The sequence below is a fragment of the Planococcus sp. APC 3900 genome (genome assembly GCF_030407735.1).
Taxonomy (GTDB): Bacteria; Bacillota; Bacilli; order Bacillales_A; family Planococcaceae; genus Planococcus; species Planococcus notacanthi.
Map to the genome: position 1 here is coordinate 403,700 of NZ_JASDCT010000002.1, position 57,671 is coordinate 461,370.

At 45.5% G+C, this 57,671-nt stretch carries 58 protein-coding genes and 1 other annotated feature (1 of these 59 cut by a window edge); of the genes, 51 read left to right on the forward strand and 7 right to left on the reverse strand.

Annotated elements, in window-relative coordinates:
• Positions 1 to 88 precede the first annotated feature (88 nt).
• The 3 genes from QMA04_RS05970 to pyc all read left to right on the forward strand — a co-directional run bounded on the left by QMA04_RS05970 (position 89) and on the right by pyc (position 5,135).
• Complete coding sequence (locus QMA04_RS05970) at positions 89 to 370, forward strand: Fpa/YlaN family protein (RefSeq protein ID WP_058384833.1); 282 nt, start codon at positions 89 to 91, stop codon at positions 368 to 370.
• Between the two features lie 142 nt (positions 371 to 512).
• On the forward strand, positions 513 to 1,679 hold the full coding sequence (locus QMA04_RS05975) for an FtsW/RodA/SpoVE family cell cycle protein (RefSeq protein WP_191713960.1): 1,167 nt from the start codon (positions 513 to 515) through the stop codon (positions 1,677 to 1,679).
• A gap of 15 nt (positions 1,680 to 1,694) precedes the next feature.
• A complete protein-coding gene (pyc, locus tag QMA04_RS05980) occupies positions 1,695 to 5,135 on the forward strand; it encodes a pyruvate carboxylase (RefSeq protein WP_191713961.1) in 3,441 nt (1,146 codons plus the stop codon).
• Between the two features lie 37 nt (positions 5,136 to 5,172).
• Here the strand turns inward: pyc and QMA04_RS05985 are convergent, their stop codons facing one another.
• Positions 5,173 to 6,084 carry a COX15/CtaA family protein gene (locus QMA04_RS05985; protein WP_191713962.1) on the reverse strand — a complete coding sequence of 304 codons (912 nt, stop codon included), beginning with the start codon at positions 6,082 to 6,084 and terminating at the stop codon, positions 5,173 to 5,175.
• A gap of 348 nt (positions 6,085 to 6,432) precedes the next feature.
• Between QMA04_RS05985 and cyoE the strand changes: the two genes are divergently transcribed.
• The 7 genes from cyoE (at position 6,433) to QMA04_RS06020 (ending at position 13,062) form a co-directional block, all read left to right on the forward strand.
• Positions 6,433 to 7,350 (forward strand): heme o synthase, encoded by a 918-nt coding sequence (gene cyoE / locus QMA04_RS05990; protein WP_290184535.1) that lies wholly within the window; start codon positions 6,433 to 6,435, stop codon positions 7,348 to 7,350.
• A gap of 51 nt (positions 7,351 to 7,401) precedes the next feature.
• A complete protein-coding gene (gene coxB / locus QMA04_RS05995; RefSeq protein WP_290184537.1) occupies positions 7,402 to 8,493 on the forward strand; it encodes a cytochrome c oxidase subunit II in 1,092 nt (363 codons plus the stop codon).
• Positions 8,494 to 8,524: 31 nt separating this feature from the next.
• Complete coding sequence (locus QMA04_RS06000; RefSeq protein ID WP_290184540.1) at positions 8,525 to 10,408, forward strand: cytochrome c oxidase subunit I; 1,884 nt, start codon at positions 8,525 to 8,527, stop codon at positions 10,406 to 10,408.
• Positions 10,398 to 11,024, forward strand: a complete 627-nt coding sequence (locus tag QMA04_RS06005; protein ID WP_191713966.1) for a cytochrome (ubi)quinol oxidase subunit III — start codon at positions 10,398 to 10,400, stop codon at positions 11,022 to 11,024. The genes QMA04_RS06000 and QMA04_RS06005 overlap by 11 nt, the downstream gene beginning before the upstream one ends.
• Positions 11,024 to 11,356, forward strand: a complete 333-nt coding sequence (gene ctaF, locus QMA04_RS06010; RefSeq protein WP_191713967.1) for a cytochrome c oxidase subunit IVB — start codon at positions 11,024 to 11,026, stop codon at positions 11,354 to 11,356. The genes QMA04_RS06005 and ctaF overlap by 1 nt, the downstream gene beginning before the upstream one ends.
• A 305-nt stretch (positions 11,357 to 11,661) precedes the next feature.
• On the forward strand, positions 11,662 to 12,585 hold the full coding sequence (gene ctaG / locus QMA04_RS06015) for a cytochrome c oxidase assembly factor CtaG (protein ID WP_191713968.1): 924 nt from the start codon (positions 11,662 to 11,664) through the stop codon (positions 12,583 to 12,585).
• A gap of 15 nt (positions 12,586 to 12,600) precedes the next feature.
• Entirely contained in the window at positions 12,601 to 13,062 is a 462-nt protein-coding gene (locus QMA04_RS06020; RefSeq protein ID WP_191713969.1) for a DUF420 domain-containing protein, read from the forward strand.
• A 27-nt stretch (positions 13,063 to 13,089) separates the two neighbouring features.
• Here the strand turns inward: QMA04_RS06020 and ytvI are convergent, their stop codons facing one another.
• Complete coding sequence (ytvI, locus tag QMA04_RS06025) at positions 13,090 to 14,145, reverse strand: sporulation integral membrane protein YtvI (RefSeq protein ID WP_191713970.1); 1,056 nt, start codon at positions 14,143 to 14,145, stop codon at positions 13,090 to 13,092.
• Between the two features lie 80 nt (positions 14,146 to 14,225).
• Positions 14,226 to 14,591: a YugN family protein gene (locus tag QMA04_RS06030; RefSeq protein ID WP_191713971.1), complete on the reverse strand. Its 366-nt coding sequence runs from the start codon at positions 14,589 to 14,591 to the stop codon at positions 14,226 to 14,228.
• Between the two features lie 144 nt (positions 14,592 to 14,735).
• Between QMA04_RS06030 and QMA04_RS06035 the strand changes: the two genes are divergently transcribed.
• Entirely contained in the window at positions 14,736 to 15,800 is a 1,065-nt protein-coding gene (locus tag QMA04_RS06035; protein WP_191713972.1) for a CAP domain-containing protein, read from the forward strand.
• Here the strand turns inward: QMA04_RS06035 and QMA04_RS06040 are convergent.
• A complete protein-coding gene (locus QMA04_RS06040) occupies positions 15,781 to 16,290 on the reverse strand; it encodes a PaaI family thioesterase (RefSeq protein WP_191713973.1) in 510 nt (169 codons plus the stop codon). The two genes, QMA04_RS06035 and QMA04_RS06040, sit on opposite strands and share 20 nt — an antisense overlap.
• A gap of 75 nt (positions 16,291 to 16,365) precedes the next feature.
• Between QMA04_RS06040 and QMA04_RS06045 the strand changes: the two genes are divergently transcribed.
• The gene (locus QMA04_RS06045; RefSeq protein WP_290184546.1) at positions 16,366 to 16,812 is read left to right on the forward strand and encodes a YlbF/YmcA family competence regulator; all 447 of its coding nucleotides are present in this window, start codon (positions 16,366 to 16,368) and stop codon (positions 16,810 to 16,812) included.
• Between the two features lie 68 nt (positions 16,813 to 16,880).
• On the opposite strand, the gene QMA04_RS06050 is transcribed toward QMA04_RS06045, so the two are convergent.
• On the reverse strand, positions 16,881 to 17,786 hold the full coding sequence (locus QMA04_RS06050; protein ID WP_191713975.1) for a glycerophosphodiester phosphodiesterase family protein: 906 nt from the start codon (positions 17,784 to 17,786) through the stop codon (positions 16,881 to 16,883).
• A 224-nt stretch (positions 17,787 to 18,010) separates the two neighbouring features.
• Here QMA04_RS06050 and QMA04_RS06055 point away from each other — a divergent pair, with 224 nt between their 5' ends.
• Positions 18,011 to 18,283, forward strand: a complete 273-nt coding sequence (locus QMA04_RS06055) for a YlbG family protein (RefSeq protein ID WP_191713976.1) — start codon at positions 18,011 to 18,013, stop codon at positions 18,281 to 18,283.
• On the opposite strand, the gene QMA04_RS06060 is transcribed toward QMA04_RS06055, so the two are convergent.
• The gene (locus tag QMA04_RS06060; RefSeq protein WP_203339701.1) at positions 18,284 to 18,664 is read right to left on the reverse strand and encodes a DUF7147 family protein; all 381 of its coding nucleotides are present in this window, start codon (positions 18,662 to 18,664) and stop codon (positions 18,284 to 18,286) included. It abuts the gene before it with no gap.
• A gap of 83 nt (positions 18,665 to 18,747) precedes the next feature.
• Here QMA04_RS06060 and rsmD point away from each other — a divergent pair, with 83 nt between their 5' ends.
• From rsmD to QMA04_RS06075, 3 genes are all read left to right on the forward strand, one after another.
• Positions 18,748 to 19,323 (forward strand): 16S rRNA (guanine(966)-N(2))-methyltransferase RsmD, encoded by a 576-nt coding sequence (gene rsmD / locus QMA04_RS06065; protein ID WP_191713977.1) that lies wholly within the window; start codon positions 18,748 to 18,750, stop codon positions 19,321 to 19,323.
• Positions 19,316 to 19,795, forward strand: a complete 480-nt coding sequence (gene coaD, locus QMA04_RS06070) for a pantetheine-phosphate adenylyltransferase (protein ID WP_191713978.1) — start codon at positions 19,316 to 19,318, stop codon at positions 19,793 to 19,795. The genes rsmD and coaD overlap by 8 nt, the downstream gene beginning before the upstream one ends.
• 75 nt (positions 19,796 to 19,870) lie before the next feature.
• Positions 19,871 to 20,896 carry a SepM family pheromone-processing serine protease gene (locus QMA04_RS06075; RefSeq protein ID WP_290184550.1) on the forward strand — a complete coding sequence of 342 codons (1,026 nt, stop codon included), beginning with the start codon at positions 19,871 to 19,873 and terminating at the stop codon, positions 20,894 to 20,896.
• On the opposite strand, the gene QMA04_RS06080 is transcribed toward QMA04_RS06075, so the two are convergent.
• Positions 20,884 to 22,083 carry a nucleotidyltransferase gene (locus tag QMA04_RS06080; protein WP_191713980.1) on the reverse strand — a complete coding sequence of 400 codons (1,200 nt, stop codon included), beginning with the start codon at positions 22,081 to 22,083 and terminating at the stop codon, positions 20,884 to 20,886. The genes QMA04_RS06075 and QMA04_RS06080 overlap by 13 nt on opposite strands.
• Positions 22,084 to 22,209: 126 nt before the next feature.
• Between QMA04_RS06080 and QMA04_RS06085 the strand changes: the two genes are divergently transcribed.
• The 35 genes from QMA04_RS06085 to carB all read left to right on the forward strand — a co-directional run.
• A complete protein-coding gene (locus QMA04_RS06085) occupies positions 22,210 to 22,743 on the forward strand; it encodes a YceD family protein (RefSeq protein WP_191713981.1) in 534 nt (177 codons plus the stop codon).
• 24 nt (positions 22,744 to 22,767) lie between these two features.
• Positions 22,768 to 22,944, forward strand: a complete 177-nt coding sequence (gene rpmF, locus QMA04_RS06090) for a 50S ribosomal protein L32 (RefSeq protein WP_006828847.1) — start codon at positions 22,768 to 22,770, stop codon at positions 22,942 to 22,944.
• Positions 22,945 to 23,066: 122 nt separating this feature from the next.
• The gene (locus tag QMA04_RS06095; protein WP_191713982.1) at positions 23,067 to 23,819 is read left to right on the forward strand and encodes an enoyl-CoA hydratase/isomerase family protein; all 753 of its coding nucleotides are present in this window, start codon (positions 23,067 to 23,069) and stop codon (positions 23,817 to 23,819) included.
• 229 nt (positions 23,820 to 24,048) lie between these two features.
• Positions 24,049 to 25,398: an acetyl-CoA carboxylase biotin carboxylase subunit gene (locus tag QMA04_RS06100; protein WP_290184559.1), complete on the forward strand. Its 1,350-nt coding sequence runs from the start codon at positions 24,049 to 24,051 to the stop codon at positions 25,396 to 25,398.
• Positions 25,395 to 25,610, forward strand: a complete 216-nt coding sequence (locus QMA04_RS06105; protein WP_191713984.1) for a biotin/lipoyl-containing protein — start codon at positions 25,395 to 25,397, stop codon at positions 25,608 to 25,610. Before QMA04_RS06100 ends, QMA04_RS06105 begins: the two co-directional genes overlap by 4 nt.
• Before the next feature lie 218 nt (positions 25,611 to 25,828).
• On the forward strand, positions 25,829 to 27,379 hold the full coding sequence (locus QMA04_RS06110) for an acyl-CoA carboxylase subunit beta (protein WP_191713985.1): 1,551 nt from the start codon (positions 25,829 to 25,831) through the stop codon (positions 27,377 to 27,379).
• A 79-nt stretch (positions 27,380 to 27,458) separates the two neighbouring features.
• Positions 27,459 to 28,322, forward strand: a complete 864-nt coding sequence (locus QMA04_RS06115) for a ketopantoate reductase family protein (protein ID WP_191713986.1) — start codon at positions 27,459 to 27,461, stop codon at positions 28,320 to 28,322.
• The gene (locus QMA04_RS06120; RefSeq protein ID WP_191713987.1) at positions 28,319 to 28,696 is read left to right on the forward strand and encodes a DUF3397 family protein; all 378 of its coding nucleotides are present in this window, start codon (positions 28,319 to 28,321) and stop codon (positions 28,694 to 28,696) included. Before QMA04_RS06115 ends, QMA04_RS06120 begins: the two co-directional genes overlap by 4 nt.
• 78 nt (positions 28,697 to 28,774) lie before the next feature.
• Positions 28,775 to 30,394, forward strand: coding sequence for a bacillithiol biosynthesis cysteine-adding enzyme BshC (bshC, locus tag QMA04_RS06125; RefSeq protein ID WP_290184563.1), 1,620 nt, complete (start codon positions 28,775 to 28,777; stop codon positions 30,392 to 30,394).
• 148 nt (positions 30,395 to 30,542) lie between these two features.
• Positions 30,543 to 30,974 (forward strand): division/cell wall cluster transcriptional repressor MraZ, encoded by a 432-nt coding sequence (gene mraZ / locus QMA04_RS06130; RefSeq protein ID WP_191714492.1) that lies wholly within the window; start codon positions 30,543 to 30,545, stop codon positions 30,972 to 30,974.
• A 20-nt stretch (positions 30,975 to 30,994) separates the two neighbouring features.
• Positions 30,995 to 31,933, forward strand: coding sequence for a 16S rRNA (cytosine(1402)-N(4))-methyltransferase RsmH (rsmH, locus tag QMA04_RS06135; protein WP_191713989.1), 939 nt, complete (start codon positions 30,995 to 30,997; stop codon positions 31,931 to 31,933).
• Between the two features lie 12 nt (positions 31,934 to 31,945).
• The gene (ftsL, locus tag QMA04_RS06140; protein ID WP_191713990.1) at positions 31,946 to 32,305 is read left to right on the forward strand and encodes a cell division protein FtsL; all 360 of its coding nucleotides are present in this window, start codon (positions 31,946 to 31,948) and stop codon (positions 32,303 to 32,305) included.
• Positions 32,302 to 34,710 (forward strand): penicillin-binding protein, encoded by a 2,409-nt coding sequence (locus QMA04_RS06145; protein ID WP_290184564.1) that lies wholly within the window; start codon positions 32,302 to 32,304, stop codon positions 34,708 to 34,710. The genes ftsL and QMA04_RS06145 overlap by 4 nt, the downstream gene beginning before the upstream one ends.
• A gap of 25 nt (positions 34,711 to 34,735) precedes the next feature.
• Positions 34,736 to 35,704, forward strand: coding sequence for a phospho-N-acetylmuramoyl-pentapeptide-transferase (mraY, locus tag QMA04_RS06150; RefSeq protein ID WP_191713992.1), 969 nt, complete (start codon positions 34,736 to 34,738; stop codon positions 35,702 to 35,704).
• Positions 35,705 to 37,069, forward strand: a complete 1,365-nt coding sequence (gene murD / locus QMA04_RS06155) for a UDP-N-acetylmuramoyl-L-alanine--D-glutamate ligase (RefSeq protein WP_191713993.1) — start codon at positions 35,705 to 35,707, stop codon at positions 37,067 to 37,069. It abuts the gene before it with no gap.
• A gap of 19 nt (positions 37,070 to 37,088) precedes the next feature.
• Positions 37,089 to 37,874 (forward strand): cell division protein FtsQ/DivIB, encoded by a 786-nt coding sequence (locus QMA04_RS06160; RefSeq protein WP_290184567.1) that lies wholly within the window; start codon positions 37,089 to 37,091, stop codon positions 37,872 to 37,874.
• The gene (locus QMA04_RS06165) at positions 37,852 to 38,577 is read left to right on the forward strand and encodes a DUF881 domain-containing protein (RefSeq protein ID WP_203339398.1); all 726 of its coding nucleotides are present in this window, start codon (positions 37,852 to 37,854) and stop codon (positions 38,575 to 38,577) included. Before QMA04_RS06160 ends, QMA04_RS06165 begins: the two co-directional genes overlap by 23 nt.
• Before the next feature lie 16 nt (positions 38,578 to 38,593).
• Complete coding sequence (locus QMA04_RS06170; protein ID WP_191713996.1) at positions 38,594 to 39,310, forward strand: DUF881 domain-containing protein; 717 nt, start codon at positions 38,594 to 38,596, stop codon at positions 39,308 to 39,310.
• Between the two features lie 2 nt (positions 39,311 to 39,312).
• Positions 39,313 to 39,675 (forward strand): small basic family protein, encoded by a 363-nt coding sequence (locus QMA04_RS06175; RefSeq protein WP_191713997.1) that lies wholly within the window; start codon positions 39,313 to 39,315, stop codon positions 39,673 to 39,675.
• A 101-nt stretch (positions 39,676 to 39,776) separates the two neighbouring features.
• Positions 39,777 to 41,060 (forward strand): cell division protein FtsA, encoded by a 1,284-nt coding sequence (ftsA, locus tag QMA04_RS06180; protein ID WP_191713998.1) that lies wholly within the window; start codon positions 39,777 to 39,779, stop codon positions 41,058 to 41,060.
• A gap of 59 nt (positions 41,061 to 41,119) precedes the next feature.
• Complete coding sequence (gene ftsZ / locus QMA04_RS06185) at positions 41,120 to 42,313, forward strand: cell division protein FtsZ (protein ID WP_191713999.1); 1,194 nt, start codon at positions 41,120 to 41,122, stop codon at positions 42,311 to 42,313.
• A 110-nt stretch (positions 42,314 to 42,423) separates the two neighbouring features.
• Complete coding sequence (locus QMA04_RS06190; RefSeq protein ID WP_191714000.1) at positions 42,424 to 43,095, forward strand: YggS family pyridoxal phosphate-dependent enzyme; 672 nt, start codon at positions 42,424 to 42,426, stop codon at positions 43,093 to 43,095.
• Positions 43,092 to 43,586: a cell division protein SepF gene (locus QMA04_RS06195; RefSeq protein ID WP_191714001.1), complete on the forward strand. Its 495-nt coding sequence runs from the start codon at positions 43,092 to 43,094 to the stop codon at positions 43,584 to 43,586. Before QMA04_RS06190 ends, QMA04_RS06195 begins: the two co-directional genes overlap by 4 nt.
• Before the next feature lie 20 nt (positions 43,587 to 43,606).
• Positions 43,607 to 43,870 carry a YggT family protein gene (locus tag QMA04_RS06200; RefSeq protein ID WP_191714002.1) on the forward strand — a complete coding sequence of 88 codons (264 nt, stop codon included), beginning with the start codon at positions 43,607 to 43,609 and terminating at the stop codon, positions 43,868 to 43,870.
• A 66-nt stretch (positions 43,871 to 43,936) separates the two neighbouring features.
• The gene (locus QMA04_RS06205) at positions 43,937 to 44,722 is read left to right on the forward strand and encodes a YlmH family RNA-binding protein (RefSeq protein ID WP_191714003.1); all 786 of its coding nucleotides are present in this window, start codon (positions 43,937 to 43,939) and stop codon (positions 44,720 to 44,722) included.
• A gap of 94 nt (positions 44,723 to 44,816) precedes the next feature.
• Positions 44,817 to 45,338 (forward strand): DivIVA domain-containing protein, encoded by a 522-nt coding sequence (locus QMA04_RS06210; protein WP_191714004.1) that lies wholly within the window; start codon positions 44,817 to 44,819, stop codon positions 45,336 to 45,338.
• A 37-nt stretch (positions 45,339 to 45,375) separates the two neighbouring features.
• Positions 45,376 to 45,590, forward strand: a binding site (T-box leader).
• A 42-nt stretch (positions 45,591 to 45,632) separates the two neighbouring features.
• Positions 45,633 to 48,395, forward strand: coding sequence for an isoleucine--tRNA ligase (gene ileS / locus QMA04_RS06215; protein ID WP_290184571.1), 2,763 nt, complete (start codon positions 45,633 to 45,635; stop codon positions 48,393 to 48,395).
• Positions 48,396 to 48,520: 125 nt separating this feature from the next.
• Entirely contained in the window at positions 48,521 to 48,997 is a 477-nt protein-coding gene (gene lspA / locus QMA04_RS06220; protein WP_191714006.1) for a signal peptidase II, read from the forward strand.
• On the forward strand, positions 48,997 to 49,908 hold the full coding sequence (locus QMA04_RS06225; RefSeq protein ID WP_191714007.1) for an RluA family pseudouridine synthase: 912 nt from the start codon (positions 48,997 to 48,999) through the stop codon (positions 49,906 to 49,908). The genes lspA and QMA04_RS06225 overlap by 1 nt, the downstream gene beginning before the upstream one ends.
• A 191-nt stretch (positions 49,909 to 50,099) precedes the next feature.
• Positions 50,100 to 50,639: a bifunctional pyr operon transcriptional regulator/uracil phosphoribosyltransferase PyrR gene (pyrR, locus tag QMA04_RS06230; RefSeq protein ID WP_191714008.1), complete on the forward strand. Its 540-nt coding sequence runs from the start codon at positions 50,100 to 50,102 to the stop codon at positions 50,637 to 50,639.
• Between the two features lie 27 nt (positions 50,640 to 50,666).
• On the forward strand, positions 50,667 to 51,953 hold the full coding sequence (locus QMA04_RS06235) for a solute carrier family 23 protein (RefSeq protein WP_290184574.1): 1,287 nt from the start codon (positions 50,667 to 50,669) through the stop codon (positions 51,951 to 51,953).
• 134 nt (positions 51,954 to 52,087) lie between these two features.
• Positions 52,088 to 52,957: an aspartate carbamoyltransferase catalytic subunit gene (locus QMA04_RS06240; RefSeq protein WP_290184577.1), complete on the forward strand. Its 870-nt coding sequence runs from the start codon at positions 52,088 to 52,090 to the stop codon at positions 52,955 to 52,957.
• A 1-nt stretch (position 52,958) separates the two neighbouring features.
• Complete coding sequence (locus QMA04_RS06245; RefSeq protein ID WP_290184578.1) at positions 52,959 to 54,236, forward strand: dihydroorotase; 1,278 nt, start codon at positions 52,959 to 52,961, stop codon at positions 54,234 to 54,236.
• Positions 54,233 to 55,330 (forward strand): carbamoyl phosphate synthase small subunit, encoded by a 1,098-nt coding sequence (locus QMA04_RS06250; RefSeq protein WP_290184580.1) that lies wholly within the window; start codon positions 54,233 to 54,235, stop codon positions 55,328 to 55,330. The genes QMA04_RS06245 and QMA04_RS06250 overlap by 4 nt, the downstream gene beginning before the upstream one ends.
• Positions 55,323 to 57,671: the 5' portion of a carbamoyl-phosphate synthase large subunit gene (carB, locus tag QMA04_RS06255; protein ID WP_290184582.1), read on the forward strand. The gene runs 840 nt beyond the window's last position; 2,349 of the gene's 3,189 nt are visible here — the first part of the coding sequence; its start codon is at positions 55,323 to 55,325; its stop codon lies off the right edge, out of view. Before QMA04_RS06250 ends, carB begins: the two co-directional genes overlap by 8 nt.

Genomic DNA, 57,671 nt, shown 5'->3' on the forward strand with positions numbered 1-57,671 from the left:
CTTTATAGAGGCTTGCATTTTCCCTCCTTAAAAGATACACTTTAAACAGGAAAATAGAGAAGAAAACTCATAAAATGGGGGAGTCCTCATGGAACATACAGAAGAACAAACATACCATCTGAAGGCTTTAGAACTCCTCAAAGCTGATGCAGAAAAAATCGAGCAGCTGATTAAGGTGCAAATGGACCATTTGACATTGCCATCTTGTCCTTTATACGAAGAGGTGCTTGACACCCAAATGTTCGGTCTTTCACGCGAAATTGATTTTGCGGTAAAGCTGGGGCTCATTGAACGTGAGGCTGGAAAAAATTTAATGGATACGCTGGAGAAGAAACTTTCCATTCTGCATGAAGCGTATACAAATAAATGATCTAAAACTCAAACGAACGCTGTTTGAGTTTTTTACAATTTAAGAAGTATAATCATTCAGCACTGCGAAAGCCGCAAGCGAAGCGAGTGTAGGCCGCTTGCGCTTTTGCCATTAAAACTATCAAATTAAAAGAGGTATAAAAATGAAATCTTACATCAAGAAATACGCAAAATTCTTCGACTACCCATTATTTTTCGCATACTTAGCACTGACCTTATTCGGATTGATCATGATCTACAGTTCAAGTATGGCCTGGTCGGTCAACTATTACGGTTCAGCGCCCGATCGTTTTTACATACAGCAATTAATCAACTTAGCCATCGCATTCCCGGTCTTTGTAGTGGCCGCAATCTTTCCATACAAGCATTTTAAAAAACGCTGGATGATGGTGACGATTTTAACTGTTGTTTTTGCCGGATTGATAGCTGTTCATTTTATTGGATTTGCAGCAGGTGGGGCAAAAAGTTGGATCAGCCTCGGATTTGCCAATATCCAGCCGTCTGAAGTGGCGAAAGTCGGCATCATCTTGTACTTGGCTGGTGTTTTTTCAAACAAATACAATAAAGGAACCATCAACAAGCTGAATGAATCCATCATTCCACCGGTTATTATTTTGACGCTCGTCTTATTTTTGGTATTTCTTGAACCGGATCTTGGTTCGATGTTGATTATCGGGTCAGTTGGTTTAGCAGTCATGTCGGCAAGTGGGGTTCGGTTAAAACCCTTTATCCGTCTGGCTGGTGTTTTTATCGCTGCAGCATCAATCATTATTGTGCCTTTCATGCTATTTGCTGGAGACATGATTTTTACCGAGAAACGCCTTGGCCGTTTAGATGCATTCTTTAATCCGTTTTCCGATGAGCTGGGCTTTGGCTTTCAAATAGTCAATGGGTATCTGGCTATCGGATCCGGTGGATTAAGCGGGCTGGGACTCGGCCAATCCATACAGAAGCTTGGCTATCTTCCGGAACCGCATACGGATTTCATCATGTCTGTCATTGCTGAAGAACTGGGAGTCCTGGGTGTCGTTTTCGTTTTAGGCGGACTGGCTTTCATTGTTTTGCGGGGGCTTTGGATTGCCATGACCACGCATGATCCGTTGGCAAGAATGCTTGCAGCGGGTGTTGCCAGCATGATCGGAATTCAATCTTTCGTTAATTTAGGTGGCTTGACGGGCATAATTCCGTTAACTGGAGTCACACTTCCTTTTATAAGCTATGGCGGAACCTCGGTAATTTTGTTATCTTTAGCTATGGGAGTATTAATGAATGTTTCCATGTTCAATAAATACGAAAAAACGAAAAAGTAAAGGGTGTGCTGTGGTGTGAAGGAGATTAACAAGATCTTGGTAGCAAACCGCGGAGAAATCGCTATTCGGGTTTTCCGCGCTTGTACAGAACTGAAAATTCAAACTGTTGCGATTTACTCACAGGAAGACAGCGGTTCGTATCATCGCTACAAAGCAGATGAATCCTATTTAGTGGGTAAAGGCAAAAAGCCGATTGATGCTTACTTGGATATTGAAGATATCATTCGCATCGCAAAAGATTCCGGCGTGGATGCAATTCACCCAGGATATGGTTTCTTGTCGGAAAACGTCCATTTTGCAAGACGCTGTGAAGAAGAAGGAATTGTCTTTATTGGCCCGAGCTCCAAACATTTAGACATGTTCGGTGACAAAGTGAAAGCGCGTACTCAGGCGATCGCTGCAGGCATTCCCGTAATTCCAGGAACAGATGGTCCTGTAGAGTCATTACAGGAAGTTGAAGAATTCAGTAAAACAGCTGGGTTTCCGTTAATGATCAAAGCTTCTCTTGGCGGTGGAGGACGCGGAATGCGCATCGTCAGAACGCAGGAAGAGCTGGCATCTTCATATGAACGCGCAAAGTCCGAAGCGAAAGCGGCTTTTGGATCGGATGAAATGTACGTTGAAAAGTTCGTTGAGAAGCCAAAACATATCGAAGTTCAAATATTAGGCGATACAGAAGGCAATGTCGTTCATTTGTATGAAAGAGATTGTTCAATTCAGCGCCGCCACCAAAAAGTCGTAGAAATCGCGCCTTCCAATTCAATCAGCAACGAATTGCGTAATGAGATTTGTGATGCTGCAGTTAAATTGATGAAAAACATTGACTACATAAATGCGGGAACTGTCGAATTCCTTGTAGCAAACGATGAATTTTACTTTATTGAAGTGAATCCGCGCATTCAGGTGGAACATACCATTACAGAAATGATCACAGGAATCGACATTGTCCATGCACAGATCCATATTGCCAGAGGGCATATGATCCATAGTGAAGAAGTGGGCATTCCACAGCAAAAGGATATTCCGTTATTCGGTTACGCGATCCAATCCCGTGTAACAACAGAAGATCCATTAAACGATTTTATGCCCGATGCCGGGAAATTGATGGTTTATCGTTCTGGTGGAGGATTCGGTGTCCGTCTGGATGCAGGAAATGGCTTCCAGGGTGCTGTAATTTCACCTTATTACGATTCGCTTTTGGTGAAAGTATCTACATGGGCCGTAACGTTCAAGGAAGCTGCCGGTAAAATGGACCGCAACCTTCAGGAATTCCGTATCCGGGGAATCAAAACGAACATCCCGTTCCTGGAAAATGTCGTCAAGCATAAAAATTTCATCAAAGGTGACTTTGATACAAGCTTTATCGACAGCACACCGGAATTGTTCATCTTCCCGGTAAGACAGGATCGCGGTACGAAGTTATTGAGCTATATCGGCAATGTGACCGTCAACGGTTTCCCAGGGATCGAGAAGAACAACAAACCGATTCATGCAGCGCCGCGCAAACCGGAAGTGGATCTATTAGCTCCGGCACCAAGCGGGACAAAGCAGATTTTCGATCAGCAGGGTGCTGACGGATTGACGAAATGGATACATGAGCAAAAAGATGTCTTGTTGACGGATACAACATTCCGTGATGCCCACCAATCGTTATTGGCAACGCGCGTCCGTTCACATGATTTATTTGAAATCGCCAAAGAAACTTCTCAGTTGCAGAATGACCTGTTTTCACTGGAAATGTGGGGAGGCGCCACTTTTGACGTATCCTACAGATTCCTCAAAGAAGATCCATGGGCTCGCCTGATTAAACTGCGCCAGGAAATTCCGAATGTGTTGTTCCAGATGCTGTTCCGCGGCGCCAATGCCGTCGGATACAAAAACTATCCGGATAATGTCATTCGCGAATTTGTCCGCAAGTCCGGTGATGCAGGAATCGATGTATTCCGCATCTTCGATAGCTTGAACTGGATCAAAGGAATGGAAGTGGCGATTGATGAAGTCCGCCAATCCGGCAAGATCGCTGAAGCAGCGATTTGCTACACAGGAGACATCCTGGATCCAAGCCGTGACAAGTACACGGTTCAATACTACAAGGATATGGCCAAGGAGCTGGAAGCAGCGGGCGCCCATATTCTGGCCATTAAAGATATGGCGGGTCTTTTGAAACCGGAAGCAGCGTATCGCTTGGTATCCGAATTAAAAGATACGGTTTCATTGCCGATCCATCTTCACACACATGATACAAGCGGCAACGGCATCTATTTGTACTCAAAAGCCATCGAAGCAGGCGTGGACATCGTAGATACCGCACTTGGATCGATGGCAGGGCTGACGTCACAGCCAAGCGCCAATTCACTTTATTACGCAACAAGCGGCAGCGGGCGTGAAGTCAGAGCAGATATTAAAGGAATCGAAAAATTGTCCCATTACTGGGAAGATGTCCGCAAGTACTATGTTGACTTTGAAAGTGGCATGAACAGTCCGCATGCAGAAGTCTATGAGCATGAAATGCCAGGCGGACAGTACAGCAATCTCCAGCAGCAAGCAAAAGCAGTTGGGCTTGGATTGCGCTGGGAAGAAGTCAAAACCATGTACTCACGCGTCAACCTGCTGTTTGGGGATGTCGTAAAAGTAACGCCTTCTTCTAAAGTGGTGGGAGACATGGCTTTGTTCATGGTTCAAAACGAGTTGGATGAAGAGACTGTCATCTCAAAAGGGCAAACAATCGATTTCCCTGAATCAGTCATCGAATTCTTTGAAGGTTATATTGGACAGCCTCATGGCGGATTCCCTGAAGAGCTTCAGAAAGTTATTTTGAAAGAGCGCCAACCGATTACAGTTCGCCCTGGCGAATTGCTGGATCCTGCTGATTTCGATGAAATCAAAAGAACTCTTTACGACAAGTTGGAGCGTCCGGTTACAAGCCATGAGGTTTTGGCTTACGCGCTTTATCCGAAGGTATTTGAGGAGTATACAGCTACCAATATTCAGTTCGGAAATGTTTCTGTTCTCGACACCCTGACATTCTTGTATGGGATGAGATTAGGGGAAGAAATTGAAGTGGAAATTGAAAAAGGCAAGACATTGATGATCAAGATGGTATCAATTGGCGAACCGCAAAAAGATGGAACGCGCATCATCTATTTCGAATTGAACGGCCAACCACGTGAAGTCAGCATTCAGGACATGACGGTGGAAACGGACAGTACCGCTAAACCGAAAGCAGACCCGACCAATGAAAGCCATATTGCGGCGACTATGCCGGGGACAGTATTAAAAGTCCTAACGGAAAAAGGCACTAAGGTGAAACGTGGAGATCACTTGCTGGTAACTGAAGCAATGAAGATGGAAACGACTGTTCAGGCTCCGTTTGATGGAACCATTCAAGATATCCATGTAGTGGCAAGTGATGGCATTTCTACAGGCGACCTATTGATTGAAATGGAGAAAAAATAAAAAATGGCTGGCGCCAAAGCGCCAGCCATTTTTGTTTTTACTTTTTAATTCGGCTGCGTGAAACGAGCAGCACCATATAGCACAATAAACCGAAAAGCATAGAGATGAGCAGCGAGTGAAGAAGTGCCACAAACAAATTCAGCTTTGTCAAAACAACGAGCATGCCGGTGGTCGCTTGAAGAAGGACGATGATGAAAGCGATGATCCAACCCCAATAGATGACACGCTGGTCTTTGTATTGCTTGAATGCGTGCCAGGCAATGTAACCGAGCCAGATGACGATTAAGCCGGCTGCAGCGCGATGGCCCATTTGGACCCATTCGTACATATTGCTGGGCAATGCAAAGTCATCGTTTCGGCATAGTGGCCAATCCGCGCAGATCAAACTGGATTCGGTATGGCGTACTAAAGCGCCCGTATAGACTACGATGTAGGAGTATAACGTAACGCCTATTGTATGGAAGCGCAATTTTTTGCCGATCTGCAAACGATCAGCGTCAAACTTCCGATCCACTTCAAAGATCAGCAGCGTCAATAATAAGATGGAAGCAAACGACAGCAGGGAGATGCCAAAGTGAAGAGCTAAGATGAAATCACCTTGTCCCCAAAGAACTTGTGCTGCACCAATCAATGCCTGCAGAACTAAAAAGAAAACGGCCATAATTGCCAAAAATTTTGTTTCTCGTACATGGCCGAATTTTCTCCAGGCCCATACTGCTAAAATGACTATCAGGATACCGACGACCCCGGTAACAAGGCGGTGCGAAAATTCAATCAATACTTCAGCTGTAATATTATCCGGGATCAGCTTGCCATTACAGTCTGGCCAGTTTCGTCCGCAGCCTAAACCGCTGTCGGTCTTAGTGACCAGGGCGCCGCCCAGAAGAATAAACAGCATGCCTATGGTAGCCGCAACGGCAAACCATTTGATATATCTATTTTGCTGCAAAATACCACCTACTTTTTTCTATAGAAAACTTTTCAAGATTCATTTACCTGCATACTCGATAATAGCGAAAGTTTCTTTAAAACACAACGAGAAATCAGCAATAGTAGAAACTTTCAAGATTTGGACATAATAATTGGAGCTTCACAAACTGTTCAAAAACTATTATTTTTCTATCTTAAAATAGTGAGGCCGTTCATGTATGATAGGAGATGGATATTTGTGAGACCATTTGCGTGAAAATCATCTCTTTTATCAGGAAATTTCAGTTATATGTAGAAAAACAACTGGAATTTAGATATAGTTATGGTTAGCGGAATATGCTTACAACTTTGAAAGGAGGGGAATTATATGTCAAACGGCCGGGCAATGTCTGCAGAGGCGAACGAAGCTCCGGAAGCGTCCACATTTCTGAAAGACTTCTTGGCACTTATAAAAATTGGAATCGTGAATTCTAATTTAATTACTGTTTTTACAGGATTGTGGCTCGCCTTCCAGTTCTCTGACAGACATTTTCTGAGTGAGCTGAATATCCTCGTCTATACAATAGTCGGTTCTGCACTGATCATTGCGGGTTCTGCAGCTATGAACAACTACATCGATACGGATATAGACCCGTTAATGGAAAGTAAGAAAGCACGTCCGACAGTGACAGGAAGATTTAAGCCATCTGCTGTATTGGCACTCGCTGTTTCTTTCATCGTTATAGGCGAAATATTTTTGTTTTCCGCTTCTATATCCGCTGGTGTATTAGGAATTGCCGGAGTTTTAGCGTATGTCGTCTTATATTCCATGTGGTCAAAAAGACGGCATGTCAGCAATACGATTGTGGGGAGCATCTCTGGTGCGATTCCGCCACTTATCGGATGGGCTGCTGTGGAACCATCACTGGGCGCAGGCGCTTGGGCGTTATTCCTGATCATGTTCATTTGGCAGCCGCCGCATTTTTATGCTTTGGCTATGAAACGGACAGAAGAGTATCGGGCAGCGAATATTCCCATGCTACCGGTAGTTAAGGGTTTTCACCGAACAAAAAAATCGATGCTTGCATGGGTTGTAATGCTTATCCCTCTGCCATTCCTATTAATGGAACTTGGGACGGGCTTCATCATCTTAGCTACACTTTTGAACATTGGCTGGCTTGTATTGGCTATTCGCGGTTTTAAAGTGATTGATGATTTGAAATGGGCGAAGACAATGTTCATCTATTCATTGAACTATATGACCATTTTATTTGTTTCAATGATTATTTTCGCTGTCTTTGTCTGAGCAATATTTCTAAAGAGAAATTATTTATATGAGAGAGGGGTATGAAAAGCTATGATGAAAGGGATTAAAAAATGGCGCCTTTTCGCATTGATGACCACATTACTGGTTTTTCTTGCGGGATGCGGACGTGAAGAGATTTCAACTTTAATACCAGCAGGCAAAGTTGCTCAAGATCAATTCAACCTATTGATTTTATCATCTGTCGTTATGCTGTTTGTCATTATTGTTGTATCGATTATCTTCGTATTGGCAATTGTTAAGTTCCGCCGTTCTAAAATGGGAGAAGACATGATCCCTGAACAAGTCGAAGGAAGCGCGAGATTAGAATTTATCTGGACAGCTGTTCCGATTGTTCTTCTTTTAATTCTTGCTGTTCCGACAGTGTACTCGACATTCGATTTGGCTGACGTTACATCAATGGACGTTCAGGCAGAGGATGGCAATTCGACTCATTTGACAGTCAACGTAACCGGTAAACTTTACTGGTGGGAATTTGAATATCCAGAACAAGGAATTACAACTGCACAAGAATTAGTCGTACCGACTGATGAGCGCGTGTATTTCAACTTGATTTCTGCGGATATCAAACACTCATTCTGGATTCCATCCATTGGCGGTAAATTGGATGTTAACCCTGAAAACGTAAACACTTTCTACCTTGAATTTGACCAAGAATCTTCAGAGCTTGAAGATGGCGTATTCTACGGTAAATGTGCTGAGCTTTGCGGACCTTCTCACGCATTGATGGATTTCAAAGTGAAATCTGTAGATCGCGAAGAGTTTGACCAATGGGTAACGGCAATGCAGGCTGAACCAACTCCTGCCGAAGGCGCTCTTGCTCAGCAAGGTGAAGAATTGTTCGGACAAGACGGATTAGCTTGTATTTCTTGTCACGCAACTTCAGGTGCAGTCACTGCTTCTGGAGTAGGCCCTAACATGGCGACATTCGGCGACCGCAACCGTGTTGCAGGATACTTAGAACACAATGAAGAAAACCTTAAAAACTGGATTGCAGATCCACAAGAATACAAGCCGGGCAACTTGATGCCGGATGCCGCTTCTTTAAACGGCGGTAACGAATTGACAGACCAAGAACTTGATGCTCTTGCAGCCTATTTAATGGGCTTATCAGTCGAAGAGTAGAAATAAAGCTTAAAAAAGGGAGGTATACAGTGTGAGTTCTATTGCTCAAAAAAAGGGCTTCGGCGCTACGATTTGGGACTTCATGACAACGGTCGACCATAAGAAGATCGCAATCCTTTATCTCATCTCAGGTGGTATCTTCTTCCTGATCGGTGGATTGGAAGCGATGTTGATCCGTGTCCAGTTGGCTAAAGCAGGGAATGATTTCCTAAGTGCTGGAACATATAACGAAATTATAACAATGCACGGTACTACCATGATTTTCTTGGCAGCGATGCCGATTTTACTGGCTTTCATGAACGCTATTATGCCTTTGCAAATCGGCGCGCGTGATGTAGCTTTCCCATTCTTGAATTCACTAGGTTTCTGGCTTTTCTTCTTTGGTGGTATTTTCCTTAACCTTTCATGGTTTATGGGAGGAGCACCAGATGCAGGTTGGACGAACTATGCTTCTCTTGCCCTTGCATCCGAAGGAAAAGGCATTGACTTCTATTCACTGGGATTAACGATTTCCGGTTTTGGTACGCTGATCGCAGGGATTAACTTCCTGGTAACGATCATCAACATGCGTGCTCCGGGTATGACTTACATGAGAATGCCTTTGTTCACATGGACAACTTTCGTTGCTTCTGCGTTGATCTTATTGGCATTCCCGCCACTTACTGTTGGACTTTTCTTCATGGTCTTCGACCGTATGTTCGACGCTAACTTCTTTGCAGTTGAAATGGGCGGTAACACGATCATCTGGGAGCATTTATTCTGGATCTTCGGTCACCCTGAAGTTTACATCTTGATTTTGCCGGCTTTCGGTATTTTCTCCGAAATCTTTGCGATCTTCTCACGTAAACGCCTATTCGGTTACACTGCACTTGTTTTCGCAACAATCCTTATCGGTTTCTACGGATTCATGGTTTGGGCTCACCACATGTTCACAGTCGGTTTAGGGCCAACAGCCAACGCTGTCTTCGCACTTGCTACTATGATCATTGCAGTCCCAACCGGTATCAAGATCTTCAACTGGCTCTTAACGATATGGGGAGGGAATATTTCCTTCTCAGTACCAATGATCTACGCTGTAGCATTCATTCCGTCATTTGTTGCGGGTGGGGTTACAGGGGTAATGCAGGCAATCGCTCCTTTGGATTACCAGTTGCATGACTCTTACTTTATCGTAGCTCACTTCCACTACGTAATTGTAGGTGGGGTGGTTCTGGCAATTTTGGCAGGTACACATTTATACTGGCCGAAAATGTTCGGAACGATGCTTAGTGAAAAATTAGGCAAATGGACGTTCTGGTTCTTCTTCATCGGATTCCATTTAACATTCTTCATTCAGCATTTCCTTGGCTTGATGGGTATGCCACGCCGTGTTTACACGTTCGGAGCAGACCAGGGCTGGGATCTATTCAACGCAATCAGTTCTGTTGGTGCAGTATTCATGGCTATCGGTGTAATCATCCTTTTAGTCAACGTAGTATTGACATCTATTAAAAACGAGCGCGTCGGCAATGACCCGTGGGGTGACGGCCGTACATTGGAATGGGCAATTGCATCTCCACCGCCGTTCTATAACTTTGCTCAAACTCCATTAGTTCGTGGTCTTGATTCAGTGTGGATCGAAAAAATGGATGGCAACAAAAAAGGTATGATTTTCGCTGAACCTCTTGGCGATATCCATATGCCGAATGGCTCGATCATTCCATTTGTAATTTCACTTGGTATGTTCATCGCTTCATTCGGAGCATTGTACTTCCTCGATGGCGACAAGCCATGGGCGTTGGCAGTGTTGATTATTGGTCTGGGAATCACTTTCGGTTCAATGCTATTGCGTTCATTGAAAGATGATCTGGGCTTCCATATTACTAAAGCAGAATTACTTGAAGACGCGAAGGGAGGCAACACCGATGGACATTAATCAAAAATATACTCCTCAATCATGGCCGGAACATCCTGAAACGGCTACGATGGAGGGGAAAAATAAGTTTATTGGTTTCTGGTTGCTTCTTGCTGCGGAGACAGTAACGTTTGCATCACTTTTCGCAACTTACCTTGCTTTAAAAGATAAAGGGCCAAGCGGCATGGAATTCTCTGCCGCTGGACTTTATGAACTGCCGCTAGTTTTTGCAATGACAATGATTCTTTTGACATCATCATTGACAAGTGTTTACGCAATGTACCATATGAAAAACCATAATTTTAAAGCAATGCAGGCTTGGCTTGGAATTACCGTTTTGCTTGGTGCAACTTTCCTAGGGTTGGAAATCTATGAGTTTAACCATTATGTCCATCTAGGCTTCGGCTATACGAATAGTGCTTTCAGTTCAGCGTTTTATACATTAGTTGGAACGCACGGTGCTCACGTACTGTTCGGTCTTAGCTGGTTTATCGCATTGATGCTACGCAACGCAAAACGTGGATTGAATATGTACAACGCACCAAAATTCTATTTAGCTTCGTTATACTGGCATTTTATTGACGTCGTATGGGTATTCATCTTTACTGTCGTCTATTTGATGGGAGTGATCGGATAATGGCACACGATACACATATTCATGTAAGATCGCAGGCAGAATTCGAATACACGAAGAAAAAGAGAGCAGAAGAAATGCGTGGCCATTTAGCGACATTTGCAATCATGATTTTCTTGACATTGATTGCTTTTACAATGGTTACTGCTGGATTCTCCGCTTACTTGATTGTTCCAATCGTTCTGTTGCTTGCAGCAATCCAAGTTGTTCTTCAGCTTTACTACTTCATGCACATGAGCGGAAAAGGACACGGCATGGTCGCGTTCTTCATGTTCTGTGGAATGTTCGTAGCTTTCATCACCATTCTTGCATTAGTTACAATTGTTTGGTGGTAGAATTTCTTAAACCCCCTTTACCTTTCGAGGTAAGGGGGGTTTTTGTCTTTCGGGTCAAGTTACAGCTCAGCACATGAAGCTGCGTTAAAACGGGCCTGGAGAAGAATAAAGGCTATGCCCACGGATATAGAAAAAAAGTAGATGCCCGGTTTGTTGGTGCAAGAAGAAATGGCAATCGGCCCTCTGATCATCTCTCCACAAAAGAAGGGGCTTGCGCATTTGGGATTGTTCATAGTTCGTTCATTGATATAGTTTGAAGAGCACTATATAATGAGGGTACTTGAGGAAAAGGAGGTCCCATTACAATGCCAATCAGTATTTTCGGGTTTCAGGCTTTATGGAGTCCGTATTACTTAGCAGTCCTCGTTCTGGTGACGATTCTCTATTTTTTGGTCACTGTAAAGTGGCGTGGGAAATTTAAAGGAAATCAACCGCTTAGTGTAAAACAAGCTGCGCTTTTTAGTTCAGGCATCGCTTTACTTTATATTATTAAAGGTTCACCAGTGGATTTATACGGACATATTTTGTTTACTATGCACATGGTCCAGATGGCGTTATTGCTGCTGTTGGTTCCACCGCTTTTGATCATGGGAATTCCGAGTTATATTTGGAAGGCTTTCACTGAGCTGCCTGTCATCAAACCAGTATTTAACCTTTTAACAAAACCGATGCTTGCGTTGATCCTGTTTGGAATGGCCTTTTCTTTTTATCACATTCCGATGGTATTCGATTTTGTTAAACAGGATGTTCTTCTCCACGGCGCTGTCAATATCGTATTATTCACGTCAGCGCTTTTGTATTGGTGGCCAGTGGTCAACAATTTGGAGGGCGTGCATAAATTCCACGGCTTGAAGAAATTGGCGTACTTATTCGGACTTAGTGTATTGGTAACTCCGGCGTGTGCGTTGATCATCTTCAGTGATACACCTTTCTATGCGACGTATACGAATGGAGAAGCCTGGCTTCAGGCAATGGCTCTATGTGTGCCTGCAGGAACTCTTTCTCAGTTGAACCTTTCAGGGCCTGAGTTATTCTCTACGATGTCGACGATTGAGGACCAGCGGACGGGCGGAATTACAATGAAAATAATTCAAGAGCTCGTTTTCACAGTCTTTATCTGGTTGGTATTCTATGAATGGCTGCGCAATGAAAACGATAACGCTGACGAAATCACTGCAAAAGTTTTACAGGATCGAAAAGACATGGCTTACCACAGACACAATGCTTAAAGGAGAATAACTTAAATGAATTTGCCGCTACTGCCGACTATCAGTACATTTTTTATCGTATTAAGCGCAATTTTGGTGGCGATCGGCTGGAATCTGGTTCGTCGCCGCAAAATTGAAGCTCACAAGAAAGTGATGGTGGGAGCAGGTGCTGCGGCATTGACTTTCTTCATCATCTATATGTCTCGAACAATTTTTGTCGGAAACACCGCATTTGGCGGCCCTGACGAGTTGAAAATCTTTTACACTGTCTTTTTGATTTTCCATATCACCTTGGCTACGACAGGCGGAGTTATGGGCTTGATCACAATCTATTGGGGTTGGAAAAACCAACTGTCGAAACACCGTAAAATCGGACCGATCACCAGTGTGGTCTGGTTCTCCACTGCGATAACAGGGGTTATGGTCTATCTGCTGCTTTATGTTTTCTACGAAGGCGGCCACACAACTTCTGTATTTAAAGCGATATTAGGTGGATAAAAAAAGGAACCCCCAGGGGTTCCTTTTTTATACTTTAAAATCAATTTTAATCATGCCTGCTTCGCGAGCTGAAGTAAAGAGAATGACAATCAGCGGTCCGACGAAGAATCCGAGGAAGCCGATAAGCTGCAGCCCGATAAACATGGCTATTAATGTCGCTAAAGGAGACAGGCCGATTTGAGTTCCCATTACTTTCGGTTCCACAGTCCGGCGGATGATCAGAAGTACCAAAGCCAGAATAGCCAATTGGGTTCCTTGGACGATGTCACCGGTGATGAACTCGTAAGCAAACCAAGGCGTCAGGACGATGATCGAACCTAAAATAGGAATGAAATCAATCAGCCAAATCAGCAGGGACATCACAATCGCATATTCCGGTGCGATAAATGCCAGAGCTGCCAGTGAAACGATAAAGATAATGCAACTGACCAGGAATTGTGCTTTTAAGAAACCGAAAATAACTTTGTTCAAACGTGCAAACATAAAACGGACTTTTTCCGCTGTTGAATCTTTCAGTCGGTTGAAAAGCATGACTTTCAAATCCGGCAAGTCCAACATGAACAAAAAGAGCGCGATCAGGAAGACGATAAAGCTGACGAGAAAAGAAGGGATGCCTGTCAGCAGATTTGAAATGGTATCGTAATTGACGATGGTCAAAATCCAATTGCGGATTTCTTCCATGATGCCCGCAAGTTCAGTTTCAAACGAAGAGACCACTTCAACGGGCATATCTCTAGTTGAACGGAAAAAGAACCCTTGAAACTCATCCCACATAGCAGATAGGGAGTTGATGTATTCGGGTACCATTTTCGTAAATTGAATAATTTGGCCAACCAATTGCGTGATGGTCCAATAAAGCAAAGCGGAAACAATAACAAGAAATAGAATGAAAACAGAAATCACAGAGGTTTTTCTACGCCATTTAAACCTTTTTTGTATAAAATTAACAAGTGGTTCCAAAAAAATAGCCGTAATTAAGGCGATAATTAATGGTATGGAAATAGGCAGTATGTATATGGAAATTAAAATTAAGACCGCAATGACGATGGCGGTCGTTAATGTTCTCTTCGTCAACCACTTCACTGATCAAGTCCTCCTTATGAAATTAGGATATTCATGAATCGGTTTAAAAAACCGCAGTTCAATAGTGAACTGCGGAATTTTTATACATTGATTTCGAAAGATTGAACATCCTTTTTGATGGAGTCTAATAATCCGATACAAGTTTTAACCAAGTGTTCTGGGAACTCTTCGTCTTCACCATATTCAACACCATGCGGATAATAATGTTTACCGAGTACCGGCTTCAAGACGCGCATAGTGGCATCGTTTGAATCAACATCTCCGTCAGTAGCATAAGCGAATACGCGCAGATAATATGTGCCTTCGCGTACGATGAATTTGCGGTCATAAGTGACACGCTCGTAATCCCATTGTCCTTCTTTTGTCAGACCATGTTTGTTCATGATGCTTTCAAGTAATGCAATATCTACGTGAATGTTTTCAAGTCCTGTATTTTCAAAATACATAGGATCTCTCCTCCTCTATAACAAAAAAGACTAAATGCTCCTTTAATAATAGATCATAATTTGAGTTGTTGCAATGGCTAGATTGTGTCAGTGTAAAGGCGGCTGTTATAATAGTGTTGATACAATAGCAAAGGGGCTGTTCGGTTGAAAGACTTGCTGCGCATTATGATTTTTCTATCGATCGTTCTAATCGGCTTATTTTATTTCGATCCTGCTATAAACGAAAATGACGTTCTAGAAGCACCGCGGACGGTAGAGCCTTTGCCGAACGAAGATATTGTGGATGAATCACTGGATATCGACCGGCCGGCCACAGGCATCTCCACCTATATCGGGGAGTCCAGCGACAAATGGGTTGAGCGATACGGAGAACCCGAACGGATTGAGCCATCTGCCTTTGGATACGACTGGTGGATATATAACGCATCATACGCCCATTTTACGATGATCGGCGTGAAAGAAGGGGAAATCGTCCAAGTCTATACCGCTGGAGCGGCAGCAGATGCAGCTCCCTATAAAATTGGACAAAGCCTGGATGATTTGTACCGTTTCACTATTATAGAAAATGAAGTCACCATCAAGTATGAAACCAATACCTATACCTTCAATATTGCAGCGGAAGACTTGGACAAACGGCTGCTGGTCAAATTTGACGGGCTTTATGCCCAATTGTATATCGACTCTATCGACCGCTCATTGGAGGCCGTCCGTTTTATGGACGCGGAAACTTTAATACGCCACCAGCCTTATGACATGATGTATTCAGGTGAATTATTGCCGATCCAAACACCCTCTTCAACGCTTCAGCAATCCATCAATGAAGGGAATGCTAAACAGATTGTCGATTTAGTCAATGTTTACCGGTTGCATCATCAAACCAAGCCATTGGCCGTCAATCCTGTAGCCAACAAGGTCGCTGAAGCGAATAGCGAAGACATGGCTAAGCAGAATTTTTCCTCCGAGGAAATGGAAATCAAAGATCTGCATGCCCGCTTACAAGAAGCAGATATCGTGTTTAAGCAAGCGGCTGTCAACACGGCAACACGCTATTACGATGCAGCGGAGACAGTGCATGGCTGGACCAATTCGGACAGCCATCGTAAAACTTTGCTCAGCCAACAATACAACCAAACGGGAGTCGGTGTTTTCGGCAAGTACTATACCCAGACCTTCCTTGAAAAAGAGCCTGCTACTGCTGAGAAGCAATAGCAGGTTTTTCCTTTTTGGGGATGATGAAAAACGAACCGGTTGCTGTCGCAATATGTTTTCCATCCTCCTGAAAGATATTTCCTTCCAGTACCATCGTATGTCTGCCACTGCGAATCACACGTGCCTGTGCACTTATTTTCTTTTCATCAGCCACTGTGAGATAGTTGATCGTCAGCGTCGTGGTTACAGCTGCAAATCCGGGATCGCATTTGCTGTTTGCCAGTGTGCCCATCGCAGTATCGAGCAGCACTGCCAGAATCCCACCATGGGGAATCCCTACGTTATTATGGATGTGGGGAGTATTTGGAATAGACACCATAGAAGCTTGGTCGTCTGTAATACGGGTCATGTCCAAACTTGCACTTAAATAGGTAGCAAATTCACCTTGCTGTTTTTTTTCGAAATTTGTCAGGTAATCAGTCAGAATTTCTAAATCTTCAGCGCTGCTATTTTCGAGAATGCGCTCCAATTGATGAGTTATCGGGTTCATGATGACAATCCTTTCAAGTCTGTAGTGAAATTCAAAAATATCTGCTATGATTAAAGCGTAAAGGAGGAAAATGCTATGATTATGACCTATGAATGGGCTGAAATAACTGACTTTGCAGATGAGTTAGGCCAAATGATCTTACAATCAGAGCAAGCTGACCTTTACCGGGCTGCTTATGCCTCTGTCTATAATGATAAAAATCTTGCGGATGAAATCCAGGCTTTCGCCAGATTAAAAGACCAATATGAAGAAGTACAGCGTTTTGGGAAATATCATCCGGAGTACTCACGGGTGATGAAGCAGATCCGAGTCGATAAACGACGCTTGGACCTGAATGAAAAAGTGGCCAATCTGCGCTTGGCTGAAAATGAGCTTCAGGACCTGATGGACCAAGTGAGTTTTATCCTTGGAAGATCTGTTTCAGAGGCAGTAAAAATCCCTTCTTCCAATCCATTTTTCTCATCCGATTCTTCCTGTGGAGGAAGTTGCGGTACAGGCGGCGGCTGTTCTTGTTCGGCATGATCGCCTTCTAGAACCAAAGTCCATAAAAAAAGTGCAACGCTTGCGTTGCACTTTTTTTATGCGGTTTCTTATTCCATGTCGGAAATGATTTCCACGGCTAGATCCGGTCGTCCGGTGATAATGCCTTTGGCTCCTGCGCCTATTAAAGCACGCATTACATCCTGTTCATCAATGACCCAGTAATGCACGGGAATATTCAAACTCTCCAAGAACGCAATAAAGCGGGGAGAATCCAACCGGAACACAGAGGATTTGACAGGAATCTGGAAAACGTCTGCCCGCGGCTGATACAAATGGCCAAACTGGCTATTGTAGGCCGTATATGCTTTTCTGACTTCATTCTCGCCTGCGCCGATGGCTACACGGTTTTGTGCATATAAATTAAATCGGTCAATTTGTTCATCGAAGAAAGAAGTCACGACCACGCGGTCTTGAGCTCCGAGTGAATCGATCAGACGCCATAGTTTCGAAGGGACTAAACTGCCTTCATAGGTTGCAGGATCGTCCTTTATATCGATATTGATAAACATTTGAGGGAATTTTTCAATCAGTTCGCGCAACAGTACAACCCGTTCGTTTTTCCCGCGGTAAGAATGGTTGCCATCGGTATCGATAAAATGATAGCCGAGATCGAAAGCCTTCAACTGGTCAAGCGACATGTCTGCAACTCTGCCAGCCCCATCCGTAGTCCGGTCGATGAATTCATCATGGAAAACCAGGATTTCTTCATCATTGGTCATACGGATATCGATTTCGAAACCATGGACTCCAAGATCAGCTGAGCGATTGAATGCAGCCATCGTGTTTTCAGGCGCCAATTTGCTGCCGCCCCGATGTGCCAGGACGATTGGACGTTCGTAATTCAAAACTTCTTTTGCGGGCCGTTGCTGGGGGTTAGCCAATGCTTTAGAGCCTGCCCACGCAGCAGCTCCGACAGCCGCAGCTGCTAAGCCGATTTTTGTCTTTTTACCCATACTTGTTGTTACCTCCCTGAAATACCGTAATAAAAACAGTATAGCGAATTGAATGGTGCACTGTCATTTTATCCCTCTTTAACAACCGGAAAAATTTCAGCGTCTGCAAGTGAAAAAATCAGCTGCGGATCAACCACTTCTGAAGCAATGGAAGTTTCTCGCTATTCGGTTGCGGCTTTTTTCTTTCCTATGGTATTCTAGAAGCTAAGAAAAGAGGGATACTTATGCATGATCGCCAAGGCCTCATTGTCTATGTGCATCATTTGAAACAAGCTAAATCGCTGCGGAAATTTGGGCATGTCCATTATATTTCCCGCAGATTGAAATACGTCGTCCTGTATATGGACCAGGATGTCATAGAAGCGACCAAAACGAAATTAAATAAATTGCCTTATGTAAAACAAGTGCTCGAATCATACCGTCCATTCCTGAAAACGGAATATGAAAATGCCAAGCCTGATAAAGCAAAAGAATATGATTACAAGATTGGCTTGTGATTATTGCATCGGCGGAATGTAATGGTTTAATCTTAAAACGGAAATCAAGTGGTTGTGGAAAAATTTTCTGTCTGCATAAACGGAAGAGTGTTTAACTTCCATTTTGATCGGCGTATGTCCGAGTGCAGCAACCGCTTGTTCAAATACGTCCAACCGCTTGGAATTGACTGGAATTCCTTCGCGGCAAATATAGATCGGCATGAAGTTTCCTTCAGCAGCCGGTTTGAATGCAGCAGCAATTGATAGTACATCCTGTCCCTGCGGATTGGTGGAGAGAAAAACAAATCCATGCATGAAACGCTGTTGATTGCTTGTGATGAGTTCGCGGAGCTCATAGATATCTCCGTACCCTTCTCCGAGTTCGATAAAACGTTGTATCATCATTTCACGTCCTTTCCAGTCTTCATTTTACCATTATGCATGTAAAATGCATCAAGAAAATCATTTAAGTTAGAGGCGATAGTATGCGTGTTGTAGCAGGCTCGGTTAAAGGGATCCCATTAAAGGCGGTGCCTGGCAATTCCACCAGACCGACGACAGATAAAGTGAAAGAATCCATTTTCAATATGATCGGCCCATTTTTTGATGGAGGGGTTGCGTTGGACCTGTTTGCCGGAAGCGGCGGACTGGGCATTGAAGCGCTTAGCCGCGGCATTGACCATGTCATTTTTACAGACAAGGACCGCCGAGCGGTTGAAACGATCCAAAGCAATTTGGAGAAGACACGCCTTACGGACCAGGCAGAAGTATTTCGGGCCGATGCGGAACGGGCAGTCAAGGCCATAAAGAAGAACGGTGTACAGGCGAGGTTGTTGTTCCTGGATCCTCCATATCATTTGAAAAAATCCTATGATTTGATGGACAAAGCGGGAGAATTGGAAATCGTGACGAAAGATGCGATTATAGTTTGTGAGCACGACAAGGAAGTGGAGCTTCCGGATCGCACTAAATATTTTGAACGCTATAAAAAAGAACTTTACGGGAGCACCATCATTTCAATTTACCGTTACCAGGGGGAAGAGGGAGAACGCATTGACTAAAATTGCTGTAGTTCCAGGGAGTTTTGACCCGATAACAATGGGGCATCTGGATATCATTAAACGCGCATCCACTATTTTTGATGAAGTGAAAGTCGTGGTTATGAATAATTCTTCAAAAAATCCTTTATTTGACGTCAACGAGCGTATGGATCTGATTTCGCAAGTGACGCAATCGATTCCGAATGTCAAAGTGGATTCTTTTTCAGGATTGCTGATTGATTACTCAGTTGAAGTAAAAGCAAACGCTATCATTCGCGGCCTTCGAGCTGTCAGTGATTTTGAATACGAAATGCAAATCACATCCATGAACCGGTTCTTAAATGAAAATATCGAAACTTTGTTCATGGTATCCAACAACCAATATTCGTTCCTGAGTTCGAGTATTGTTAAAGAAGTGGCAAAATACAAAGGCAGCATTACCGGTCTTGTACCCGAAGCGGTTGAAAAGGCTCTTCATTCAAAATTTCAGTGAGTCACGAATTTCGTGGCTTTTTCTTATGCAACGCTTAAGGCAGCAACGATTTCAGCCAATGAAAGGAAGAACTGGATGAAAAATAAACGATTACTCATTTTCGTCGCGGTGGTGGCTCTGGTGGTCTTTCTGTCTTCATATCGTTTGGATGCCTATATCACAAGACCCGGAGGCGCATACGAGCTGTCACCGCTTGTAGAAGTCGCAGGAGGCGATGAAGACGATGAAGGAAGCCTCAGCCTAATGACAGTCTCCATGCTGACGGCGACTCCCGCTTTGTATGTCTGGGCAAAATTCCAGGATGGCTACAAAGTCATGCCGCCGGAGCAGGTCAGAAGCCCGCATGAAAGCGATGAAGAATACAATGTGCGTCAGTTGAAGCTCATGTCCGATTCACAGGTGAATGCATTGCAGATTGCATTTGAGCAGGCGGAGTTGCCGTACGAAGTCAGCAACGATGGCGTCTTTGTCCTGAATGTATTAAATGGGGGAGCCGCAGATGGCATTTTAGCGCCTGGAGATCGTGTTCTTGAAGTGGATGGCAATAACTTCAGTGAAATGCAGGAATTCATCGATTATTTAAGCGACAAAAAAGCCGGGGAACAGGTGGAAGTGCTCTATGAGCGGGATGATCGCGAAATCAGTACAGACATCGGATTGGCGCCGTTGCCGACGGATCCAGAACGGGTCGGTCTCGGGATATCATTTGTCGAAGATAAAAGGATTGAAACAACGCCCGAAGTAAAAATCGATTCCGATACCATCGGCGGCCCTTCCGCCGGCTTGATGTTCACACTCGAGATCCTGAACCAGCTGGTGGATGAAGATATTACTAAAGGCTATGATATCGCCGGCACCGGTACCATGGAAAGCGATGGTTCTGTAGGCAGAATTGGCGGCATCGATCAAAAAATCATGGCTGCTGATTCTGCAGGCATTGACATTTTCTTTGCACCGAACGCAGCAGTGGAAGGCGGCGGTGACAGCAACTATACCATCGCTGTGGAAACGGCCGAAAAAATCGGGACAGCGATGGAAATCGTTCCCGTCGATACAGTGGAAGATGCCTTGGCATTTTTGGAAGAACTTCAGCCCCGGTAAATCGGCGGTGTTGTGAATTCTTTTTTTAACTCAGTGGAGCCCATACCTTGCAAGTACATCGCAGTAGCATGAATATCAAGTTTCCCCATTGGATCGTTCAGCTCAGCTGCACGGCTCACTACAGGAAGCTTGATATTCTTTTTTTGCAGATTTAGATAGCTTCTCCCGGCTTCTGACATGCCGAGGAGCCGGATATAAGCCGGAGCTTCAAATGAGCGCAGGAGCTGCCATGTAAAGCCTGTGTAGATATGCGTCAGCATCCGTTGGATCCGTGTCCGTGTAAACCGTTTTGATTTAATCAGTGAAATGAACGCTTCAAAGCTGTCTGCTGTTTTGGCGGACTGGTAGATTAAATTTTCGATGCCTTCAGTCACTTCGGCATACAGTTTCAACCTTTCAGGCCCTTCCCGCAAAACTGTAAAGCGCAACAAAGGATAGAACTGTTCCCAGCTGCCGAAGGAACCGTATTCTTTTTCCGCTTTCTTTAATGACGCAATCGAAGTTTTTGGCATATAAGCCGATAATTCCTCGACGGAGTCTCCTTTAAAGAATGCATCGCGAATTCCGGTGGCACTGGCAATCGGCAGTCCTGCTTGGATCGGGTCATGATAATTGGCGCCTATACGCTGGATGGTCAGGGGGGTTATGGAAGAGCCGAGTTTTTGAGCGGCTTCCAGATAATGAAAACCTAAAATATTATTCGGCTGCGTCAAATCGGCAAAGTCCGTGCCATTGCCAACCAAAGACAAGTAGGCGTTATTCAGTGCTTTGGGGTAGCTGATGCCGGTCTGGACAGCTTCATGGATAAGCTGCTGGTATGCCATCGCATGTTCAGTCAGCAATTGGTGTGAATTCAAGAATGGCTCAATAGCCCCCTGTTCACTGCCGAAGCAAAAAGAAGAGCAGCCGATGGCATCGAGCAGCGCGATGCCGCCTTTTGCGAAATCTGCGGCCTGAGCCGTTGCATACACATAGGGAAGTTCTATTACCAGATCGATGCCGGCATCCAATGCCATCTCTGTGCGTGCCCATTTATCGGCGAATGCCGGTTCCCCGCGCTGCAGGAACTGTCCGCTCATCGCTGCGATGACGATGTCGGCGCCTGACTCTTTACGGGCTTGCTGGGCGTGATGGAGGTGTCCGTTATGAAAAGGGTTGTATTCAACAATAATTCCTACAGCTTCCAATCTGCTCACCTCTTTGGTAGAATTAACAATAGTATACCGATGTTTGAAATAGTGTGACAAGATTTTTTCTTGACATCTTTTTCTGTGCATTATATAATCAACTTTGTTGTCTTGAGGTGATTACTTATGAAAATAGCGATTCAACAGCTTCAAAAGCATCGCAAAGACGGACTGCCAATTGACCAAATGGTTCATTTGGATGCAGTGAAATCACGGAATAGCGATATTCGGGAAATTTCGCCTGTACATGTTACAGGACATTGCACAATTGGTTCGCAACAATTAACGTGCCAAATCCATCTCGAAGGTATGCTTACGCTGCCTTGTGCCAGAACTTGGGAGGATGTTGAGTTTCCGATAAACGTTGATTCGGTTGAAGTCTTCGATTGGTCTGAAAATGCCAAAGAGGATAAGCTAAGCGATGTTCACCCTGTAGAAACTGAGATCATTGATCTTCAGCCGATACTGGAAGAATTAGTTTTGCTGGAAATACCGATTCAGGTGTTTAAGGAAGACGCTGATCAGGCCGTCATCAAAGGCGGGAATGATTGGTCGTATTCAACAGACGAAGAGTACGAAGCTGAGAAAGAAGCGGCACCACCAAAACCGGATCCAAGACTTGCTGATTTAGCAAAGTATTTTGATCAGTCAGATGAATAGAATTAGTGTAAGGAGGTGTCACCAATGGCTGTACCAGCTAGAAGAACGTCCAAAACCGCTAAAAGAAAACGCCGTACACATTTTAAATTGTCAGTGCCGGGCATGGTAATTTGCCCAAGCTGTGGCGAAAGTAAATTGGCTCACCACGTCTGCAAAGCATGTGGATCATACAAAGGGAAAGAAGTAGTAGCAAGCAAATAAAACAGTATTTGCTGCTGAAAGGCTATTGAGAGGCCATGGCTCTCGATAGCCTTTTTCTCTATACATAAGCAAGTGGCGGATTTAACCGCCAACAGAAAAATTGGCAGAAGAGAGGAATTCTATTGTCTTATACAATCAACCTTACAGAGGGAATTATGACATTTACGATTGACCGGCCCCATATCCGCAACGCCATCAACGATGAAGTCACAATGGGACTGGAGGAATTGGTGGAAAAGGCACAGCATCCTTCTGTCCGGGCCGTTATCATCACAGCTGCCGGCAAGCAGGCCTTTTGTTCAGGCGGCGACCTGTCGGTATTCCATGCCCTTCGAACGGAAGAACAGGCATACGGCATGCTGAAGCGCATGAGCGAAGTGCTCTATTCAATCAAAACACTGCCTGTACCGGTTGTGGCAGTTGTTAATGGTGCAGCAGTCGGCGGCGGCTGTGAAATCGCCACAGCGTGCGATTACAGGCTTGTATGGGATCATGCCAAGTGCGGCTTTATCCAAGGCACGCTAGCCATCACCAGCGGCTGGGGAGGCGGAACATATCTTCTGGAAACCTTGCAGCATGATAAAGCGTTGCAAATGCTCAGTGAAGCTAAGGTATATACAGCGTCTGAATTAAAAGAGTCCGGTTGGGCATCAGCTATTATTCGCAGTGACCAAGATATCATTGACTTTTTCAAATCGATGAAGAAAGTCCATCCCGACGTTCACCGCGCCTATAAGGAAATGGCCATCCGCAAATGGCAGAAGACCGATTTGAAAGAACGTGTGGAACAGGAAGTTAGAAGATGCGCTATTTTATGGGAGAAAGACGCCCATCATGATGCAGTCGATGGCTTCCTCAATAAAACGAAAAAATGAAATCCCTTTTCGAAGGGGTTTTTTTTTATGGAATTCTTCAGAAAGTCCGGGTGTGGCGCGCTTGAAGAGTAGACCGGGTCATAGCTCCACATAACATGGGCTTGGCGATTTGAGAGAATAATTTTATGTTTCATTCTACTTAAAAAGAAATATTTTAATGAATAGTTGAAATCGCTTACAAAATTCGTATATGCTATAGAAGGGAGAAAACATAGGGGGTATTTCTAATATGAAAAAAATCCTGATCGCGAACCGGGGAGAAATCGCACGCCGAATCATTCGGACCTGCGAACGACTCGGTATCGAGACGGTTGCTATTCATTCTGAGGCAGATGGGGATCTGCCTTACGTCAGTGAAGCGACCCAAGCTGTACTGATCGGTCCAAATCCGGTCGTACAGTCTTACCTGCAAATCGATAAAATTATTGAAGAAGCTAAAAAACACGGTGTGGACGCCATCCATCCGGGATATGGCCTGCTGTCGGAAAATGCCGGTTTTGCCCGTCGCGTGGCAGAAGCCGGGATGGTCTTTATCGGACCTTCAAGCGATATCATCGAAAAGATGGGGGATAAAATCGAGTCCCGAAGAACCATGATCCAGGCTGGGGTGCCAGTGGTTCCCGGTACTGAAGAAGGCGTGGCCACACTGGAAGAAGCAATTCAGGAAGCTGAAGCTATCGGTTATCCATTGATGCTGAAAGCCAGTGCAGGCGGCGGTGGAATCGGTATGGTGCGCTGTGAAAGTGAGCAAGCGCTCACTCAACAGTTTGTCTCTGTTAAAAACCGCGCCAAGGCCTATTTTGGAGACGATGTGGTTTATTTGGAGAAATTTATTGCTGACGCCCGCCATATTGAAGTTCAGATTTTCGGCGACCACCATGGCAATCTTGTTCATTTATACGAACGGAATTGTTCAGTCCAGCGCCGCAACCAGAAAGTGATTGAAGAATCGCCTTCGCCGAATTTGCCGCAAGATGTCCGCGAAAGGCTTTGCGAAGCTGCGCTGCAGGCAGGAAAAGCGGTTAACTACACCAATGCGGGAACCGTCGAATTTATCGTCGACCAGGATAATAACTTTTATTTCCTGGAGATGAATACGCGTCTGCAAGTCGAGCATCCTGTCACCGAAGAAGTGACAGGGCTGGATCTTGTTGAATGGCAGCTGACTGTAGCTGATGGAGGAGAATTGCCTTCTCAGGACAGCATACAGACAAAAGGCCATGCCATTGAGTACCGCGTGTATGCTGAAGACCCAAAAACATTTTTCCCATCTCCAGGTAAGCTCGAAAAGCTTCAATGGGGAGAAGGCGCACGTATTGAAACGGGTTACGAAGAAGGCAACCAAGTGACGCCTTTCTACGATCCGATGATTTCAAAAATTATCATCCGCGGAACCGACCGGATTGATGCTTTGTCAAAATCACAGACTTTTTTCAATCATGTTACAATTACTGGTGTAAAAACCAATATTCTTTTATTTAAGGAATTTATTAGGTCAGAAGAATTTATTTCAGGTGATTACGCAACTGCGGTATTGCCGCAATGGATGGAAAAAACAAAGGAGGAACACACATTATGAAAGAATTGAAAGCATCTATGGCAGGAACGGTATTAAACGTATTGGCGGCTGAAGGGGAAGCGGTAACGGCTGGACAAGCTGTTTTGACAATCGAGTCCATGAAAATGGAAATTCCAGTGGAAGCTGAATTTGGCGGAAAAGTCGAGAAAGTTCATGTCGAAGTTGGCGGCTTTGTCAACGAAGGCGATTTGCTGTTGACTGTCGGCGAATAAAGAGAAACTTCAATCAGTGGGGGGGTTTCTTCATCCCCCACTGATAAAAAGCAGAACATAGGCATTGCCGCTTCCTGCGGCAATGCCTATGTAACCGGCATCCTGTCGGCCCGATCCAATCGGACTTTTACGGTCAGTGGATCTCCCGCTTGCAGAAGCGGGAGTCTTACTGCCCGTTAAAGCGGGATAATCGATTTTATTGCAAAGGGGACAGTGAGATGACGAAAACGACTGAAACAACAGGGTATAACGAACGCTTGGAACAAAAACTGTCGAAAATTTTTGCTGGGGGGCAGCAAAAATACCACGACAAACTGAAAGAAAGCAATAAATTATTTGTCCGTGATCGTTTGAAGTTATTGTTTGATGACGAGAACTATGCGGAAGATGGACGTTTTGCCAATGTCGAAGCAGAAGATCTTCCGGCGGATGGCGTTATTACAGCCATTGGGAAAGTCAACGGGGAAACCGTTTGTGTAATGGCCAACGATTCAACGGTCAAAGCCGGGTCATGGGGTTCGCGTACAGTAGAAAAAATCATCCGCATCCAGGAAACAGCTGAAAAAATGCAAGTGCCGATGCTCTATTTGGTGGATTCTGCGGGAGCCCGGATCACAGATCAGCTGGATATGTTCCCAAATCGCCGGGGAGCAGGCAAAATTTTTCATAATCAGGTGAGAATGTCCGGAATGGTTCCGCAAGTGTGCTTATTGTTCGGTCCATCTGCTGCAGGAGGTGCCTATATTCCGGCTTTCTGTGATATCGTCATCATGGTTGAGGGCAATGCCTCGATGTATTTGGGGTCGCCTCGTATGGCGGAAAAAGTCATCGGAGAAAAAGTGACGCTAGAAGAGATGGGTGGAGCCCGCATGCACTGCACCGTCAGTGGCGTCGGCGATGTCTTAGTGGCGACGGAAGAAGAAGCAATTTCTGAAGCGCGCCGCTATTTGACGAATTTCCCGTCTAATTTTGCCGTCAAGCCTGAAAAGATTGAGGCAAAAGCAGCCAAAGCAGGGCGTTCGCTGGAAGCAATTATCCCGGAAAACCAAAATGCGCCGTTTGACATGTATGAACTGATTGATCAATTAGTCGATGAAGGCAGCTTTTTTGATATCAAAAAGCTGTTCGCTGGGGAATTGATTACCGGAATTGCACGTATCGACGGCCAGGTGGTCGGCATTCTTGCCAACCAGCCAAAGGTTAAAGGGGGAGTCCTATTCGGTGATTCAGCCGACAAAGGAGCAAAATTCATCAACCTTTGCGATGCATTTTCAATTCCGTTGTTGTTCCTGGCAGACGTTCCAGGCTTTATGATCGGCACAAAAGTCGAACGTGCCGGCATCATCCGCCATGGTGCCAAGTTCATCGCCGCAATGAGTTCAGCGACAGTGCCGAAAATCTCTGTCATTGTCCGCAAAGCCTACGGAGCCGGTCTCTATGCGATGGCAGGCCCAGCCTTCGAACCGGATGTCTGCATCGCGTTGCCGACAGCGCAAATTGCAGTGATGGGTCCTGAAGCGGCGGTAAATGCCGTTTACTCGAATAAAATTGAAGCCATCGAAGATCCGAAAGAACGCCTTCAGTACGTACAGCAAAAACATCAAGAATACAAAGAGGAGATCGATATTTATCGTCTGGCATCTGAATTGATCATTGATGAAATTGTCGCGCCGCATCAATTGCGTTCGGTTCTTTCTCAACGCCTGTCTTTTTATGAAACAAAAGATTTGCCATTGCCATATCGAAAACATCCGATTTATCCTGTATAATAAAGTTTATTATTGGAAGTCTGCCTAATATGGGCAGGCTTCTTTTTTAAGAAACTGTGGCACTGTAAGGAGTGATTCTATGAAATATGCAATTATCGGAGCTGGGGCCAACGGAATGCTGCCAGCCTATCTATTGAAAAAAGCGGGCCATGATGTACAAGTGGTCACGGAGCATGAAGAACAAGCTGCGTCGATCAACGAGCAGGGAATCATACATGGCAAGGACCGGCAGTATATAAAAGCCTACACGGATATTGAGCAGATCGATCCGGACGCTTTTATTCTTCTGACGGTGAAGTACGAAGATCTTCAGCCGATTTTAAGGCTTCTGAAAATCCGCTGTCCAAGCAACCGGATTGTTTTCCTTCAGCAAGGGATGCTGTTTTTGGAAAAAGCCAGAACTTTGTCGCATCGCCATATTGCAGCAGCTGTTTTGGAAACAGATTGCGTCAAGTTGAGCAATACGGAAATTAGTTTCAACAAAACTGCACACGTCACCTATGGTTTGGTAAAAGGCCATATGGAAGAGTTTCAGCCGCTTCTTGAATCTTCTGCCTGGCAGACAAATTGGGTGGAGACGATTGAAGAGCAGCTTTTTGAAAGCTTGCTGTTCAGCAGCTTGATCGATCCATTGACAGCGTTGATGAAAATCCGCAACGGTGAATTGATCACCAATCCACATGCATATGAATTGTTCAGAAACCTGTACAACGAACTTTATTTGGCATTTCCTGAAATTGAATCGCTGCAGCCGATTGAGAAAGTGGCTGCATTCTGTGCAGCAGAGCCAGAACGAGCATCGGCAATGTTGACAGATCGCTTGGCAGGCGATCCGATGGAAGTTGAAGGATTGATGCTGTATGTATTGAATCGTTCCAAATTGGAATTGCCTTTATTCAAGGCTTTCTATCACCTATTAAAAACTGTTGAGGTAGAAAAATGACGCTATTACATACAATTGGAACGATTTTTCTTTATATTCCCTTTCTTCTTTTCATCTTTGTTTATTTTTTGTTTTTAAGAAAGAAAAAACGGAAAGCGCTTGGTGTGGCATCTGATATCACCACTTTCTTGCTATTTTTTTCCGTACCTGCGTCGGTAGACTTCCTATGGGGCTATTCTGTATCTGCGATTGTTTATTTCGTGGCACTTGTATTGGCGATCGTCTTGCTGGTCATCGAATGGAGAACCGCCAAAGAAATTGAAATCATCCCGTTTTTCCGGAAATTATGGAGAACCTGCTTTCTGCTATTGGCTTTCGCTTATGCGTTTGTATGGCTGGCCGGACTGGTAATGATCATCATTGAATCAGTTTAGCAGGCGTATTTTTTTTCTTTAGGAGATGCGTTTGATATAGTAGATTTTAAATGTAAAGGGAAAAGGGGACTTTTTTTCATGAAGGTAGAGGAACAATATATAGAACCGGCCAGTAAATTGATGAGTGATTATGTAAATGGCAGACCGGCCATCCGCCAGTATTTTTCATATGATCCGCAAATGCAGTCACTTGAAGGGCGATTGAAGAAGCTTCAAAGCCATTCTGTCGATCGCATCAAACTGTCAGGCGTTTTGCGTCAATACATGGGACGGAATGGATTGTCCGAATCAGCAGAACGGCATTTGAAGAGTTTCGAAGAAGGTGCGCCGGTGGTTGTGACAGGCCAACAGGCAGGCCTCTTAACAGGTCCCTTATATACGGTACATAAAGCAATATCGGTTATTGTTCTGGCCAAACAGGCTTCTGCGCAGCTGAACACCAAGGTGGTGCCGGTATTTTGGATTGCCGGAGAAGACCACGATTTGGCTGAAATCAGCCATCTGTACAGAGAAGTCAATGGACGAGTGGATAAATTAAACATTCCGCACGCTGAATATGGAAAGCATTCCGCTTCTTCTGCCACGCTGAATAAACCGAAGATCGCTTCTTTTCTGGAAGAGTATTTCCGCAGTCTTCCCGAAACCGAACATACCAAAGAAATCCATGGCCTGGTTTTCGGTTTGTTGGAACAATCTGTATCCTTCACCGATTTCTTCGCATGCCTGCTCGATCATTTTTTCAAGGAAGAAGGACTATTGTATATCGATGCGGCAGATGAAAATCTTCGCAACTATGAGTCTCCTTATTTCAAACAGATGATTGAACGATCCGCCGAAATTGCGGAAACGGTTGCAGCCGCTGAGCGATCATTGGCGAAGGACGGCTATAGTGCCGTCATCGGAGCCGAAGAAAACGCAGCCCATTTGTTTATTACAGTGAAGGGGGAACGCTTGCTGCTAGAGCGCCAAGACGGGGAGTTTGTTGCGAACAACGGTGCCATCCGCTTTACAAAGCAACAGCTTTTGGATATAGCTGAAAAGACTCCTGAACTGCTGAGCAATAATGTGGTGACACGACCGCTGATGCAGGAAATGGTCTTCCCGGTGCTGGCTTTTGTAGGCGGCCCTGGAGAAATCGCTTATTGGGCAGCTTTCAAAGGCGCTTTCGAATTGTTCGGCATGGAACTGCCGGTTGTTATGCCGCGCTTAAGCCTGACTTTAGTGAACCGCCAGACGCAGCGTCTTTTAGAAAAGTACAATTTGGATTTTGCTGCAGTGGTCAACGAGCGGCAAGTGGCCATCAAAAGAAATGAGTTGATGGAATCGATCCGTGAAAAGGAAGCCGAGGCCCTGATTGCGGAGCTGCAGAACCAGGTCGAAAAAGCATACAAAGAGATCCATAAAAAGTTCTCTACCATCAGCACGGGATTAACGCCGATTGTGGAAAAAAATCTGCAATTGCACGTTAAGCAATTAAGTTTTTTGAAGAATAAACTGGAAGATGAAGTGGTGCTTCAAAATAGCATTGAGTTTGGCCATTACGCTGCCATTGAAAACGAGTTGCTGCCGAATGGTGGGTTCCAAGAACGAATCTATAGCCCGTTTATTTATATGAATCAATACGGAAGTGGACTCGTAAAAGATCTTCTGGCATTGCCATTGAAGTATGATAAAAATCATAAAATTATTTGGTTATAATTGTCAAAAAGTCTGCATTCGCAGGCTTTTTTTATGTCAAAATAACTTGTTGAGACATTTTAATGTAACAAACGTGAAATATTTCAAAAACAAGTGGTGACAAGTGGGGGATTGTGGTACATTTAGTACAATAAGTGGGGTGAAGGGTATGTTCATGGGCGAATATCAACATAGCGTTGATGCGAAGGGACGGTTAATCGTTCCAGCAAAGTTTCGTGAGCAGCTGGGTGACCAATTTGTCATTACCCGAGGCCTGGATCAATGCTTATTTGGCTACACTATGGACGAATGGCAGAAAATTGAAGAAAAGCTGAAAGAGCTGCCGGTCACCAAAAAAGACGCTCGTGCTTTTACACGTTTCTTTTTTTCAGGAGCTACAGAAGTGGAACTTGATAAGCAAGGACGCGTCAATATACCGACGACATTAATTTCTTATGCGAAACTTGAAAAAGAATGCATCATCTTAGGTGTGTCCAACCGTTTTGAAATATGGGCAAAAGATTCATGGGAAAGCTATTTTGCAGCTTCTGAAGATTCCTTTAACGAAATCGCGGAAAATTTAACTGATTTTGACTTTTAAAAATGAACGGGGGAAATGGATTGTTCAACCACACCACGGTTTTACTGCATGAAACTGTCGATGGTCTGAACGTTCGTCCTGACGGCATATATGTGGATTGTACGCTGGGCGGCGCAGGCCACAGCGAATATTTGGTTCAGCAATTATCTGACCAAGGTCATTTGTATTGCTTTGATCAAGACGCGACGGCACTGGCTCATGCAAAAGAAAAACTGCAAGATTACTTACATAGAATTACATTCATCCATGCCAACTTTAAGTTTTTAAAAGAAGAGCTGGAAATGCGTGGAGTGGAAAAAGTCGATGGCATTCTTTATGACCTCGGCGTTTCTTCCCCGCAATTAGATACTCCGGAACGCGGTTTCAGCTACCATAACGACGCGCCACTGGATATGAGAATGGACCAAAGCGCTGAATTGAGCGCCTATCACGTCGTCAACGAATGGTCTTTTGAAGACTTGGTAAGAATTTTCTACCGCTACGGTGAAGAAAAATTCTCTAAACAGATAGCCCGCAAAATCGAGGCTGCACGAGAAAAGCAACCCATTGAAACAACGGGGCAACTAGTCGAATGCATCAAAGACGGTATTCCTGCTTTTGCCCGCCGCAAAGGCGGACATCCTGCGAAACGGGTATTTCAAGCGATTCGAATTGCAGTAAACGATGAACTTGGCGCTGCTGAGACATCGCTGCAGGATGCAATTGATCTATTGGCCATCGGGGGAAGAATCAGTGTCATCACCTTCCATTCCCTTGAAGACCGGCTTTGCAAAGCGATTTTCAAAGAAGCCTCGTCCCTCCCGGAACTGCCGCCGAATTTGCCGGTGATTCCAGACGGGATGGAGCCGATACTGAAGCTGATTACAAGAAAACCGATTCTGCCAACAGAAGAAGAGCTTGCACACAATAACCGGTCAAGATCCGCAAAATTGCGGATTGCAGAAAAAATAAACGAGTAAGGACGTGTTCAAATGGCGTTGAATGCAAGAACTGAAACCTACATCCAACAGCCGGCCGTTCCTCAAAATCCGAGTCGGCAGCCGGTAAGAAGAAAGAGTTTAATCACTAAAGGTGAAAAAATACTGTATGTAACTTTCGTAGCAGTCTGTATCCTGTGCGCCTTGGTGATTTTGCAGAATCAATCGAAGATTCAGGCATCCACACAAGAAATCCAAACAATTGAACAATCAGTCAGTGAAATGACGAAGCAAAATTCAGATTTGTCCGTACAGGTGAAAGAACTGTCTTCATACGAGCGCATTTGGGCAAAAGCGAAAGACCTTGGCCTTAAATTAAATGAGCACAATGTAAAGGTAGTGCCTGGACAATGAAAAAAAAGTTTCGATTTCAAGGAGGAGCCTTTCTGCTATTTTTGTTATTTGCAGGGCTCTTTTTCCTTTTATTGACCAGAATTGTGACGATTCAAGCAACGGGAGAAGTGGAAGGGCAGGAACTTGCTGCCAGAGCAGCAGCGAAATACAGCCAGGAAGAAGTATTGACTGCTGAACGGGGCCGCATCATTGACCGGAGCGGAGAAGTGATTGCTGAAGACACACTCACTTACAAACTTGTCGCGGTACTGGACGAATCAGCAACGCAAAAAGCCGGTGATCCACGGCATGTCGTAGACGTGGAAGAAACAGCCCAAAAATTGGCTGGATACCTGGATGCTTCTGAAGAAAGTATTTTAGAGACATTGAAACAAGGCGTGGAAAAAGATCGCTATCAAGTGGAATTCGGTTCTGCAGGACGCGAAATCAGCCACACAAAGATGCTTGAAATGAAAGAAGCCAATATTCCGGGATTATTGTTTGTCCGGGATTTGAAAAGGCTATACCCGAACGGCGTCTTTGCGTCTCACCTGATTGGCTATGCCATGAAAGAAGAGCTGAAGGATGGCGAAACCAAGACTACCGGGAGGATGGGACTGGAATCCATTCACAATGAAGTATTGACCGGCAAGAACGGAAGAATGGAATTCGATACGGATAAATGGGGCTTCCTATTGCCTAATAGTGAGTCGGCAGTTACACCAGCCGAAGACGGTTCAGACGTTCAGCTGACTTTAGACAGAACCTTGCAGAATTTCCTGGAAGACGCCATGTCTGGAGTTCAGGAAGAATACGATCCGACGCGAATGATCGCCGTAGTTGCTGATCCGAAAACTGGTGAAATTCTGGCTATGTCACAGCGTCCGACGTTCAACCCGAATACACGTGAAGGACTTTCGGACAATTGGCTGAACGAAAGCATCGAATTGACGATTGAACCAGGATCTCCAATGAAGATGTTTACATTGGCAGCTGCAATAGAAGAAGGCAAATGGGATCCGAACGCTGTCTATAACTCTGGAACCTATAATTTATTAGGCACTACCATCGGTGACCATAACGGTGGGCGCGGTTGGGGAACCATCTCCTTCCTTGAAGGGATTCAACGCTCTTCTAACGTATCGATGGCCTATTTATTGGAGCGCATGGGAGCAGACACGTTTATGAAATACGTGGATGCATTTGGATTTGGCAAACAGACCGGCATCGATCTGCCGAAAGAGGCAGCCGGTAAAATACTGGATCAATACCCAATCAATAAATTGACGACAGCATATGGACAGGGATCGACAGTAACGCCGATTCAGATGATTCAAGCCGCCTCTGCTATTGCAAATGACGGCGTCATGATGAAACCGTACGTCATCGATCAAATCAAGAACAAGGATACTGGAAAAGTCACGGTTAAAAGTGAGCCGGAAGAAGCCGGGAAGCCTGTGTCAGCAGAAACTGCTGAAAAAGTACGGGAAGTTCTTGCGTCAACCGTGACTTCCGAAGTCGGTTCAGCAAGAGGATTTGCATTGCAGGATTACACGATTGCCGGGAAGACGGGTACAGCGCAAGTTCCGAAAGAAGGCGGCGGCTATTTGAAAGGCAGAAACAATTATTTGTTCTCGTTCCTTGGAATGGCGCCTGCAGATGATCCGGAACTGCTTATCTATATCGGTGTCCAGCAGCCGAATGTGCCTGCTGATGAATATGGTTCTGTACCGGTAGCGAAAATCTTTACTTCTGTTATGGAAAATAGCTTGAAGTATTTGAACATTGAGCCGGAAAATATGGCGGAAGCTACGACGATGCCTGTGGAAGAATATACAGGCAAATCTGTGGCAGAGGCTACTGAAGAGTTGACTGAGCTTGGTGTCGAAGTCGTAGTTACTGGTGACCAGTCAGAAGTCGTGGCTCAGTACCCGGAAAATGAGGAGACTGTACTGAAAGGCGGCAAAGTTATTCTGAAGACAGCGGGTAAAACGGCGTTGCCTGATTTTACTGGCTGGTCAAAACGTGAACTTCTTGCCTATCAGTCCTTAAGCGGCTTAGCATTGGAAATTGCGGGCCAAGGATATGTTTTGACGCAAAGCATTGCGGAAGGCGAAATTGTAGAGGATAATGAGCCTGTAGTAATCGAGCTTCATCCTCCGGAAATTTATTATCCAGCGCAGGCACAAGAAGACGCGGCCGCCGAAGACGATGGCGAGCAGCTGCTTGAAGAAGAGGCTGCAAAAGGTTTTGAAGCTGAAAGTGAACAGCAGGAACCACAAACGGACACTGAAGCTACGGAAACAGAAGCACAAACTTCTGAAACAGCAACAGTTGAAACAGAAGAAGTAGAAGCAACAACAGAAGAAGCAACAACAGAAGAAGCCGAAGCCACGGAAACAGATACAGAAGAAACAACCGAGTAATCTCGTGTTTAAAGGAGCTCTCTAAATGAACGCTTATACAATAATGGGTCTTGGACTTGCTTTAATCCTAACGGTCGTGCTTATGCCGATTTTCATTCCGTTGCTGAAACGGATGAAATTCGGGCAAAGCATCCGTGAAGAAGGACCTGAATCACATATGAAGAAAACAGGAACGCCGACTATGGGCGGACTGGTTTTCTTAATTTCAATCATCATCACTGTGCTATTGGTTGCCTGGTTTGCCGAACTCCTGAATGCCAAAGTACTGATTCTATTGCTTGTACTTTTCGGATATGGATTGATCGGATTCCTGGATGACTTTATCAAAGTAGTCTTAAAAAGAAATCTCGGATTGACTTCATTGCAGAAGTTAATTGCACAAATCGTCATCGCAGTCATTTCGTTCTTGGTATTGAACGGCATCGATTTTGAGACTGGCGTAACAATTCCATTTACAGATATCGCACTGGAATTATCCTGGTTCTATGTATTCTTCATTGTCTTTTGGCTGGTCGGATTTTCCAATGCAGTCAATTTGACAGATGGGCTTGACGGCTTAGTGGCCGGCACAGCTTCAATTGCATTTGCCGCATTTGGCCTATTGGCGATTTATCAGGACCAAATCGGCATTGCCATCTTTACTTTTTCCGTCACAGGCGGTTTGCTTGGATTTTTGATTTTCAATAAATATCCGGCTAAAGTCTTTATGGGAGATACGGGTTCATTGGCTTTGGGTGGCGCATTGGCCATGGTGTCTATTTTGTTGAAACAGGAATTGCTGCTATTGCTGATTGGGCTTGTTTTCGTTATCGAAACAGCTTCAGTTATTCTGCAGGTCGGCAGTTTCAAATTGCGCCAGAAACGAATCTTTAAAATGAGCCCGATCCACCATCATTTTGAATTAAGCGGATGGTCAGAATGGAAAGTAGTCATCGTATTCTGGTCAGTCGGTCTTATCAGCGCGGCAATCGCAGTCTTTTTGGAGGTAATGTAAATGAAAGAGGTGCCACAATTACACCATAAAAAAATCTTGGTTCTGGGTCTTGCGAAAAGCGGATTTACCGCTGCACGCATCCTTCACAAACTGGGAGCATTTGTTACAGTCAACGACTCCAAGCCTTTTGAAGAAAATCCGGAAGCGCAAGAGTTATTAAATATGGGCGTCACCGTTATTTGTGGGAGACATCCTGAAGATTTACTGGAAGAGGGATTTGAACTGGTTGTCAAAAATCCGGGTATCCCTTATACCAATGTATTGATTGAATCTGCACTGGAGAAGAACATTCCGGTTTGGACTGAAATTGAGTTGGCTTATCTGATCAGTGAAGCGCCATTTATCGGCATCACTGGATCTAACGGCAAAACGACAACGACCACTTTGTTGTTCCATATGCTCAACCAAGACAATAAAAAGCCATTGATTGCCGGGAATATCGGCACAGTTGCAAGCGGGGTTGCTGAAAAAGCGAAGCCTGAAAATGTGGTGGTGACCGAATTGTCTTCTTTCCAACTAAAAGGAACTGAGTCTTTCCGCCCGAATATCGCAATTATCACGAATATTTACGAAGCGCATCTGGATTATCATGGGACGATTGAAGACTATCGAGCTTCAAAAATGAAGCTTACTGAAAATCAGACAGCTGAGGATTATTTCATATATAATGCCGATCAGCCTTTGTTGGTGAACCATGCCAAAAACTGCAAAGCGCAGTTGGTGCCGTTCACTTTAAAAGGACGGACGCCGACAAGTATCAGTGCTGACAGTGATTTCATATACTGGAAAGGCGAAAAGCTGATTGAACGTTCAAAAATTATACTTGGCGGACAGCATAACCTGGAGAACATTTTGGCGGCAACCGCTGCAGCTATGTTGTGGGGTGGAACGAAGGAGACCATCATACGTGTTTTGACTTCTTTCACGGGCGTTAAGCATCGTTCCCAGTTTATTGTGGAGTGGCAAGGACGCAAATTCTACAACGATTCGAAGGCGACCAATGCCTTAGCGACGAAAAGTGCATTGGAAGCTTTCCCGGAAAATATCATCTTATTGGCTGGAGGTTTGGAGCGAAACCATTCACTCGAAGAAATCCGTCCTTATATGAATCGGGTCAAAGCTTTGATTACGTTTGGGGAGACGGCACAGCGCTTTACAGCTTTTGCAGAAGACTGTGGTGTAGCACATATCGTACAAGCAGGGAAAATGGATGACGCGGTCGAGAAAGCGATCAATCATTCCGCCAGCGGCGACACGATCCTCTTATCTCCTGCATGCGCAAGCTGGGACCAATACGACAGTTTTGAAATTCGAGGCGATGCTTTCATTACCGCAGTCCAGCAGATGACGGAAGCCAACGAATAAAAGATAAGGGGCAGCAATTATGGACAAAGTGATTGACATCGAAGAACGCATCCCGACGCTCCGCGAGCGCCGGAAAAGAAGAACCAATCGCAAGTTCGTGGCGCTGCTGTTCATTTTCCTCACTTTGCTTGCCGTACTTTTATACAGCCAGTCGAAGTACAGTGAAATCCAGACGATTACCATTGAAGGCGCTGTGCTCTTTGACAAGGAAAGCTACCAGGCTGCAAGTGGATTAGCCATCGGAGATTCGATGTGGTCTTTCGATGCAGGAGCGGTAGCGGAGGAATTGGAAAAACTCGAGTGGATCGAAGACGCTTCTGTCGAGAAAAAATGGCTGACAGGCGTGGAAGTGAAGCTGACTGAATATGTTCAAATGGGTTACTTAGACCGTGGCAACAGCTACCAGATTGTTCTATCCAATAATTTGGCTCTGGATCAGCCGGTCACTGTCGTCGACGGTCCGATCTATTCGAATTTTGAAGACGATAAGAAACGGCAGAAACTGGTAGATCAATTATTGGAAATCGATGCTGAGGTTCTTCAGCTAGTTTCACAAGTGATACTGGATCCTGATCAGGAAGACGCAGACTACGTAACTTTATATATGAATGATGGAAATGAGATCCACGGCATTTTGAGTACCTTGGCTGAAAAAATTAATTATTATCCTTCTGTCATTGCTCAATTGGAAGAAGGGCAAAAAGGCATTATCGATATGGAAGTCGGGATTTTCTTCCGTTCTTATGCAGATGTCTTTGGCCTCGAGAAGGAAGGTGCCGACGATGAAGAACCCGAAGAAGAGTAACCGCAAAAACTTCAGTAAATCGATCGTTTTTTCACTGGTCTTTTTAGTTCTTGGTTTTATCATGGCTTATTCCTACAGCTTGTCGAATGCCAATAAAGAAACAGAAGGATTTACAGGTGGAGCCTTTTTTGAACAGGAAGAACGGTATCGGAAAGACCTGATCGAACAGCAGGAACACAATAAGGAATTGCGTGAAGAATTGCAGGAAAAGCAAGGCAAGGTCCAGGAATTTGAAAAATCATTTGCGGATGGAGAAAATCGATATACCGAATACGCGGCCGAAGCAGAAGAACTGCGGCGGTACCTAGGGTTGGTGCCAGTTCAAGGGAACGGTTTGAAAGTAACGTTGCAGGACGGCGATTACAATCCCAATTCAGTGAATCCGAACGATTACATTGTTCACGAAAGCCATGTTTTCCAAGTAATCAATGAATTGTATATTTCCGGAGCTGAAGCCATTTCCATCAATGGCCAGCGCATTCATGGAAACTCCTACATCGTCTGTACAGGGCCGGTCATCACCGTCGATGGCGTGCAATACCCAGCACCGTTTGTCATAGAAGCGATTGGTGAACCTGATGTATTGACTTCTTCGATGGAATTGACGGGTGGCATCATGGATCAATTGCTGAATGATAATATCATTGTGACGTTGGATGAGGGGCAATTGATTGAAATGCCTGCTCTTCTGGCGGAATCATGAGTCAGGGGGGAATTGCGTGAAGAAAAGGATTCTTACCCGATTTACGGTGATTATGTTTATAATCGGTTTAATGACAGCCATTCAGTACAATACGATCAATGAACCGGACATCCGTGATACACGGGATGCCTGGGAAATCAGACAGGAATTGGCAAGAGAAAATCAGCTTCAATCAGAGCTGTTATCTGAAATCAGCTCACTCGATGATACTTTAGGCAAATACGAAGCTGCTTCGGATGCGAGCCCAGAGCAAGCGCTGCGGGAAACAGCGGGTGAACTTAGAAAAGCCGCTGGCCTGGCAGAAACTGTTGGACCCGGCATCGAAGTCCTGATTGAACCTTCCCTGGAAGCGGTTGCGATGGGACTGGACATTGAAGGGATTTCACCAGATTTGCTTATTCGCCTGGTAAATGAAATCAACCGTTTCAATGGCTTATATGTATCGATTGATGGCAAACGAATCATCAACACGACAGCGATCCGGGATATAAACGGCCAAACGACCGTCAATACGAAACCGGTCGATACACCGCCGTTTTCCATCAAAATCATCTCGAAGTCGTTGGAAGACTCGGAAAAGCTGTATAATCATTTATTGGCGTCGCGTATTCTGGACGACTTCTATATCGATAACTTGACACTGACAGTCTCTGAGCCTCAAACTGACCTTGTCATCGAGGCATACGACGGTGCTATCGACACCAAATATTTACAGGCATCAGAGGGGGAATAGCGATGTGGTTGTCCATATTAGGTTTAATACTCGGAATATCGCTCGGGCTTTTGACGGATATTCAAATCCCTCCGGAATATGCCAATTACCTGTCCATAGCCGTATTGGCGTCACTCGATACGCTTTTTGGCGGAATTCGTGCACATCTTCAGCAGGTTTATGACGACAAGGTATTTGTATCCGGTTTTTTCTTTAATATCGCCCTTGCAGCAGGTCTTGCTTTTCTGGGTGTCCATTTAGGGGTAGATTTATACTTAGCGGCAATCTTTGCGTTCGGCGTTCGGCTATTCCAAAATATCGCAGTCATTCGACGCATCATTTTAGCGAAATGGGCAGAAAAGAAAGAAGTTAGAGAAATAAATTGAACAATTGAAGGAAATTTTTCTAAGTTTTGCGATTTTCTTAGACAAGGTGCATGATTTGCAATAGAATATAAGTACAGCAGTTTATAAGGAGGTGCCACGAATTGAGTCAATCAGAATTATACGTTAGTCTAGATATCGGTTCGTCATCCGTTAAAGTTTTAATCGGGGAAATGGCCAACAAGTCGCTGAATGTAATCGGCGTCGGAAATGTAAAATCTAATGGAATCAGAAAAGGTGCGATTGTTGACATAGATGCAACTGTGCAGTCCATTAAAAAAGCAGTCGATCAGGCAGAACGCATGATCGGGAAATCCATCCACGAGGTCGTATTGGGAATTCCGGCAAACAAAGCGGTGCTTCAACCTGTTAAAGGGATTGTGGCAGTCAACAGTGAAAACCGGGAAATTACAGACGATGATTTGGATCGCGTATTGGAAGCGGCACAAGTTATGTCGATTCCGCCAGAACGCGAATTGGTCAACATCATTCCTGAACAGTATGTGGTCGATCATTTGGGTGAAATCAAAGATCCACGGGGCATGATTGGTATCCGCCTTGAAATGGATGGTACAATGGTGACGACTTCAAAGACCATTTTACACAACGTACTTCGCTGTGTGGAAAGAGCAGGCTTGGAAATTCGTGATATTTACGTACAACCGCTTGCTGCAGGAAGCTACGCATTAACTGAAGATGAAAAAAATCATGGTACAGCGTGTATCGATATCGGTGGAGGTTCTACTTCTATTGCCATCTTCCAAGAAGGCCACTTGACCGCTTCTTCTGTTATTCCAGTTGGAGGCGACCACGTTACAAAAGATTTGTCCATCATTCTAAAGACACCGACGGATCAAGCTGAAAAAATCAAACTCGAGCATGGCCATGCATTTTTTGAAGATGCTTCAGAAGATGAAGTGTTTGAAGTTCCGGTCATCGGATCAGATTCCACAGAACAATACAATCAAAAATACATATCTGAAATAATCGGAGTTCGCCTGGAAGAACTTTTCGAACTGATTTTGGATGAGTTTTACCGCTTAGGTGTACAAGACCTGCCAGGAGGAGTCGTTTTAACCGGTGGTATGGCTAAATTAGATGGCTTGCCTGAACTTGCACGGAACATCCTGCAAACGCGTGTCCGTCTGTTCACTCCGGAGTTTATCGGTGTACGCGAACCTCAGTACACAACAGCAGTTGGCCTGATCCAATACGCATACATGGAAGATGTCTTCTATGGCCGAGTTGGAACTGGAACAGCTGCCGCAAGCGCTGTGAAAGTTGAGCACCAAGAAGTACAACAGCCTAAGAAACAAAAACAGCCAAAACAAAATTCCGAAGGTGTCGTAACTAAAGCCAAGAAGATGTTTGATCGATTCTTTGAATAAAATCAACATTGTATCTAGCTTGCAAGTAAAAAAGCTGAGCAATTTTAGGAGGAAAAAGAATGTTGGAATTTGATACAAATATTGATGCAATGGCCATAATTAAAGTCATCGGTGTAGGCGGCGGCGGGAACAACGCTGTCAACCGGATGATCGAGCATGGAGTCCAAGGTGTAGAATTTATTGCAGTAAATACAGACGCACAGGCATTGAACTTGTCAAAAGCGGAAGTACGCCTACAAATCGGCGGTAAATTAACGCGCGGCCTTGGTGCTGGAGCAAACCCTGACGTAGGGAAAAAAGCTGCAGAAGAAAGCAAGGAACAGATTGAAGAAGCATTGCGCGGAGCGGATATGGTATTCGTAACTGCAGGAATGGGCGGCGGTACAGGTACTGGCGCAGCACCGGTTATTGCCGGAATCGCTAAAGAACTTGGCGCTTTGACTGTTGGTGTCGTAACTCGTCCTTTCACATTTGAAGGCCGCAAGCGTTCAACACAGGCAATCGGCGGAATTTCCATTATGAAGGAATCTGTTGATACACTGATCGTTATTCCAAACGACCGTTTGCTTGAAATCGTAGACAAAAACACACCGATGCTTGAAGCATTCCGTGAAGCGGATAATGTGTTGCGCCAAGGTGTATCGGGTATCTCAGATTTGATCGCCGTCCCTGGATTGATCAACCTGGATTTTGCCGATGTTAAAACAATCATGTCCAACAAAGGTTCTGCATTGATGGGAATCGGTGTCTCTTCAGGAGAAAACCGTGCCTCTGAAGCTGCTAAAAAAGCAGTTTCGAGCCCGTTGCTTGAAGTATCCGTTGATGGGGCAAAAGGCGTCTTGATGAACATTACAGGCGGCTCTAACCTTAGCCTTTATGAAGTACAGGAAGCAGCGGATATCGTAGCTTCAGCGTCTGATGAAGAAGTGAACATGATTTTTGGATCGGTTATCAACGATAACTTAAAAGACGAAATCATCGTTACTGTAATTGCTACTGGATTTAATGAAGAACAGTTGCAGCCAAGAACTCCTAGAGGTTCTGGATTGAACTCGAGCCGTGTCCAGTCGATCCAACAGCAGACTCCTGCACCTTCAATCCGTGATGCACGCCGTGAAGAACAACGCCGCGACGAGCAGCGCCGTGAAGAACAACAGCCTTACTACAATCAGGAACCACAAAGACAAGAAAAACATAACGAAGATGCATTGGACATCCCGACGTTCTTGCGTAATCGTCAAAAGAGACGTTAATCCGAACAGCTGCCGGTTGGGCAGCTGTTTTTTTTAGGAAATGGCTTAATTGATAAATCAGCCGAATCTTGTTACAATATACTGGACTTCTATAGAAAAGTTGTGAAAGCATGGAACCTATCAAACCAGTTTTTGAAGAAATTACTGAACAGTTAAATTCGATAAGAGAACATATCCAAGTGATTGCTGTCACCAAACAAGTAGGTGTGGAACGCACCAAAGAAGCCATACAGTCGGGGATCCGCCATTTAGGTGAAAACCGTCCTGAAGGATTGGCCCAAAAACTTGAGGCAATCGACGAAGATGTTTGCTGGCATTATATCGGCAATCTTCAAACCCGAAAAGTAAAAGACGTCATCGACGAGATTGATTACCTGCATTCCCTGGACCGTTTAAGCTTGGCAAAAGAAATTCAAAAACGTGCGACCCGCCAAGTAAAATGTTTTGTACAGGTAAATGTATCGGGTGAAGAGTCAAAGAGTGGAATTGCTCCGGAAGAGGCAATTGATTTTATACAATCCTTGGAAGCCTTCGACAAAATCCAGGTAGTCGGATTGATGACGATGGCACCGAACACAACGGATGACCAAGTGATTCGTAAAGCATTTAAAGGATTAAAATTACTCCAACTCCAAGTATCAGAGAAACAGTGGGCACATGCTCCATGCACAGAATGCTCCATGGGCATGTCCAATGATTACTTAATCGCTGCAGAAGAAGGGGCAAGTTTCGTCCGGATCGGAACAGCATTAGTCGGGTCGGAAAGTGAGGCAAAACAATGAGCATGAAAAATAAATTTAAAAACTTTTTCTACTTAGATGAATACGAAGAAGAACAAGTTCGTGAACAGCCTGTTCGTGAACAACCAGCAACTCAACAAAAGCCAGCTCCGCGGTATGAAAAACCGGCAGTCATGCAAGAGCCGAAAAAAACACCAAAAGAACGGCGCCAGAAAGTGGAGGAGACCATTGTGCCTAATTTAGTTAGTTTGCAGAGTGCTTCAAAATCTTCAAAAGTCAGCTTGGCAGAACCACGGGTTTATGCAGAAGCGCAGGATATTGCAGAAAGCCTGAAAAGCAAGCAGGCCGTTGTCGTAAATCTTCAACGTATTGAAAAAGATCAAGGTCTTCGGATCATCGACTTTTTGAGTGGAACAGTTTACGCCCTTGGCGGAGATATTCAACGCATCGGAACTGACATCTTCCTATGTGTACCAGACACTGTTGAAGTGGATGGCGCCATTTCAGGATATTATTACGATGATCAAGAATAAGAGGGGTGCCATAAAATAATATGATAGTTCTTGTAAATTTATTGCTCTCGGCCATTAATATCTATTTTTACATTTTAATCGTCAGCGTCTTTATGAGCTGGGTGCCGAGCATCAAGGAATCAGGATTCGGCCAAATGATTTCTAAAATCACCGATCCCTACTTGGATATTTTCAGGCGTTTTATCCCGCCGATCGGAATGATTGATATTTCACCGATTGTTGCGATTTTCACGTTAAGCCTGGCTAGCCAGGGGATTGTTGTATTAGCGAATTACTTCATTTAACTCAAAACCTCACGTGATGTGAGGTTTTTTTCTTGAACACATGACCATAGGTAAAGGAGCATCCATATGGAAGAGATATTTCAGCATTTCAGAAAAGAAGAACAGCAATTTATTGAGCAGGTATCAGGCTGGCTGCGTGAAGTGGAAGACCGCTATTCACCGAAATTGACTGATTTTCTGGATCCGCGCCAGCGTTTTATCGTTGAGGCGGTCGTTGGCTCGAGTGATGTGCAGATAATGGCTTCGGGACGCTTTAAAGATGCGGAAAGACAGCGTGTGCTGTTGTATCCTTCCTATTTTGAACCACAGCAGGAGGATTTCAACATCACAGTCTTCGAGTTGAAATACCCTTCGAAGTTCGTGAACCTGCGCCATCCTGATATTCTGGGTTCTTTGATGTCGTTAGGCTTGGACCGCAGTAAATTTGGTGATATCCGGATAGAAAATGAGCGCGTACAGCTGGCTGTTATGGATGAAATCAGCCCTTATCTGCAGAGCAATTTCGTCAGTGCGGCTAAAGTGAAGGTGCATTTGAATGAAGTGACCGTTGCTGAAGAGCTGATTGAGACGCATGAGGAATGGTTCGAAGAATCGTACACAGTCAGTTCGATGAGATTGGATACTGTCATGAGCTCGGTCTATAACATTTCACGGCAGAAAGCGTCTGCTTTAATTCATGGGGGAAAAGTGAAGGTCAATTGGACGCTGCAGGAGCAGCCATCTTTTGAACTGCATGAATCGGACATGATTTCTTCAAGAGGCTACGGACGTGTGCGCTTGATCATGATTGAAGGCCGCACGAAAAAAGACAAGGTCCGTCTGCAAGTCGGCCGCCTGGAAGCGAAAAACTAGGCGGCTTTTAAAAAAAACGAAATAATACTGAAATTTTGGGCCGTGGACTGTATAATAGGAAGATAAGATGACAAGTTAAGGAGAGGTTTACTCAATGCCATTATCCCCGTTAGATATACATAACAAAGAATTCAGCCGAGCATTCCGAGGATATCAGGAAGATGAAGTAAATGAATTCCTGGAACAGATCATGAGAGATTATGAAATCCTTTTGAAAGAAAAGGCGGCACTTGAAGATCGTTTGAAAACGACCGACGAGCGTGTGGGCCATTTCAATACAATCGAGTCGACCTTGCAGAAATCGATTTTTGTGGCTCAGGAAGCTTCGGAAGAGGTTCGCCGGAATTCACAGAAAGAAGCGGAATTGATCATCAAGGAAGCTGAGAAAAACGCTGACCGGATCGTCAATGAGTCATTGACGAAAGCACGTCGCATCGCTTCAGAGATCGAAGAATTGAAAAAGCAGTCGCGCATTTTCAAAAACCGATTCAAAATGTTGGTTGAAGCCCAATTGGATTTGATCGATACAGATGATTGGGAAACGTTGTTGGAATACGATATTGATACACAGAACTTAGAGAAGATTGAGAAGGATAAAGAAGAGTCGAACTCTTGACTCTGAGACTTTCTGCTTCTATAATTACGACATACAAAAAAACGCGCTGATAGAGACAGTACGCCATGCAGGAAGGCAAAGCGAACCAGGGACAGTGAAAGCCTGGCACGGATGCATGGAAGAAAATCACTCTTGAGCAGGATTGGTGAACGACAGTATCCAATTCCGTCTACGCCACGTTACGGTGATCGAGTGGCAGCTATTTAGCTGCAACAAGGGTGGTACCGCGAGTCTAAGCTTCTCGTCCCTTTCCAGGGATGGGGGCTTTTTATTATGCCTACAGGAGGAATAGAGATGGAATACAAAGATACCTTATTGATGCCGAAAACAGATTTTCCGATGCGCGGCAATTTGCCGAACCGGGAACCGGAAATGCAAAAGAAATGGGAAGAGATGGACATTTACAAAAAAGTATTGGACCGGACAAAAGGGCGTCCTTTCTTCGTCCTTCATGACGGACCGCCTTATGCGAACGGCGATTTGCATATGGGCCATGCCTTAAACAAAGTTTTGAAAGACATGATCGTCCGTTCCCGTTCAATGATGGGCTTCCATGCACCATATGTTCCAGGCTGGGATACCCACGGCTTGCCGATTGAGCAGGCTCTAACGAATAAAGGTGTAAACCGCAAAGAAATGTCTCTGGCTGAGTTCCGCAAACTCTGTGAAGAATATGCTTACCAGCAAATCGACAGCCAGCGTTCGCAATTCAAACGCATTGGTGTGCGTGGGGATTGGGAAAATCCTTATGTGACGTTAAAACCGGCATATGAAGCACGCCAAATTGAAGTATTCGGCAAAATGGCCAATAAAGGCTATATCTATAAAGGCTTGAAACCTGTCTATTGGTCCCCATCAAGTGAATCGTCACTTGCTGAAGCGGAAATCGAGTATCACGACAAAAAATCTCCGTCCATCTACGTGTCTTTCCCTGTCACTGACGGCAAAGGCGTATTGGCTGAAGGCACGAAATTGGTCATCTGGACGACGACACCTTGGACAATCCCTGCAAACCTTGGGATTTCTGTACATGCCAAATTGGATTACGCGGAAGTTTCCGTAAACGGATCGCTGTACATCATTGCACAGGAACTGTTGAAGGAAGTTGCTGATGAATTGGGCTGGACGGATTATGAAGTTGTCCGTCTGTTGCAGGGGGCTGAGTTGGAGCATATTCTGGCGAAACATCCATTGTATGACCGCACATCGCTAGTGATGCTTGGCGACCACGTAACGACCGATTCCGGTACAGGCTGCGTTCATACAGCTCCTGGACACGGTGAAGATGACTTCTTGATCGGCAAAAAATACGGACTGGATGTTCTGTGTCCAGTGGACGAACGTGGAGTCATGACAGACGAAGCGCCTGGATTCGAAGGTGAATTCTACGACAAAGCCAACAAGTCCATCACAGAAGCATTGGATAATGCAGGAGCTCTTGAAAAACTTTCATTCATCACACACTCGTATCCGCATGATTGGCGGACGAAAAAACCGGTCATTTACCGTGCGACAGCTCAATGGTTTGTTTCGATCGATGCTTTCCGTGATCAGATCCTGAAAGCGATCAAAGAAACGTCCTTCACACCGGCATGGGGCGAAACACGCCTGTTCAACATGCTGCGTGACCGCGGCGATTGGAATATTTCACGCCAGCGCGTGTGGGGCGTTCCGATTCCGGTCTTCTACGCTGAAAACGGTGATCCGGTCATCACAGAAGAAACCATTGCCCACATTGCGGATCTGTTCCGCGAGAACGGATCAAATATCTGGTTTGAACGTCCAGCGGCAGAGTTGTTGCCACCAGGATTCACTCATCCGAGCAGCCCGAACGGCTTGTTCACAAAAGAAATGGACATCATGGATGTCTGGTTCGATTCAGGATCATCTCACCAAGGTGTACTGGTTGAGCGCGAAGATCTGCAATACCCGGCTGACCTTTATCTTGAAGGATCTGACCAATACCGTGGCTGGTTCAACTCATCGTTGACGACAAGCGTAGCCATCAACGGCATCGCACCATATAAAGGCATCCTGAGCCATGGCTTTACGCTTGACGGCAATGGCCGCAAGATGAGTAAATCACTGGGCAACGTCATCGTGCCAGCTAAAGTGATGAATCAAATGGGAGCGGATATCCTGCGTTTATGGGTGGCTTCTGTAGATTACACAGCGGACGTCCGTGTGTCTGACGAGAACTTCAAGCAAGTATCGGAAGTTTACCGGAAAATCCGTAATACGCTGAAGTTCCTTCACGGAAACTTGGCTGATTTCAATGAAAAAGAGCACCGCGTGGCATTTGAAGATATGCGCGAAATGGATCAGTACATGGCGATGAAATTGCAGAAAATGGTGGAAACCGTCCGCAATGCATATGAAACTTACGAGTTCTCATCCATCTATCATGCATTGAACAATTATTGTTCAAATGACTTAAGCTCATTCTACTTGGATGTAGCGAAAGACGTTGTTTACATCGAAAGCCAGGATCACCCGCATCGTCGTGCTATGCAGACAGTAATGTTCGATTCACTGATGGCGATTCTTAAGCTGTCAGCGCCGATCATCCCGCATACAGCAGATGAATTATGGTCATACCTGAGCTTTGTTGAAGAAGAAAGTGTTCAATTGACCGACTTCCCAGAAGCAGTTTCCAATCCGGCATTTGAAGGCCTGGATGAAAAATGGAGCCGTTTCATGGATGTTCGCGATGACGTGCTGAAAGCACTTGAAGAAGCGCGTGCAGCTAAAACGATCGGTAAATCACTGGAAGCGAAAGTGACAGTTTACGGCAATGAAGAATTGGCCGCATTGCTCGCTTCAACAGACGACAACCTGGCCCAATTGTTCATCGTATCCAAATACGAATACGGTGGTACACAAGGCCAGGCACCGGCTCACGCAGTGAAACTGAACGAAGTTTCGGTAACAGTCGAAAAAGCTGAAGGCGAAAAATGCGAACGCTGCTGGACGATTTCAGAAGAAATTGGCCAAAGTGAAGCGCATCCGGCATTATGCCCGCGCTGTGCAAGTGTCGTAGAAACACAATACGCTTAATTCCAGCAATGGATAAAGCCGATAGTAGAGGTCTGGAAAACCGGAATGCCGGTTTTTCAGACCTTTACTTTTTTTGCTGACATTGTGTTAAAATAGATTGACTGCTGAATTGACGGAGGATACGGATGTTTATTTATTATGGAATCGCATTGTTGATAATTGCATTGGATCAATGGACAAAATGGCTGGTCCTGAAGAATATGGAATTGGGTGAACGGATTTCAGTGATCGACCCTTATCTCGGGTGGCTTTCACACCGCAACCGTGGCGCTGCCTGGGGGATGCTGGAAGGGCAGATGTGGCTGTTTGCAATCATCACGGTAGCGGTCATCATCGGAATTCTATACTATTTTCATAAACATGCAAATGGACAGCCTTTATTCCAGCTGAGCCTGATGGTTCTTTTAGGCGGAGCAGTCGGCAATTTTATTGATCGCATGCTGCGTGGGGAAGTCGTCGATTTTGTTGATGTGCTGATTCCAGTGATCAATTATGATTTTCCGATATTTAATGTTGCGGATGCCGCTTTAACGATCGGTGTCGTATTGATGATCATCTATATTATTTATGACGAAAAACAACAAAAGAAAAAGGTGTCTTAATGGAAGATTTAACGATTGAAATCACAGAAGAAATGGCCGGCGAACGAGTAGATAAAGCCGTGTCATCGATAGATGAAGACTGGTCGCGTTCACAGATCGCGAACTGGGTTAAAGAAGGTGCGGTAAAAGTGAACGGCATTACCGTGAAGCCGAATTACAAAGTGCGTTTGCAGGATGTCATCATCGTCACACCTCCAGAGCTTGAAGAACTGGATGTCGTGCCCGAAGACCTTAACTTGGAAATCGTTTACGAAGACGAGGATGTGCTGGTCGTCAACAAACCGAAAGGCATGGTTGTTCACCCGGCTCCCGGACATGCCAAAGGGACATTGGTCAATGGCCTTATGCATCACTGCACAGACCTTTCAGGAATCAACGGCGTCGTACGCCCAGGAATTGTCCATAGAATCGATAAAGATACATCTGGTTTGCTGATGGTGGCGAAAAATGACGTTGCCCACACCTCATTGGTTGATCAATTGGTGAAAAAAACTGTAACACGCAAATACGTGGCATTGGTCCATGGCCATATTCCGCATGATAAAGGAACAATCCAGGCGCCGATTGCCCGTGATCCGAAAGAACGCCAGAACATGGCAATCGTCGATAAAGGCAAGCATGCCGTGACACATTTCCGTGTCTTAGAGCGTTTCGGCAATTTCACGCTGGTGGAATGCCGCTTGGAAACCGGAAGAACCCATCAAATCCGTGTTCATATGAAGTATATCGGCTATCCGCTTGTGGGCGACCCGAAATACGGACCGAAAAAAACGATGGATATTGGCGGACAAGCATTGCACGCTGAAGTAATCGGATTTGTTCACCCGAAAACGAATGAATACATGGAGTTTTCTGCAGAGCCGCCGGCTGAATTTGCAGAACTTCTTGAATCTCTTCGAGACAAGGATTGACAAACCACACCATCTATATCTATACTTGAAAAAACGAATCGAATATTGAACACCTTTAATAACAGTCCAGAGAGGCTGAGAAGGTATTTACGCAAGCCGGAAGTCTGTCTTCCGTGCTGAATTTTTCTGCGCATCTATCCTCTTGCCTCTCAGGCAAGAGGTTTTTTATTTGCAGAAAAGGAGCGGATCTCATGGTTGAAAAAGCGGATATTTTGGATGAACAGGCGATCAGCCGAGCGATCACACGCATTGCACACGAAATTATCGAGCGGAACAAAGGCATCGATGAATGCATACTGGTCGGCATCAAAACGCGGGGAGCTTTCATTGCGAAGCGGCTGGCAGAAAAGATTGAAAAGATCGAAGGGCGTCCCATAATGGAAGGGGAACTCGATATCACCCTTTACAGAGACGATTTGAGCGTCAAAACGAAAAATCAGGAGCCGCTAGTCCAACAGGTGGACATCAAGCACAGCATTCTCGATAAAAAAGTGATTCTGGTGGACGATGTGCTTTACACAGGGCGGACAGTCCGGGCTGCGATGGACGCAGTTATGGATTTGGGGAGGCCCTCACAAATCCAACTGGCAGTGCTGATTGACCGGGGCCATCGTGAATTGCCGATCCGTGCGGATTTTGTCGGAAAAAACATTCCGACTTCAAGCGATGAACGGATTGTCGTCCAGATGATTGAAAGCGATCAGGTTGACCGGGTAGCCATTCACGAATAAAGAGTTAGAGACAGGGGAGAACGGAAATTGAGCGAAGCCATTTTAGATGTACACGATAAACCGAAAGCCGGGCAATGGATTTCATTAAGCCTGCAGCATATGTTCGCGATGTTCGGCGCGACCATCCTGGTTCCACAGTTGGTCGGCTTGAGCCCGGCCATCGCCTTATTGACAAGCGGCATTGCCACGATCATCTTCATCATCATCACCCAATTCAAAGTGCCGGCCTATCTGGGATCTTCATTCGCCTTTATCGTGCCGATTACCATCGCCACTGAAACCGGCGGAATCGGATCTGCAATGATCGGTGCCATGTTCGTGTCACTGGTTTACGCCATCGTCGCGCTGATCATCTGGAAGACAGGCTATCAATGGCTGATGAAATTGCTGCCTCCGATTGTGGTGGGGCCTGTCATCATCGTCATCGGACTGGCTTTATCCGGAACAGCGGTGGATATGGCAATGACTATTCCAGTCGGCGACGCTTCGGAGTACAGCCTGCTGCATTTCTCAGCAGCGCTCGTAACATTGATGACCGCGATCATCTGCAATATTTACTTCAAGAACATCATTTCCTTGATGCCCATCCTGATCGGCATCATCGTGGGTTACGGCTACTCAGCCGCGATCGGCATCATCGATTACACGGCAATCAGTTCAGCGAAATGGTTTGCAGTGCCGGAATTCCTGATTCCAGGAGTGGATTATTCATTCCAAGTAACACCCACCTTGCTGTTCGTCATGGTTCCGATTGCCATCGTCACGATTTCTGAACATATCGGACATCAGCTGGTTCTCGGCAAAATCGTAGGCCGCAATTACATAAAAGATCCGGGCTTGCACCGCTCAATCTTGGGCGACGGAATCGGAACGTTCATCTCTTCACTGGTCGGCGGTCCACCAAAGACCACATACGGTGAAAACATCGGTGTATTGGCCATCACGAAAGTGTTCTCGGTCTATGTCATCCTCGGTGCTGCTATATTCGCCATCGTCTTTTCTTTCTTCGGCAAACTGATGGCAGTCATCGAGACGATTCCGACAGCAGTTCTTGGCGGAATTTCCATCCTGCTGTTCGGCATCATCGCTTCTTCCGGATTGCGCATGCTGGTGGACAATAACATCGATTTCGGCAATAACCGCAATTTGGTGATCTCCTCGGTTATCCTGGTCATCGGCATCGGAGGAGCCAAGCTGGAGTTCAGTGAAACCTTCTCGATTGAAGGAATGGCGCTCGCAGCAATTGTCGGCGTAATTCTGAATTTGATACTGCCGGGTCTGGACAAAAACGAATTAGATGACGGAACTGAATAATCACCTTTTAATGAATGTCCAGAGAGGCATGGAAAGGGTTGAAGAATGGGGAGTACTCTGCCCTTTTTTCCTCACACCTTCCTGCCCCTGGGAAGGTGTTTTTTTTGTAGGATGGATGAAAGGATGAGAAGACTATGCCGAACTTACTATCCATGAACAACCTGGAAAATAAAACGATTATGAGTTTGCTGGAACGTGCAGAACAATTCCGGCAGGGAGAAAAGGCCCCAATCGATGGGGCGGTCGTCAATCTGTTTTTTGAACCGAGCACGCGGACGAAGATGAGCTTTGAAATGGCCGAGCACAAAATGGGGTTGGCGGTGCTGCCCTTTGAAACAGCTTTTTCCAGCATCTTGAAAGGGGAAACGCTGTACGACACAGTCAAGACGATGGAATCGATCGGCGTGGACGCAGTCATCATTCGCCATGAAGAAGAAGAATATTACCAGCAGCTTGAAGGCTGCCAGGTAGCGGTCATCAACGGAGGAGATGGATCGGGGCAGCATCCGACGCAGTCCTTGCTGGACTTGTTGACGATTTTTCAAGAGTTTGGCCGCATCGAAGGCGTACATGTGACGATCGTCGGAGATATCGCACACAGCCGTGTGGCAAAATCGAATGCAGCGGCTCTTCAGCAGTTGGGTGCAGAAGTGAACTTCATCTGTCCGGCTGAGTGGAGCGGTGAGTATGATTCATCGGAACACTTGGATGACTTTATTGACAAGACGGATGTCGTGATGATGCTTCGGGTTCAGCATGAACGCCACGCCGTATCAGCTCTCTTTTCGAAGGATAATTACCATGAGCAGTACGGCTTGACGGTTGAACGGGAGAAAAGAATGAAAGACGGTGCCATCATCATGCATCCGGCGCCCATCAACCGAGGCGTGGAGATTGCAGATTGCCTCGTTGAATGTGAACGCTCACGGATCTTCAAACAGATGGCTAACGGAGTATTTGTCCGGATGGCAGTACTTGAATACGCATTGAAAGGGAGAGATTGAATTGAATTTATTCATTAAAAACGTAAACATGCTGCAAGATGGAGAATTGGCACCAACGAATGTTCGCATCACAGATGGCAAGATTGATGAAATCGGTCAAGAGTTAGCAGCGAACAACGAAACAGAAATTGACGGCAAAGGCCGGATGATCGCACCAGGATTTGTTGATGTCCACGTGCATTTGCGTGAACCGGGCGGTGAGCAGAAAGAAACGATCGAAAGCGGGACGAAGTCAGCAGCTAAAGGCGGATTCACAACCATTTGCGCCATGCCGAATACACGCCCTGTACCCGATACGAAAGAAAATCTGCAGCTGGTCAACGGATTGATCGAGAAAAATGCGCTTATCCGGGTTTTGCCGTACGCCTCTATCACGATCAGGGAAGCCGGAAAAGAACGCACGAACTTGCAGGAACTCAAGGAAAACGGCGCATTCGCTTTCACTGATGACGGCGTCGGCATACAGCAGGCAGGAATGATGTATGAAACGATGCAGGATGCAGCGAAAATCGATATGGCAGTCGTGGCCCATTGTGAAGACAATAGCCTGATCTACGACGGTGTCATGCACGAAGGCAAGCGCAGCAAAGAGTTGGGGTTGAAGGGCATACCGTCGATTGCGGAATCGGTGCATATCGCACGCGACATCCTTCTTGCGGAAGCAGCAGGCGCACATTATCATGTCTGCCACGTCAGTACGAAAGAATCGGTCCGCGTCATCCGTGATGCCAAACGGGCAGGGGTCCGCGTCACAGCTGAAGTGACGCCGCACCACTTGTTGTTGACAGAAGATGACATTCCTTCAGACGACGCGAATTACAAGATGAACCCACCGCTCCGCGCGAAGGAAGATTGGCAGGCATTGCACGAAGGCTTGCTTGACGGGACGCTGGACTTTATTGCAACGGACCATGCTCCCCATACAGCGGCAGAGAAAACAAACGGCATGAACGGTTCGATGTTCGGCATCGTGGGATTTGAAACAGCATTTCCACTGCTCTACAGCAAGTTTGTCAAAACAGGCAAATGGACGCTGCAGCAATTGATCGACTGGCTGACGATCAAGCCGAGTGAAACTTTCCAGTTGCCGTATGGCAGCATGGAACCCGGACAAACAGCAGACTTGGTACTGCTGGATCTGGAAAAAGAGCAGACGATTCAAGCAGATGCCTTTTTATCAAAAGGCAGAAATACACCATTTGACGGCTGGAGTTGTACAGGCTGGCCGGTAATGACCATTTTTGGCGGAGAAATCGTATGGCAGGAGGAGACAAATTGATGAAACGTTATTTGATCTTAGAAGACGGTACGGTATTTGAAGGAACAGCATTCGGGGGCGAGGGCGCTTCAGTAGGGGAAATCGTTTTTAATACCAGCATGACCGGCTATCAGGAAATCTTGTCAGATCCTTCTTACTGCGGACAAATCGTCACTATGACTTACCCGCTGATCGGCAACTACGGCATCAACAGCGATGATTTCGAATCAATCGAACCGGCAGTCAAAGGAATGGTTGTCCGTGAAATCGCTGAGTTCCCATCCAATTTCAGAAACAACGCAACGCTGGATGAATTATTCAAAATTAAAGACATTCCCGGAATTTCAGGAATTGATACACGGAAATTGACGCGTCTGATCCGTTCGAAAGGTTCCATCAAAGGCGTATTGACTGCAGCAGGTGAAGACGTTCAAGTTGAAGAAGTGGTCAAGACCCTTCAAGCAACCGTTTTGCCAAGCAATCAAGTGTCACAAGTTTCAACAGCACGCCCTTATCCAAGTCCGGGACGCGGCAAACGAGTGGTGCTGATCGATTATGGCATGAAGCATGGCATCCTGCGCGAGCTTAACAACCGTGACTGCGACGTCATCGTCGTGCCGTACAATACTTCCTCAAAAGAAATTTTGGCATGGGGGCCGGACGGCGTCATGCTGTCGAATGGCCCGGGAGATCCAAAAGACGTGGAAGAATGCGTAGAAGTGGTCCGCGAGCTGCTTGGAGAAGTTCCGATTTTCGGCATTTGCCTAGGGCATCAATTGTTCGCGAGAGCCTGCGGAGCGGATACGTTTAAACTGAAGTTCGGCCATCGGGGAGGCAACCATCCGGTACGCGATCTGGTCACCGGTAAAATTGAAATCACTTCCCAAAACCATGGCTACGCTGTAGATGAAGAGACGCTTCAAGGCACCCGGTTGAAAGTGACGCACAGCGCATTGAACGACGGAACGAATGAAGGACTGGCACATCTGGACTATCCTGCATTCACTGTCCAGTACCATCCGGAATCCTCACCGGGACCGGAAGACTCGAACTACTTATTCGACCGCTTTATTGATGTTATGAACGCAACTCGAAAGGAGCAACAACATGCCTAAAAGACAAGATATTCAAAGTATACTCGTAATCGGATCCGGACCAATCGTCATCGGACAAGCAGCAGAGTTCGACTATGCAGGAACGCAAGCCTGCCTGGCTCTAAAAGAAGAAGGCTATCGCGTCATCCTGATCAACTCGAATCCGGCGACCATCATGACGGATACCGAAATTGCAGATAAAGTCTATATCGAACCGATCACTTTGGAGTTCGTCAGCCGCATTCTGCGCAAAGAGCGGCCTGATGCCTTGCTTCCGACACTTGGTGGCCAGACTGGGCTGAACATGGCGATTGAGCTCGACGAGTCAGGAATTTTGGACGAATTGAATATTGAAATCTTGGGCACTAAGCTTGAAGCGATCCATAAAGCGGAAGACCGTGATTTGTTCAGAACCTTGATGAACGAGCTCGGAGAACCGGTGCCGGATTCAGACATCATCCACAACATGGCAGAAGCCGAAAACTTTGTCGCACGTGTCGGTTATCCGGTCATCGTCCGTCCGGCCTTCACGTTAGGCGGAACGGGTGGAGGCATTTGCCACGATTATGAACAGCTCCAGGAAATCGTCGCCAGTGGTTTGAAATACAGCCCGGTTACACAATGCTTGCTGGAAAAATCAATCGCCGGCTTCAAGGAAATCGAATACGAAGTGATGCGCGATAAAAACGATACGGCGATAGTTGTCTGCAACATGGAGAACATCGATCCGGTCGGCATCCATACTGGCGATTCGATTGTCGTGGCACCAAGCCAGACCTTATCGGACCGTGAATACCAGATGCTGCGCAACGTGTCGCTGAAGATCATCCGCGCATTGAAAATCGAAGGCGGCTGCAACGTGCAGCTGGCACTCGATCCATTCAGCTTTAATTACTACATCATCGAAGTAAACCCGCGTGTCAGCCGGTCTTCAGCTCTGGCTTCAAAAGCGACCGGTTACCCGATCGCCAAACTGGCTGCCAAAATCGCAGTCGGCCTGACCTTGGATGAAATGATGAACCCAGTCACGGGCCGGACCTATGCTGCATTCGAACCTGCACTGGATTACGTTGTAACAAAGATTCCGCGCTGGCCTTTCGATAAGTTCGAAGCAGCAAAACGCAATCTGGGTACACAGATGAAAGCGACAGGCGAAGTGATGGCGATGGGCCGTACTTTTGAAGAATCCATCTTGAAAGCGGTCCGGTCATTGGAGACAGGACAATTCCATCTGGAGCTGAAAAATGCGGATGCCATGAGCGATGAGTGGATACAAAAACGCATCTGCCGTGCGGGAGATGAGCGTTTGTTCTTTATCGGAGAAGCGCTGCGCCGAGGCGTGACAATTGAAACCATCAATGAATGGAGCCAAATCGATCTATTCTTCTTGAAAAAGTTCGAGAACATCGTCAAATACGAAGATGTGCTGAAAAACGCCGCTTTCGACTACGATACTGCCAAGCGTGCGAAACGCCTTGGCTTTGCTGACCGGACAATCGCCAAACTATGGAATACGACGGAACAGCAAGTGTACAACTGGCGCAAAGAAAATAACTTAATGCCGGTCTATAAGATGGTCGATACATGCGCGGCAGAGTTCGAATCCGAAACGCCTTATTTCTACGGTACGTATGAAGATGAAAACGAATCAGTGAAAACGGACAAAGAATCGGTCATTGTTCTCGGTTCAGGACCGATCCGCATCGGACAAGGAGTCGAATTCGACTACGCAACCGTGCATTCTGTCTGGGCAATTAAAGAAGCAGGCTATGAAGCGATCATCGTCAACAACAACCCGGAAACCGTTTCAACGGATTTCTCGATTTCAGACAAACTCTATTTCGAACCGTTGACGATCGAAGATGTCATGCACATCGTCGACTTGGAGCAGCCGAAAGGCGTCGTCGTCCAATTCGGCGGACAGACAGCCATCAACTTGGCCGAGAAGCTGGAACAGAATGGTGTTACCATTTTGGGTACATCACTGGAAGATACAGACCGTGCAGAAAACCGCAATAAATTCGAAGCGGCCCTTCACGAAATCGGCATTCCACAGCCATTAGGCAAAACGGCTGTCAACGCAGAAGAAGCAATCATCATTGCAGCAGACATCGGCTATCCGGTCTTGGTCCGCCCATCTTATGTACTCGGCGGACGCGCAATGGAAATCGTCTACAACGAGGAAGACCTGAAGCATTATATGGAACATGCCGTAGAAGCAAGCCCGGAACATCCGGTCTTGGTCGACCGTTACCTGACAGGCATTGAAATCGAAGTGGATGCCATCTCGGACGGAGAAAACGTCTTGATTCCTGGCATCATGGAGCATATCGAACGCGCAGGCGTCCATTCGGGCGACTCG

What these genes read in the sequence shown, in the direction of transcription:
- QMA04_RS05970 (WP_058384833.1), top strand. Translation starts at nt 89, where the DNA reads ATGGAACATACAGAAGAACAAACATACCATCTGAAGGCTTTAGAACTC.
- QMA04_RS05975 (WP_191713960.1), top strand. Translation starts at nt 513, where the DNA reads ATGAAATCTTACATCAAGAAATACGCAAAATTCTTCGACTACCCATTA.
- cyoE (WP_290184535.1), top strand. Translation starts at nt 6,433, where the DNA reads ATGTCAAACGGCCGGGCAATGTCTGCAGAGGCGAACGAAGCTCCGGAA.
- coxB (WP_290184537.1), top strand. Translation starts at nt 7,402, where the DNA reads ATGATGAAAGGGATTAAAAAATGGCGCCTTTTCGCATTGATGACCACA.
- QMA04_RS06005 (WP_191713966.1), top strand. Translation starts at nt 10,398, where the DNA reads ATGGACATTAATCAAAAATATACTCCTCAATCATGGCCGGAACATCCT.
- ctaF (WP_191713967.1), top strand. Translation starts at nt 11,024, where the DNA reads ATGGCACACGATACACATATTCATGTAAGATCGCAGGCAGAATTCGAA.
- ctaG (WP_191713968.1), top strand. Translation starts at nt 11,662, where the DNA reads ATGCCAATCAGTATTTTCGGGTTTCAGGCTTTATGGAGTCCGTATTAC.
- QMA04_RS06020 (WP_191713969.1), top strand. Translation starts at nt 12,601, where the DNA reads ATGAATTTGCCGCTACTGCCGACTATCAGTACATTTTTTATCGTATTA.
- QMA04_RS06030 (WP_191713971.1), bottom strand. Translation starts at nt 14,591, where the DNA reads ATGTATTTTGAAAATACAGGACTTGAAAACATTCACGTAGATATTGCA.
- QMA04_RS06040 (WP_191713973.1), bottom strand. Translation starts at nt 16,290, where the DNA reads ATGAACCCGATAACTCATCAATTGGAGCGCATTCTCGAAAATAGCAGC.
- QMA04_RS06045 (WP_290184546.1), top strand. Translation starts at nt 16,366, where the DNA reads ATGATTATGACCTATGAATGGGCTGAAATAACTGACTTTGCAGATGAG.
- QMA04_RS06050 (WP_191713975.1), bottom strand. Translation starts at nt 17,786, where the DNA reads ATGGGTAAAAAGACAAAAATCGGCTTAGCAGCTGCGGCTGTCGGAGCT.
- QMA04_RS06055 (WP_191713976.1), top strand. Translation starts at nt 18,011, where the DNA reads ATGCATGATCGCCAAGGCCTCATTGTCTATGTGCATCATTTGAAACAA.
- QMA04_RS06060 (WP_203339701.1), bottom strand. Translation starts at nt 18,664, where the DNA reads ATGATACAACGTTTTATCGAACTCGGAGAAGGGTACGGAGATATCTAT.
- rsmD (WP_191713977.1), top strand. Translation starts at nt 18,748, where the DNA reads ATGCGTGTTGTAGCAGGCTCGGTTAAAGGGATCCCATTAAAGGCGGTG.
- QMA04_RS06075 (WP_290184550.1), top strand. Translation starts at nt 19,871, where the DNA reads ATGAAAAATAAACGATTACTCATTTTCGTCGCGGTGGTGGCTCTGGTG.
- QMA04_RS06085 (WP_191713981.1), top strand. Translation starts at nt 22,210, where the DNA reads ATGAAAATAGCGATTCAACAGCTTCAAAAGCATCGCAAAGACGGACTG.
- rpmF (WP_006828847.1), top strand. Translation starts at nt 22,768, where the DNA reads ATGGCTGTACCAGCTAGAAGAACGTCCAAAACCGCTAAAAGAAAACGC.
- QMA04_RS06100 (WP_290184559.1), top strand. Translation starts at nt 24,049, where the DNA reads ATGAAAAAAATCCTGATCGCGAACCGGGGAGAAATCGCACGCCGAATC.
- QMA04_RS06105 (WP_191713984.1), top strand. Translation starts at nt 25,395, where the DNA reads ATGAAAGAATTGAAAGCATCTATGGCAGGAACGGTATTAAACGTATTG.
- QMA04_RS06110 (WP_191713985.1), top strand. Translation starts at nt 25,829, where the DNA reads ATGACGAAAACGACTGAAACAACAGGGTATAACGAACGCTTGGAACAA.
- QMA04_RS06115 (WP_191713986.1), top strand. Translation starts at nt 27,459, where the DNA reads ATGAAATATGCAATTATCGGAGCTGGGGCCAACGGAATGCTGCCAGCC.
- QMA04_RS06120 (WP_191713987.1), top strand. Translation starts at nt 28,319, where the DNA reads ATGACGCTATTACATACAATTGGAACGATTTTTCTTTATATTCCCTTT.
- bshC (WP_290184563.1), top strand. Translation starts at nt 28,775, where the DNA reads ATGAAGGTAGAGGAACAATATATAGAACCGGCCAGTAAATTGATGAGT.
- mraZ (WP_191714492.1), top strand. Translation starts at nt 30,543, where the DNA reads ATGTTCATGGGCGAATATCAACATAGCGTTGATGCGAAGGGACGGTTA.
- ftsL (WP_191713990.1), top strand. Translation starts at nt 31,946, where the DNA reads ATGGCGTTGAATGCAAGAACTGAAACCTACATCCAACAGCCGGCCGTT.
- QMA04_RS06145 (WP_290184564.1), top strand. Translation starts at nt 32,302, where the DNA reads ATGAAAAAAAAGTTTCGATTTCAAGGAGGAGCCTTTCTGCTATTTTTG.
- mraY (WP_191713992.1), top strand. Translation starts at nt 34,736, where the DNA reads ATGAACGCTTATACAATAATGGGTCTTGGACTTGCTTTAATCCTAACG.
- murD (WP_191713993.1), top strand. Translation starts at nt 35,705, where the DNA reads ATGAAAGAGGTGCCACAATTACACCATAAAAAAATCTTGGTTCTGGGT.
- QMA04_RS06160 (WP_290184567.1), top strand. Translation starts at nt 37,089, where the DNA reads ATGGACAAAGTGATTGACATCGAAGAACGCATCCCGACGCTCCGCGAG.
- QMA04_RS06165 (WP_203339398.1), top strand. Translation starts at nt 37,852, where the DNA reads ATGAAGAACCCGAAGAAGAGTAACCGCAAAAACTTCAGTAAATCGATC.
- QMA04_RS06175 (WP_191713997.1), top strand. Translation starts at nt 39,313, where the DNA reads ATGTGGTTGTCCATATTAGGTTTAATACTCGGAATATCGCTCGGGCTT.
- ftsZ (WP_191713999.1), top strand. Translation starts at nt 41,120, where the DNA reads ATGTTGGAATTTGATACAAATATTGATGCAATGGCCATAATTAAAGTC.
- QMA04_RS06190 (WP_191714000.1), top strand. Translation starts at nt 42,424, where the DNA reads ATGGAACCTATCAAACCAGTTTTTGAAGAAATTACTGAACAGTTAAAT.
- QMA04_RS06195 (WP_191714001.1), top strand. Translation starts at nt 43,092, where the DNA reads ATGAGCATGAAAAATAAATTTAAAAACTTTTTCTACTTAGATGAATAC.
- QMA04_RS06200 (WP_191714002.1), top strand. Translation starts at nt 43,607, where the DNA reads ATGATAGTTCTTGTAAATTTATTGCTCTCGGCCATTAATATCTATTTT.
- QMA04_RS06205 (WP_191714003.1), top strand. Translation starts at nt 43,937, where the DNA reads ATGGAAGAGATATTTCAGCATTTCAGAAAAGAAGAACAGCAATTTATT.
- QMA04_RS06210 (WP_191714004.1), top strand. Translation starts at nt 44,817, where the DNA reads ATGCCATTATCCCCGTTAGATATACATAACAAAGAATTCAGCCGAGCA.
- ileS (WP_290184571.1), top strand. Translation starts at nt 45,633, where the DNA reads ATGGAATACAAAGATACCTTATTGATGCCGAAAACAGATTTTCCGATG.
- lspA (WP_191714006.1), top strand. Translation starts at nt 48,521, where the DNA reads ATGTTTATTTATTATGGAATCGCATTGTTGATAATTGCATTGGATCAA.
- QMA04_RS06225 (WP_191714007.1), top strand. Translation starts at nt 48,997, where the DNA reads ATGGAAGATTTAACGATTGAAATCACAGAAGAAATGGCCGGCGAACGA.
- pyrR (WP_191714008.1), top strand. Translation starts at nt 50,100, where the DNA reads ATGGTTGAAAAAGCGGATATTTTGGATGAACAGGCGATCAGCCGAGCG.
- QMA04_RS06240 (WP_290184577.1), top strand. Translation starts at nt 52,088, where the DNA reads ATGCCGAACTTACTATCCATGAACAACCTGGAAAATAAAACGATTATG.